The sequence below is a fragment of the Nocardia sp. NPDC052566 genome (assembly GCF_044547285.1).
Lineage (GTDB): Bacteria > Actinomycetota > Actinomycetes > Mycobacteriales > Mycobacteriaceae > Nocardia.
This window is the reverse complement of record NZ_JBIUAF010000010.1, coordinates 1-56834: the sequence shown is the minus strand read 5'-3', so window position 1 is coordinate 56834 and position 56834 is coordinate 1. Positions and strand designations below refer to the sequence as shown.

General features: G+C 68.3%; 54 protein-coding genes. 30 read left to right on the top strand and 24 right to left on the bottom strand.

Features of this window, described 5'->3' with window-relative positions:
- Positions 1-128 precede the first annotated feature (128 nt).
- Together ACIG5A_RS42510 and ACIG5A_RS42505 are read left to right on the top strand one after the other, a co-directional pair.
- The gene (locus ACIG5A_RS42510) at positions 129-1346 is read left to right on the top strand and encodes an MFS transporter (RefSeq protein WP_397251109.1); all 1218 of its coding nucleotides are present in this window, start codon (positions 129-131) and stop codon (positions 1344-1346) included.
- On the top strand, positions 1343-1891 hold the full coding sequence (locus ACIG5A_RS42505; RefSeq protein ID WP_397251107.1) for a GNAT family N-acetyltransferase: 549 nt from the start codon (positions 1343-1345) through the stop codon (positions 1889-1891). Before ACIG5A_RS42510 ends, ACIG5A_RS42505 begins: the two co-directional genes overlap by 4 nt.
- Here the strand turns inward: ACIG5A_RS42505 and ACIG5A_RS42500 are convergent.
- Positions 1888-2646: an alpha/beta fold hydrolase gene (locus tag ACIG5A_RS42500; protein WP_397251105.1), complete on the bottom strand. Its 759-nt coding sequence runs from the start codon at positions 2644-2646 to the stop codon at positions 1888-1890. The two genes, ACIG5A_RS42505 and ACIG5A_RS42500, sit on opposite strands and share 4 nt — an antisense overlap.
- A 105-nt stretch (positions 2647-2751) precedes the next feature.
- Between ACIG5A_RS42500 and ACIG5A_RS42495 the strand changes: the two genes are divergently transcribed.
- From ACIG5A_RS42495 to ACIG5A_RS42485, 3 genes are all read left to right on the top strand, one after another.
- Positions 2752-3636 carry an ABC transporter ATP-binding protein gene (locus ACIG5A_RS42495; RefSeq protein WP_397251103.1) on the top strand — a complete coding sequence of 295 codons (885 nt, stop codon included), beginning with the start codon at positions 2752-2754 and terminating at the stop codon, positions 3634-3636.
- A gap of 40 nt (positions 3637-3676) precedes the next feature.
- On the top strand, positions 3677-4459 hold the full coding sequence (locus ACIG5A_RS42490; protein ID WP_397251101.1) for an ABC transporter permease subunit: 783 nt from the start codon (positions 3677-3679) through the stop codon (positions 4457-4459).
- A 75-nt stretch (positions 4460-4534) separates the two neighbouring features.
- Positions 4535-5029: a GbsR/MarR family transcriptional regulator gene (locus ACIG5A_RS42485; RefSeq protein WP_397251099.1), complete on the top strand. Its 495-nt coding sequence runs from the start codon at positions 4535-4537 to the stop codon at positions 5027-5029.
- Positions 5030-5031: 2 nt separating this feature from the next.
- Here the strand turns inward: ACIG5A_RS42485 and ACIG5A_RS42480 are convergent, their stop codons facing one another.
- Positions 5032-5829, bottom strand: a complete 798-nt coding sequence (locus ACIG5A_RS42480; RefSeq protein ID WP_397251097.1) for a tyrosine-protein phosphatase — start codon at positions 5827-5829, stop codon at positions 5032-5034.
- Positions 5830-5951: 122 nt separating this feature from the next.
- Positions 5952-6971: a cell division protein ZapE gene (gene zapE / locus ACIG5A_RS42475; protein ID WP_397251095.1), complete on the bottom strand. Its 1020-nt coding sequence runs from the start codon at positions 6969-6971 to the stop codon at positions 5952-5954.
- Between the two features lie 35 nt (positions 6972-7006).
- Here zapE and ACIG5A_RS42470 point away from each other — a divergent pair, with 35 nt between their 5' ends.
- From ACIG5A_RS42470 to msrB, 4 genes are all read left to right on the top strand, one after another.
- Positions 7007-7768: a pyrimidine reductase family protein gene (locus tag ACIG5A_RS42470; RefSeq protein ID WP_397251093.1), complete on the top strand. Its 762-nt coding sequence runs from the start codon at positions 7007-7009 to the stop codon at positions 7766-7768.
- A gap of 32 nt (positions 7769-7800) precedes the next feature.
- Positions 7801-9357, top strand: a complete 1557-nt coding sequence (locus tag ACIG5A_RS42465) for an alpha/beta hydrolase (RefSeq protein WP_397251091.1) — start codon at positions 7801-7803, stop codon at positions 9355-9357.
- Between the two features lie 80 nt (positions 9358-9437).
- On the top strand, positions 9438-10727 hold the full coding sequence (locus ACIG5A_RS42460) for a glycosyltransferase family 87 protein (protein WP_397251089.1): 1290 nt from the start codon (positions 9438-9440) through the stop codon (positions 10725-10727).
- A 73-nt stretch (positions 10728-10800) separates the two neighbouring features.
- Positions 10801-11223, top strand: a complete 423-nt coding sequence (gene msrB / locus ACIG5A_RS42455; RefSeq protein WP_397251087.1) for a peptide-methionine (R)-S-oxide reductase MsrB — start codon at positions 10801-10803, stop codon at positions 11221-11223.
- Between the two features lie 60 nt (positions 11224-11283).
- Here the strand turns inward: msrB and hemQ are convergent, their stop codons facing one another.
- The 3 genes from hemQ to hemE all read right to left on the bottom strand — a co-directional run bounded on the left by hemQ (position 11284) and on the right by hemE (position 14800).
- A complete protein-coding gene (gene hemQ / locus ACIG5A_RS42450) occupies positions 11284-11979 on the bottom strand; it encodes a hydrogen peroxide-dependent heme synthase (RefSeq protein WP_397251085.1) in 696 nt (231 codons plus the stop codon).
- Between the two features lie 113 nt (positions 11980-12092).
- A complete protein-coding gene (locus tag ACIG5A_RS42445; protein ID WP_397251083.1) occupies positions 12093-13439 on the bottom strand; it encodes a protoporphyrinogen oxidase in 1347 nt (448 codons plus the stop codon).
- Positions 13440-13744: 305 nt separating this feature from the next.
- Positions 13745-14800: a uroporphyrinogen decarboxylase gene (gene hemE, locus ACIG5A_RS42440; RefSeq protein WP_397251081.1), complete on the bottom strand. Its 1056-nt coding sequence runs from the start codon at positions 14798-14800 to the stop codon at positions 13745-13747.
- 172 nt (positions 14801-14972) lie between these two features.
- On the opposite strand from hemE, the gene ACIG5A_RS42435 reads away from it, so the two are divergent.
- The 3 genes from ACIG5A_RS42435 to ACIG5A_RS42425 all read left to right on the top strand — a co-directional run bounded on the left by ACIG5A_RS42435 (position 14973) and on the right by ACIG5A_RS42425 (position 17293).
- A complete protein-coding gene (locus ACIG5A_RS42435; protein ID WP_397251544.1) occupies positions 14973-15524 on the top strand; it encodes a DUF3000 domain-containing protein in 552 nt (183 codons plus the stop codon).
- A 22-nt stretch (positions 15525-15546) separates the two neighbouring features.
- Positions 15547-16809, top strand: a complete 1263-nt coding sequence (locus ACIG5A_RS42430; RefSeq protein WP_397251079.1) for an HRDC domain-containing protein — start codon at positions 15547-15549, stop codon at positions 16807-16809.
- 82 nt (positions 16810-16891) lie between these two features.
- Entirely contained in the window at positions 16892-17293 is a 402-nt protein-coding gene (locus ACIG5A_RS42425) for a hypothetical protein (protein WP_397251077.1), read from the top strand.
- Positions 17294-17587: 294 nt separating this feature from the next.
- Here ACIG5A_RS42425 and ACIG5A_RS42420 read toward each other — a convergent pair whose 3' ends face one another.
- Positions 17588-18007 (bottom strand): SRPBCC family protein, encoded by a 420-nt coding sequence (locus ACIG5A_RS42420; RefSeq protein WP_397251075.1) that lies wholly within the window; start codon positions 18005-18007, stop codon positions 17588-17590.
- Positions 18008-18118: 111 nt separating this feature from the next.
- Here ACIG5A_RS42420 and ACIG5A_RS42415 point away from each other — a divergent pair, with 111 nt between their 5' ends.
- Positions 18119-18709 carry a CGNR zinc finger domain-containing protein gene (locus ACIG5A_RS42415; protein ID WP_397251073.1) on the top strand — a complete coding sequence of 197 codons (591 nt, stop codon included), beginning with the start codon at positions 18119-18121 and terminating at the stop codon, positions 18707-18709.
- A 68-nt stretch (positions 18710-18777) separates the two neighbouring features.
- On the opposite strand, the gene dxs is transcribed toward ACIG5A_RS42415, so the two are convergent.
- Positions 18778-20706 carry a 1-deoxy-D-xylulose-5-phosphate synthase gene (dxs, locus tag ACIG5A_RS42410; protein ID WP_397251071.1) on the bottom strand — a complete coding sequence of 643 codons (1929 nt, stop codon included), beginning with the start codon at positions 20704-20706 and terminating at the stop codon, positions 18778-18780.
- Between the two features lie 215 nt (positions 20707-20921).
- On the opposite strand from dxs, the gene glsA reads away from it, so the two are divergent.
- Both glsA and ACIG5A_RS42400 read left to right on the top strand, forming a co-directional pair.
- The gene (gene glsA / locus ACIG5A_RS42405; RefSeq protein WP_397251069.1) at positions 20922-22787 is read left to right on the top strand and encodes a glutaminase A; all 1866 of its coding nucleotides are present in this window, start codon (positions 20922-20924) and stop codon (positions 22785-22787) included.
- A 71-nt stretch (positions 22788-22858) separates the two neighbouring features.
- Positions 22859-23524 carry an SIMPL domain-containing protein gene (locus tag ACIG5A_RS42400; protein WP_397251067.1) on the top strand — a complete coding sequence of 222 codons (666 nt, stop codon included), beginning with the start codon at positions 22859-22861 and terminating at the stop codon, positions 23522-23524.
- Here the strand turns inward: ACIG5A_RS42400 and ACIG5A_RS42395 are convergent.
- The 3 genes from ACIG5A_RS42395 to ACIG5A_RS42385 form a co-directional block, all read right to left on the bottom strand.
- Entirely contained in the window at positions 23521-23820 is a 300-nt protein-coding gene (locus ACIG5A_RS42395; protein WP_397251065.1) for a DUF1330 domain-containing protein, read from the bottom strand. The genes ACIG5A_RS42400 and ACIG5A_RS42395 overlap by 4 nt on opposite strands.
- Positions 23821-23913: 93 nt before the next feature.
- Positions 23914-25338: a class I SAM-dependent RNA methyltransferase gene (locus ACIG5A_RS42390; protein ID WP_397251063.1), complete on the bottom strand. Its 1425-nt coding sequence runs from the start codon at positions 25336-25338 to the stop codon at positions 23914-23916.
- Positions 25335-27329, bottom strand: a complete 1995-nt coding sequence (locus ACIG5A_RS42385; protein ID WP_397251061.1) for an APC family permease — start codon at positions 27327-27329, stop codon at positions 25335-25337. The genes ACIG5A_RS42390 and ACIG5A_RS42385 overlap by 4 nt, the downstream gene beginning before the upstream one ends.
- 245 nt (positions 27330-27574) lie before the next feature.
- On the opposite strand from ACIG5A_RS42385, the gene ACIG5A_RS42380 reads away from it, so the two are divergent.
- Entirely contained in the window at positions 27575-28240 is a 666-nt protein-coding gene (locus tag ACIG5A_RS42380; RefSeq protein WP_397251059.1) for a potassium channel family protein, read from the top strand.
- 2 nt (positions 28241-28242) lie between these two features.
- Positions 28243-28914: a potassium channel family protein gene (locus ACIG5A_RS42375; protein ID WP_397251057.1), complete on the top strand. Its 672-nt coding sequence runs from the start codon at positions 28243-28245 to the stop codon at positions 28912-28914.
- Between the two features lie 19 nt (positions 28915-28933).
- Here ACIG5A_RS42375 and ACIG5A_RS42370 read toward each other — a convergent pair whose 3' ends face one another.
- From ACIG5A_RS42370 to ACIG5A_RS42360, 3 genes are all read right to left on the bottom strand, one after another.
- Positions 28934-29560, bottom strand: a complete 627-nt coding sequence (locus ACIG5A_RS42370; RefSeq protein ID WP_397251055.1) for a sigma-70 family RNA polymerase sigma factor — start codon at positions 29558-29560, stop codon at positions 28934-28936.
- A 149-nt stretch (positions 29561-29709) separates the two neighbouring features.
- Positions 29710-30444 (bottom strand): DUF3159 domain-containing protein, encoded by a 735-nt coding sequence (locus tag ACIG5A_RS42365; protein WP_397251053.1) that lies wholly within the window; start codon positions 30442-30444, stop codon positions 29710-29712.
- Between the two features lie 3 nt (positions 30445-30447).
- Entirely contained in the window at positions 30448-30828 is a 381-nt protein-coding gene (locus ACIG5A_RS42360; protein ID WP_397251051.1) for an OB-fold nucleic acid binding domain-containing protein, read from the bottom strand.
- A 130-nt stretch (positions 30829-30958) separates the two neighbouring features.
- Here ACIG5A_RS42360 and ACIG5A_RS42355 point away from each other — a divergent pair, with 130 nt between their 5' ends.
- On the top strand, positions 30959-31690 hold the full coding sequence (locus ACIG5A_RS42355; protein WP_397251049.1) for an alpha/beta fold hydrolase: 732 nt from the start codon (positions 30959-30961) through the stop codon (positions 31688-31690).
- Between the two features lie 51 nt (positions 31691-31741).
- On the opposite strand, the gene ACIG5A_RS42350 is transcribed toward ACIG5A_RS42355, so the two are convergent.
- Together ACIG5A_RS42350 and dut are read right to left on the bottom strand one after the other, a co-directional pair.
- Complete coding sequence (locus ACIG5A_RS42350) at positions 31742-32596, bottom strand: DUF3710 domain-containing protein (RefSeq protein ID WP_397251542.1); 855 nt, start codon at positions 32594-32596, stop codon at positions 31742-31744.
- Positions 32597-32601: 5 nt separating this feature from the next.
- On the bottom strand, positions 32602-33102 hold the full coding sequence (gene dut, locus ACIG5A_RS42345) for a dUTP diphosphatase (RefSeq protein WP_397251047.1): 501 nt from the start codon (positions 33100-33102) through the stop codon (positions 32602-32604).
- 79 nt (positions 33103-33181) lie between these two features.
- Here dut and ACIG5A_RS42340 point away from each other — a divergent pair, with 79 nt between their 5' ends.
- Positions 33182-33667 (top strand): DUF3093 domain-containing protein, encoded by a 486-nt coding sequence (locus ACIG5A_RS42340; protein WP_397251045.1) that lies wholly within the window; start codon positions 33182-33184, stop codon positions 33665-33667.
- Positions 33668-33694: 27 nt separating this feature from the next.
- On the opposite strand, the gene ACIG5A_RS42335 is transcribed toward ACIG5A_RS42340, so the two are convergent.
- A complete protein-coding gene (locus ACIG5A_RS42335) occupies positions 33695-33997 on the bottom strand; it encodes a DUF4193 domain-containing protein (protein ID WP_355036273.1) in 303 nt (100 codons plus the stop codon).
- A 376-nt stretch (positions 33998-34373) separates the two neighbouring features.
- On the opposite strand from ACIG5A_RS42335, the gene cei reads away from it, so the two are divergent.
- Entirely contained in the window at positions 34374-35054 is a 681-nt protein-coding gene (cei, locus tag ACIG5A_RS42330; RefSeq protein WP_397251043.1) for an envelope integrity protein Cei, read from the top strand.
- A gap of 162 nt (positions 35055-35216) precedes the next feature.
- Here cei and ACIG5A_RS42325 read toward each other — a convergent pair whose 3' ends face one another.
- Complete coding sequence (locus ACIG5A_RS42325) at positions 35217-36131, bottom strand: inositol monophosphatase family protein (RefSeq protein WP_397251041.1); 915 nt, start codon at positions 36129-36131, stop codon at positions 35217-35219.
- A 180-nt stretch (positions 36132-36311) separates the two neighbouring features.
- Here ACIG5A_RS42325 and ppgK point away from each other — a divergent pair, with 180 nt between their 5' ends.
- From ppgK to ACIG5A_RS42300, 5 genes are all read left to right on the top strand, one after another.
- Entirely contained in the window at positions 36312-37070 is a 759-nt protein-coding gene (gene ppgK, locus ACIG5A_RS42320) for a polyphosphate--glucose phosphotransferase (RefSeq protein WP_397251039.1), read from the top strand.
- Between the two features lie 67 nt (positions 37071-37137).
- The gene (locus ACIG5A_RS42315) at positions 37138-38646 is read left to right on the top strand and encodes an RNA polymerase sigma factor (RefSeq protein ID WP_397251037.1); all 1509 of its coding nucleotides are present in this window, start codon (positions 37138-37140) and stop codon (positions 38644-38646) included.
- A 228-nt stretch (positions 38647-38874) separates the two neighbouring features.
- Positions 38875-42684 carry an AAA domain-containing protein gene (locus ACIG5A_RS42310; protein ID WP_397251035.1) on the top strand — a complete coding sequence of 1270 codons (3810 nt, stop codon included), beginning with the start codon at positions 38875-38877 and terminating at the stop codon, positions 42682-42684.
- Entirely contained in the window at positions 42681-44237 is a 1557-nt protein-coding gene (locus ACIG5A_RS42305) for a hypothetical protein (protein ID WP_397251033.1), read from the top strand. The genes ACIG5A_RS42310 and ACIG5A_RS42305 overlap by 4 nt, the downstream gene beginning before the upstream one ends.
- 131 nt (positions 44238-44368) lie before the next feature.
- Positions 44369-45379, top strand: a complete 1011-nt coding sequence (locus ACIG5A_RS42300) for an MHYT domain-containing protein (protein ID WP_397251031.1) — start codon at positions 44369-44371, stop codon at positions 45377-45379.
- 249 nt (positions 45380-45628) lie between these two features.
- On the opposite strand, the gene ACIG5A_RS42295 is transcribed toward ACIG5A_RS42300, so the two are convergent.
- From ACIG5A_RS42295 to eat, 3 genes are all read right to left on the bottom strand, one after another.
- Positions 45629-46564, bottom strand: coding sequence for an ethanolamine ammonia-lyase subunit EutC (locus ACIG5A_RS42295; RefSeq protein ID WP_397251540.1), 936 nt, complete (start codon positions 46562-46564; stop codon positions 45629-45631).
- 733 nt (positions 46565-47297) lie between these two features.
- Positions 47298-48710: an ethanolamine ammonia-lyase subunit EutB gene (locus tag ACIG5A_RS42290; protein WP_397251029.1), complete on the bottom strand. Its 1413-nt coding sequence runs from the start codon at positions 48708-48710 to the stop codon at positions 47298-47300.
- Positions 48711-48795: 85 nt separating this feature from the next.
- Positions 48796-50220, bottom strand: a complete 1425-nt coding sequence (eat, locus tag ACIG5A_RS42285) for an ethanolamine permease (RefSeq protein WP_397251027.1) — start codon at positions 50218-50220, stop codon at positions 48796-48798.
- A gap of 167 nt (positions 50221-50387) precedes the next feature.
- On the opposite strand from eat, the gene ACIG5A_RS42280 reads away from it, so the two are divergent.
- The gene (locus tag ACIG5A_RS42280; RefSeq protein WP_397251025.1) at positions 50388-51245 is read left to right on the top strand and encodes a rhomboid-like protein; all 858 of its coding nucleotides are present in this window, start codon (positions 50388-50390) and stop codon (positions 51243-51245) included.
- Here ACIG5A_RS42280 and ACIG5A_RS42275 read toward each other — a convergent pair whose 3' ends face one another.
- Both ACIG5A_RS42275 and ACIG5A_RS42270 read right to left on the bottom strand, forming a co-directional pair.
- Positions 51246-52424, bottom strand: a complete 1179-nt coding sequence (locus ACIG5A_RS42275; RefSeq protein WP_397251023.1) for a cation:proton antiporter — start codon at positions 52422-52424, stop codon at positions 51246-51248.
- Positions 52424-52906 carry a cation:proton antiporter regulatory subunit gene (locus ACIG5A_RS42270; protein ID WP_397251021.1) on the bottom strand — a complete coding sequence of 161 codons (483 nt, stop codon included), beginning with the start codon at positions 52904-52906 and terminating at the stop codon, positions 52424-52426. Before ACIG5A_RS42270 ends, ACIG5A_RS42275 begins: the two co-directional genes overlap by 1 nt.
- 110 nt (positions 52907-53016) lie before the next feature.
- On the opposite strand from ACIG5A_RS42270, the gene ACIG5A_RS42265 reads away from it, so the two are divergent.
- Complete coding sequence (locus ACIG5A_RS42265) at positions 53017-54216, top strand: sensor histidine kinase (protein ID WP_397251018.1); 1200 nt, start codon at positions 53017-53019, stop codon at positions 54214-54216.
- Positions 54213-54851 carry a response regulator gene (locus ACIG5A_RS42260; protein ID WP_397251016.1) on the top strand — a complete coding sequence of 213 codons (639 nt, stop codon included), beginning with the start codon at positions 54213-54215 and terminating at the stop codon, positions 54849-54851. Before ACIG5A_RS42265 ends, ACIG5A_RS42260 begins: the two co-directional genes overlap by 4 nt.
- Positions 54852-54895: 44 nt before the next feature.
- On the opposite strand, the gene ACIG5A_RS42255 is transcribed toward ACIG5A_RS42260, so the two are convergent.
- On the bottom strand, positions 54896-55255 hold the full coding sequence (locus tag ACIG5A_RS42255) for a DUF952 domain-containing protein (RefSeq protein WP_397251014.1): 360 nt from the start codon (positions 55253-55255) through the stop codon (positions 54896-54898).
- Between the two features lie 96 nt (positions 55256-55351).
- Between ACIG5A_RS42255 and ACIG5A_RS42250 the strand changes: the two genes are divergently transcribed.
- Together ACIG5A_RS42250 and ACIG5A_RS42245 are read left to right on the top strand one after the other, a co-directional pair.
- Positions 55352-56146: a phosphatase PAP2 family protein gene (locus ACIG5A_RS42250; RefSeq protein WP_397251012.1), complete on the top strand. Its 795-nt coding sequence runs from the start codon at positions 55352-55354 to the stop codon at positions 56144-56146.
- A 312-nt stretch (positions 56147-56458) separates the two neighbouring features.
- Positions 56459-56653 (top strand): hypothetical protein, encoded by a 195-nt coding sequence (locus tag ACIG5A_RS42245; protein WP_029903635.1) that lies wholly within the window; start codon positions 56459-56461, stop codon positions 56651-56653.
- The last annotated feature ends 181 nt before the right edge of the window (positions 56654-56834 follow it).

Here is a 56834-nt window from a genome sequence, read left to right as displayed (position 1 = left end):
TGCCTTCGATAGTGGCACCACACAGAGCAGACTGGCCAGTTTCCGTCCGAAAGCCGCACACCCCGGCCTCCGGATGACATCGGCCGTTTCGCCCCGCACCGCGCCGGCACGGTCGCTACCCTGCGTGAATGAGTTCGATCGCCCCTGTCCTGCGGGGCGCCAGAATCGCGAACTCGTTCGCGTTCGGGCTGCAGGGTTTCTTTCTCGCCGTCGTGCTGACCGAGTTACCGCAGCAGCAGGACAAATTCGAGCTGTCCGACGGGCTCATCGCGGGCTCCGTCGTGGTGGTGTCACTACTGGCCGGCGCGGGCAGCGTGGCCGCCGAACAACTGGCCACGCGGTGGTCGAGCCGGGTCACCCTGCGGATCGGCCTGCTGCTCGTCGCGCTCACCGGCGCCACCATCGCGATGGCGCCGAACACCGCGGTACTGCTGGTGACGCTCGGCCTGTACGGGATATCGGTCGGTATCGTCGACGCGAGCACCAATATGCAGGCGGTGTTCATCCAGCACGGCTACGGCACCTTCATCCTGGCCTCGTTCTACGCGGCGTGGAGCGCGGGCGCGATCACCGGCGCGCTGTTCGTCTCCGGCTGCGAGGCGCTGGAGGTGACGCTGCGGCAGTCGCTGCTCACCGCGGCGGGCCTGGTGCTGCTGGGCGCGCTCGCGCTCGGGCGCTCTCTGCTCGGCAGCGACGAAGCGGAATCCGCTCCGGCCGAGACACATTCGACGACGCCCGGCACGGTGGCGCTGCGCGGGTACCTGATGTTCGGCATCGCGATGGCGCTGGTGTTCGCGATCGACTTCTCGGTCAGCAACTGGTCGCCGCTGTATCTGAAAGAGGATCTGCTGTCCACGTCGTCGACGGCGGCGCTGGCACTTGCGGCCTACCAAGGCATGTCGCTGCTCGGCAGGCTCACCGGCGACATGTGGGTGCGCCGCTTCGGACCGCGCCTCGTGGTCCGCGCCGGGGCGATCATCGGCGTGCTCGGGCTGACGATCGTGGTCGCCGCGCCCGGCCCCGCGGTCGCGATCGCGGGCTTCGCCGTCGCCGGGCTCGGCGTCCCGGTGATCGCGCCGCTGTGCTTCAGCGAGGCCGGACGGCTGGCGAGCGGGCGGGCGCTCGACGCGCTCATCGCGCGCCTCAACCTGTTCAATTACGCGGGTACGCTGGCGGCGGGTGGTGTGGTCGGCGCGGTCGCGGCGGGTATCGGATATCGCGAAAGCTTCACGATTCCCCTGGTGTTCGCCGCGGCGCTGATCGTCATCGCCCGGGTATTCCATACCCGCCCCGAAGCGGGCAACCGTCCCGCCTCGGATCAGGACCATGCTGTACTGGACGGATGAGTCAGTTGAGCAACACGCCGGTCACCGTCGACCGGGCCGGGCTGTGGGACGCGGAGGCGCTCAGTGACGTTGCGGCCGCGACCTTCCCGCTGTCGTGCCCACCCGACGCCACCCCCGACGACATCGAGATCTTCATCACCGAGGCGCTCTCCGGGGAGCGATTCGGTGAGTACCTGAGCGATCCGGCGCGCACCGTGCTCAAGGCCGTCGCCGGTGACGAGATCGTCGGCTACGCGATGCTGATCGCCGGTGACCCCGCCGATCCGGACGTCGCGGCCGCGGTCGATCTGCATCCGGCACTCGAGATCAGCAAGATGTACGTGCTGCCGGGCCACCACGGCGCGGGCGTCTCGACCGCACTGATGACCACCGCGCTCGACCGCGCCCGCGAGGGCGGCTATCCCGGCGTCTGGCTCGGCGTCAACCAGGAGAACACCCGCGCCCGGCGCTTCTACGCCAAGCACGGCTTCGTCGAGGTCGGCACGAAGACCTTCCTCGTCGGCAGCCAGCACCACCACGACTTCGTCATGCGAAAAGTGTTTTAGCCCTTCGCGAAATCCACCAGGGCCGCCGAGAACCCCGGATCCATCACGGCCATGAGATGGTCGCCGGGGACCACGGCCAGCGTGCCGTTCGGCAGGGCGGCGGCGAGGCGTTCGGGTTCGGCGGCAAAGGGATCGGCATCGCCGGCCAGGACCAGGGTCGGCGCGGTGATGTCGTCGAGCGACGTGATCGGGCGGTCGTCCAGGCCCGTCGCGACCGCGTCGATGGCGGCCCGGTCGGCCCGCACCGCGTCGGCCAGGATGCTGAACATCATGGCGATCGGCGGCGCGTCGGCGCCGTTCATGGCGGCCCGCAGTTCGGGCAGATCGATGACGCGCCGGTCGACGCCGCCGCAGTCGATGACGCCCGAGCCGATACCGCCGACGGCCAGTTTCGCCACCCGCTCGTCGGCGGCGGCAACCAGCAGCGAGATCACCCCGCCCATCGAATAGCCCACCTGCACAACGCGTTCGAAGCCGAGTTCGTCGTAGAGCGCGCGCACGTCACGCGCCATGAACTCCCACGAGTAGCGCGCCGCGTCGTGCGGCTTCGCGGAGCGGCCGTGCCCGCGCGCGTCGAGCGACACCACGGTGTGCCCGGCCGCGTGCAGCGCGGTCACCACGCCGGTGCTCATCCAGTTGGCGTTGGTGTCGGCCACCACGCCATGCTGCAGCACCACCGGGAGTTTCGCGGCGTCGGCGCCTTCCCACACGCGGTAGTTGAGCTCCAGGCCGTCCCAGGTTTCGAACTTCGTCATGCCCGGATCGTAATTGCGTCCATCCGAGGGGTTGACAAGTTCTGGATGTTCAATGTTTACTGAACACATCGTTCCTTACAGAACATCCAGCACCTGGGAGTAGAAATGACCGCCGCGATCCGCACCGAGGGTCTGACCAAGCACTACGGCAAGCACGTCGCGCTCACCGACCTGAATCTCGAAGTCACCCAGGGCGAGATCTTCGGCTTCCTCGGCCCCAACGGCGCGGGCAAGTCCACCACCATCCGCATCCTGCTCGATCTGATCCGCCCCACCGCGGGCCGCGTCGAGGTGTTCGGCATCGATCCGAAGACAGGCGGCGCCACACTGCGCAAGCGGATCGGCTACCTGCCGGGCGAACTCGAGATCGAGGGCCGCAACACCGCGCGCGACCTGCTCGGCTTCCTGGCCGATCAGCACGGCGACGTGCCTGCACGGCGGATCACCGACCTCGCCGACCTGCTCGATCTGGACCTGACCAAGAAGGTCGGCGCGATGTCCAAGGGCAACAAGCAGAAGGTCGGCATCATCGCCGCCTTCATGCACCGCCCCGATCTGCTCATCCTCGACGAACCCACCTCCGGGCTGGATCCGCTACTGCAGCAACGCTTTCTGGATCTGGTCACCGAGGCCAAGCACAACGGGCAGACGGTGTTCATGTCCTCGCACATCCTCAGCGAGGTGCAGCAGACCGCCGATCGCGCCGTCATCATGCGCGCCGGGCAGCTGCTCGGCACCGAGAATGTCGAGGATCTGCGCCGCCGCTCGCCGCGTTCGGTCGAGCTGATCTTCGGTGAGCCGATCTTCGCCGACGACTTCGCCGACCTGCCCGGCGTACGCGATCTGACCATCGAGGGCGACACCCTGCGCTGCACCACCGAGGGCGAGGTCGACGCGCTGTTCAAGACGGCAGCCAAATATCCGCTCGTGAGCGTGCTGTCCACCGAACCGGATCTGGAGCAGATCTTCTTCGGGCTCTACGGCCGCTGATCCGCATCGAAACCACTTATCACACAGGAGAGTTCGCACAATGAAGCGCTCGGTATTCACCCAGACACTGAAGGAACAGCGGCGCGGGGTGATCGGCTGGTCGATCGGGCTCGCCCTCGTCCCGATGATCTACCTGCCCAACTTCCCATCGCTCAAAGAGCAAGGCTCGCTGGACAATATCAAGCAGAACAAGCTCTACGACGCCATGGGCATGAGCGATTTCGCCAGTGCCACCGGCTTTCTGCAGTCGATGGTGTACTCGCTGATGGGCTCGCTGCTGCTGCTCATCTTCGCGGTCACCTTCGCGGCCCGCTCCGCCGCACAGGAGGACAACGGCACGCTGGATCTGCTACTGGCCCAGCCGATCAGCCGCATCGGGCTGCTCGCCCAGCGCTTCGCCGCGCTCGCGGTGCAGACCGGCATCGTCACCGGTGTCTTCACGCTCAGCGTCCTGGCCGGCGCGAACGCGGGACAGATGAACATCCCCGCCGGGCACATCGTCGCGGGCGCCGCCGGGCTCGGCCTGCTCGCACTCGGGGTCGGCGCCATCACCCTGATGATGGGCGCGATCACCGGAAAGCGTTCGCTGACACTGGGACTCGCCTCGCTGGTCGCACTGGCCGGCTACCTGGCCAACAACCTCGGCGGTATGTTCGACGGCACCGAATGGCTGCGCAAGCTGTCACCGTTCTACTACGCGGTCGGCGCCTCGCCGCTGACCAACGGCTGGAACGCCGCCCACCTCGCGGTGCTCGCCGCGGTCGTCGCCCTCGCCCTCGGGATCGCGCTGGCCGCCTTCGACCGCCGCGACCTGGCGGTCTGACCGTCCCCCACGGGGCGGGCCGACACGGCCCGCCCCGTTTTCCCATATCCACGACGACGAAGGGATACTCGACCAATGACCGACACGACGCAGGACGAGGCCGCCGCACCGACTCCTGAACAGCTGGCCTTCGTGGAGGATTTCGCCCTCGTGCTCGAGCGGATGGGGCTGGTCAGGATGACCGGACGAGCGGCGGGCTGGCTGCTGGTCTGCAATCCGCCGGAGCAGACCTTCGGCCAGATCGCCGACGCGCTGCAGGCATCCAAGGGATCCATCTCCAACGCGCTCAAGGTGCTGCTCACCATGCGCTGGGTGGACAAGTCCTCCAAGCCGGGCGACCGCAAGGACTACTACTCCATCCGGCCATCGATCATGCCGGAATTGACCCGCGCGCAGAGCGGCCAATACGTCGAGCTCGCCGAAATGACGGCACGCGGGCTAGCTCTGTTCGACGACCCGAACGGACCAGAGGCCGCGCGCGTGCGCGAGATGCACGAATTCTTCATCTGGCTCGGCAAGGAGATGCCCGCGCTCATCGACCGCTGGTTCGCCGAGCGCGCCGAATCCTGAACTCAGGCCAGCAGTTTGGTCTTCAGTGCGGCGATGTCCGCGTCGGTCAGCTTCAGGCCGTCGCGGACATAGTTGTCGAAGCTGCCGTAGGTCGCGTCGGCCTGCTCGAACGACGCGTCGAGCCACTGGGATTGGACGCCGTTGAGCGGATCGTTGGGGTTGGCGTTGCGATACTGGTTGGACAGCAGGTAGTCCTGGGTGACGGTGCCGCGGTCGACGCCGAGCAGGGTCAGCAGCACCGCGGCGGTCCAGCCGGTGCGGTCCTTGCCCGCGGTGCAGTGGAACAGCACCGCACCGTCTTTCAGATCGATGATGTCGCGCAGCACGGCGCCGAACGCCTGGCTCGCACCCGGTGCGGTGATGAACGCGCGGTAGAGGCCGTCGCCGCCGGTGAGCGTCGTCGCCATCACCTCGGGCGGCGCGTGGCCGATGACGTCGTCCCAATTCGCGGTCGCGCCCGCCGGGACACGGTCCGGTGCGATGGTCCGCTCGAAGATCGTGCGTAGGTCGTCGACATAGCGCACCTCGCGCCGCGACAGCTCGGCCAGATCGGCCACGGTCGCGTTGTTGAGCTGGCCGGTGCGGTACACCAGTCCGCTGCGCACCGTCCTGCCATCGTTGGTCCGGTAGCCACCCAGGTCGCGCGCGTTCTGCACACCCTGCAGATTCAGCGAGCGGTCGGCGGGCACGGTCTCGGCGGCGGTGGCCGGATCGGCGAGCGCGAAGCCGCCGACGGGTCCGAACGCGATGGCCAAACCGGTGGCGGCGGCCACGGAGGCGCGCAGGGCACGATGGGTCACGACGGGGGGCTCCCTTCGTCTGGTCCGCCGAGCTTCGACAGACATCCGGGCAGGCTCAGCACATCAGGCAGGCTCAGCAAATCAGTTGGCGCGCGCCACGATCAACACGAATGTTAGCCGCGTCACACGGACGGCACTTCGAATCGGGACAGCGCCAGGAGTCGAGATATGGCCCGCAGGTACTTCTTTCGGTACCCGCCGCCCAGCATTTCGGCGGAGAAGATCTCGTCGAGTTTCGCACCGGAGACGGTCACCGGGATGCTCGCGTCGTAGAGCCGGTCGGCAAGCACCACGATGCGCAGCGCCACCGCCTGATCCTGGACCGGGTGCACACCGGAGATGAACACCGAGGACACCCCGGCGATCAGCGCGCCGTACTTCGACGGATGCAGCGTGCTCAGATGCTTCAGCAGCGCGTCGTAATCGTCGAGGGTGGCGCCCGGGGTCGCGGCCGCCCGCTCGGCGAGCAGTTCCGGCGAGGTCGGCTCCGGCGCGGGCGGCAGATCGCGGTGCCGGTAGTCCGGACCGTCGACGCGCACCGGCTCGAAGATCGCGCCGAGCTTCTTGATCTCACGCAGGAAGTCCTGCGCGGCGAAGCGGCCCTCGCCCAGCTGACCGGGCAGCGTATTCGAGGTGGCGACGATGGAGACGCCGTGCGCGGACAGCTCGGTCAGCATCCGCGAGACCAGCATGGTGTCGCCGGGATCGTCGAGCTCGAATTCGTCGATGCACAGCACGCTGTTCGCCGAAAGCCGCTCGACGGCATTGTTGAAGCCAAGAGCGCCAACGAGATTGGTCAGCTCACCGAAGGTGCCGAACGACTTCGGGGCGGGCGCGCTGTGGAAGATGGAGGCGAGCAGGTGGGTCTTGCCGACGCCGAAGCCGCCGTCCAGATACAGGCCGGCGCCGGTGACCTGCTTCTTCTTCCCGAACAGGCTCTTCTTCCCCGCGGCCTTGTGAATCTTGGCGACCTGCCCGGCGAACTCCTCGGCCTTGGCGACCGCGGCGGCCTGGCTCGGCTCGTTCGGGTCGGGAATGTAGGAGGCGAAGCTGACCTCGTCGAACATGGGCGGCGGCACCATCTGCGCGACGAGCTGGTCCGCCGGAACCTCCGGGTGACGGTCGACGAGGCGTTCTTGCATGGACGAAGCCTAATGACGTGGTGTGATCTACCTTCATGCAGCGTAGCCACAATGCGATCCAGCTCACAGGACTCGGCGCCGACGACCTCGCGCAGCTCTACGCCTACCCCACCGGACGCGACGCCCCTTGGGTGCGCGCCAATTTCGTCGCCAGCGTGGACGGCGCGGCCACCAGCGGCGATGTCTCGGCCGGACTCGGCACGCCCGCCGACAAGCAGGTGTTCACGCTGCTGCGCGAGCTGGCGGAGGTGATCCTGGTCGGCGCGGGCACCGTGCGCGCGGAGAACTACGGCGGCGCGCGCACCGACGCGACACGACGTCGCGCGCTGCACGAACTCGGGATCGGCGGCCACCCCGACGGCACGCCGCCCCCGATCGCCGTGCTCACCGCGAGCGCAAACCTCGAACCAGGCTGCCGGCTGTTCACCGATACGGACGTGCCGCCGCTGATAGTCACCACCGCCGCCGCGCCCGCCGACCGCAAGCGGCAGCTGGCCGACGCGGGCGGGCGGGTGATCGAGGCGGGCGATCTCGCGGTGACCCCCGAATCGCTGCTCGCCGCGCTCGGCGAGCTCGGCCTGCACCGGGTGCTGTGTGAGGGCGGCCCGCACCTGTTCGGTGAACTGCTCGCCGCGGATGCCGTCGACGAACTGTGCCTGACCACCGCGCCGCTGCTGGTCGGCGGCACCGCACGGCGAATTTCGCTGTCCGCCCATGAGTTCCGCCGCCCCATGACCCGGGCGCATGTCCTGCTCGACGACGACGGCACGCTGCTCACCCGATGGGCCCGTGCATGAAGAACCCCGCCGAACCTGGCAGGCTGTAGCGCATGCGCTGGACTCGGGCCGTCGTGTCGGCCGCGACACTCTCGATCATGCTCGCCGGATGCGGTACCGGTCCGTCCGACCGCCCCGGTGTCGCCGTCGAGCGTCCGCATCAGGGGGGAGCCGTCCCGACCACCGTCGTCGCGCCGCCGCCCGCGCAGGCCGAGGTCCCCAAGACCGACCTCGCGTGGAAGAACTGCACCACCCCGACGCTGAACCTGCTCGGCCTCGGCCCGGCACCGGAGGGGCTGGTACTCGAGTGCGCCGAATACTCGAGCCCGATCGACGCGGCGGGCAGCGTGCTCGGCAACCTGCGCACCGGGGCGATGCGGGCGCGACTGCCGCAGACCCCGACCGATGTCGCACCGCTGGTACTCACCTCGGGCACCGACCGGTCCTCCAGCGCCACCTTGGCCGGGCTCGCGGTCGGGCCCGCGAGCGCACTGCTCACCGCGCGCCCGATCGTCGCGGTCGACCGGCGCGGCCTCGGCACCTCGCAGCCGATCGACTGCATCCCCGCCGAGGTCCGCCGCGGCCTGGCCGACAATGCCCAATTCGCCCCCGGCGGCGCCGATCTCACGCAGACGATGACCACGCTCAGCCAGGACGCCACCATCGCCTGCCGCGACTATCTGCAGCCCTACGAAGGCACCTTCGACGCACCGCACGCCGCCGACGACCTGGAACAGCTGCGCAGGCAGTGGCAGGTCGAGCGGATCGACCTGCTCGGCACCGGCAACGGCGCGAAGGTCGCGCTCAGCTATGCCCGCAAGTACGGCGATCACCTGGCCCGGCTGGTACTCGACTCCCCCGAGGCGGTCGGCGCCGACGCGGTCACCCGCGCCGAACAGCGGGTCCAGGGCGCCGAGGCGGCGCTGACCGCATTCGCCCAGCGCTGCATCGGAATTCGCTGCTCGCTCGGCCCCGACCCGCGCGGCGCCATCGCCGACCTGATGAACCGGGCGAGCACCGGCGGGCTCGGCGAGGTCTCGGCGAACGCGCTGCTCACCACGCTCACCGGCTTCCTCGGCGGTGCACGGGCCGATCAGGCGACGCGCATCACCGAACTCGCCGACGCGCTGTCGGCGGCGGGCCGCGGCGACCGCGGCGTGCTCGCCAACCTGATCCTGCGCGAGAACGCCGCCACCGCGAGCGACGGCCAATTCGTCAACCGCTGCAGCGACACCCAGCAGCCGCCCACCCCGACCAAGGCCAAGGAACTCGCCGACCAGTGGGCGAAGAAGTACCCGGTGTTCGGCAGGTCCACCGCCATCGGCCTGCTCGACTGCGTCGCATGGCCGGTCGCCACCGCGGCGCCGCTGCCGGACAAGCTCGCGCTGCCGGTGCTCATCCTCGGCGGCATCGCCGACCCGGTGGTCGGCAACGGCGGCCAGGCCTCGGTGACCGGTGCGCTCTCCGCGGCGGGCGCCAGGCACGCGGCGATGACCTGGCAGGGCTGGGGCCACCCGGTATTCACCCATTCCGGCTGTGCGCAAAGCGCACTGCTGACCTACCTGAAGGACGCCAAACTCCCCGCCGACGGATCCGCCTGCCCGGCCTGATCCGAACCGTCACCCGTGACGGCACGCCAACAGACAGGTCCCGGCAACAACGGCTCCCCGTTTCGGTGTACCGTGCCCCAGTGTTCCTTCGACAGCTCGAGCCCCGCACCGCTCGTACCACCGCCGAGGTTCTGAACTTCATTCTCTGGCCCGCCGCGGTCATGACCGTGCTGAACCGGGTGTTCATCAAGGCTGTCAACGGGTTCATCACCGACGACTACCGGCCGGTGTATCAGGCCTCACTGGACTTCCTCAACAAGCGGCCGGTGTACACCGCCAACTTCGACTCCGTCGACCCGCACTACCTCTACTACCCCAGTGGCACACTGCTGTTCGCGCCGGTGGCCTACCTCGACTACGAGAAATCGCGCTGGCTGTTCATCCTGGTGAACGCCCTGTGCATCATCATCGCCTGGTACCTGCTGCTGAAGCTGTTCAACTACGGCCTGCGCTCGGTGGTCGCGCCCGCCCTGCTGCTGGCCATGTTCATGTCCGAAACCGTCGTCAACACTTTGGTTTTCACCAATGTGAACGGCTGCGTGCTGCTGGGTGAGGTCATCTTCATCCTGCTGTTGCTGCGCAGGCGCGACCTGTGGGCCGGCGCCGCCATCGGCCTGACGCTCGCGGTGAAACCGACGCTCGCGCCGCTGCTGCTGATACCGCTGGTCCGCGGGCAGTGGAAGGTGTTCTTTACCGCGCTCGGAATCCCGTTGGCGCTCAACGCGATCGCCTGGCCGCTGATGCAGGATCCGATGGATTTCATCCGCCGGACCATGCCCTACCTAGCCGAATCGCGCGACTACTTCAACAGCGCGCTCGTCGGCAACGGGCTGTACTACGGACTACCGGAGTGGCTGATCTGGGGCATGCGCCTGGCCTTCTGCGTACTGGTGCTGATCTCGCTGTGGCTGCTCTACCGGTACTACCGCGAGGACGAACTGTTCTTTGTCACCACCTCCTCGGGCGTGCTGCTCACCGCGGCGTTCCTGCTGCCCTCGCTCGGCCAGCAGTACTACTCGATGCTGCTGTTCCCGTTCCTGCTCAGCGTGGTGCTGCGCAATTCGGTGCTGCGCAACTGGCCCGCCTGGCTGGCCATCTTCGGCTTCATGTCCTACGACAAGTGGCTGTCGGACCGCTGGCAGAGCGGTGGGCGTGCGCTGGAATACCTGCGCGTCACCTTCGGCTGGGGGCTGCTGCTGATCGTGGTGTTCTGCGTGCTCGGCGACCGGTACCTGGCCGCGCGGCGGGACGGGCGGCTGCAGTTCGGCATCGACCCGGTGTGGTTGAAGTCCGCGCCCGCGGCGTCGAACGGCGCGCTGCGCAACGGCGCCGCGACCAAGGCGGAGAATCGTATTAGCGTGGAGCAATGAGTGAGCGCAGCGAACGAATCGACAACACAGCGTCCGAAGGAATGACGGAGCCGAGCGCCAGCGAGGCGCAGTCATGAGTTCCGAAACTTCCACGCCGCGGATCCAGCTGACACCGCAGCAGTGGCGGTCCAAGCTGAGCCCCGAGGAATACGCGGTGCTGCGCGAGGCCGCGACCGAACGTCCCTTCACCGGTGAGTACACCGACACCAAGACCGAGGGTGTCTACGTGTGCCGTGCCTGCGGCGCCGAATTGTTCCGCAGCACCGAGAAATTCGATTCGCACTGCGGATGGCCCTCGTTCTTCGATCCGGCGAAGTCCGAGGCGGTGCTCCTGAAGACCGACGATTCGCTCGGCATGCAACGCGTCGAGGTGCTGTGCGCGAACTGCCACAGCCATCTCGGTCACGTCTTCGAGGGTGAGGGGTACGCCACGCCGACCGACAAGCGCTACTGCATCAACTCGATCGCGCTGGTGCTCGAACCCGAGCAGGATTGAGCACGGGAAACGCAGTGAGCCCGCGACATCGTCGCGGGCTCACTGCGTTTCAGACGTCTGTCAGGGCAGTGCGGCGATGAGCTTGTCGATCTCCACTCGCGGACCGGTGAAGAACGGCACCTCTTCGCGCACGTGCAGGCGTGCCTCGGTCGCCCGCAGATCACGCATCAGGTCGACGATGCGATGCAGCTCCGGCGCCTCGAAGGCCAGGATCCACTCGTAGTCGCCGAGGGCGAACGAACTGACCGTATTGGCACGCACATCCGGGTAGCCGCGGGCGGCCTTGCCGTGATCGGCCAGCATCTTGCGGCGCTCGTCATCCGGCAGCAGGTACCACTCGTAGGACCGGACGAACGGGTACACGCAGATGTAGTTACCCGGATCCTCACCGGCGAGGAACGCCGGAATATGGCTCTTGTTGAACTCCGCGGGCCGATGCAGCGCCACATTGCTCCACACCGGAGCGCTCGCCCGCCCCAGCTCGGTGGTCCGCCGGAAATCCGAATACGCGGCCTGCAGGTCCTCGACCCGCTCCGCATGCGACCAGATCATGAAGTCCGCGTCGGCCCGCATCCCCGCCACGTCATAGATGCCGCGCACCACGACATCCCTGTCCGCGAGCCCATCGAAGAACGCCCGCGCCTCCTTGATCGCCCCCTCGCGCTCCTCCCCCAGCACCCCCGGCTGCACCTGGAACACCGAGAACATCAAATACCGGATCGTCGAATTGAGTGCCTGGTAATCGAGTCGCGCCATAACCCCATCCTGCCACTCGGCCGCCGCGAGACCTGGAGCGGGCCGACGGTGTCAGCGGTGCTCGAGCAGCAGCCGCGAGACACCCCGGGAAGCCCGAATCAGGCTCCGGGGGTTCAGATCATCAGGGCGGCGATGCGGTGGGCGGCGGCGGTGCCGGAGGCTACGCAGGCGGGGACGCCTACGCCGTGGAGGTAGGCGCCGGCCAGGGCGAGGCCGTCGAGGTCGGCTACGGCGGATTCGATGGTGGCGATGCGGGCGGTGTGGCCGGGGGCGTATTGGGCTAGGCCGCCGGGCCAGCGTTGGACTACCGCGTCGAGTGGGGTGATGGGGGCGCCGGTGACGGTGGTGAGGTCCTCGGTGGCGGCGGTGACGAGGTCGGCGTCGGACCAGGACAGCGGGGTGTCGTCGCCGAATTTGCCGAAGGAGACGCGGACCAGGGCGGTGTCGCGGGCGGCCAGGTGTGGCCATTTGCGGCTGGACAGGGTGAAGGCCTTGGCACGCAAGGGTTCTCCGGTGGCGACGAGGATGCCGGAATTGTCCGGCAGTGCGGTGTCGCGGGGCAGGGCCAGGGCAACGAGCGCCGAGGAGGACAGTTCGATGCTCGCGGCGGCGGCCGCCGCGGCGGGAGCGACGGTGCGCAGCAGGTGGGCGGTGACCGGTGCGGGGGTGGCCAAAACAACGGCATCCACCGCGCCGATCGGGTCGACGACCCAGCCGCGCGCGCCGCGCGTCAGCCGGGTGGCCGCGCTGGCGGTGACGACCTTCGCCCCGGATTTCGCCGAAAGCGATTCCAGCAGAACCTGATAGCCGTCGCGGATGCCGCCGAAGACGGGCGCGCCGGTTGGCGGCGGCAGTGCCGCGGCGACGGCGTGGGTGAGGCTCGGCGCGCCGCCGTCGAGCGCGACGGCCAGCCCGGGTAGTGCGGCGCGCACGCCGATCGACCGCGAGCTGCCCGCGTACACCCCGCCGAGCAGCGGGTCGACGCTGCGCTCGGCGACCTGCGCGCCGAACCGATCGGCGATCAGGCTGTACACGTCGACATCGGCGCCAGGCTGCCAGCTCAGCGGCCTGCGTGATTCCCCGGCGATGCGCTCGACGGTCGCGTCGTCGACCAGCCCGCGCATCGACTCGGCGGTGGACGGGATACCCATCAGCGTGCGTTCCGGCAGCGGATGCGCGACGCCCTGCGACCACACCAGCGGCCGCAGCCCGCCCGGCACCACCAGCTGCGGTTCCAGCCCGAGTTCACGCAGCAGACCGGGCACCTCGGGCCTGCGCCCGACGAAGGCCTCCGCACCCAGATCCAAAGGCCCACCGCCCAATTCACCGGTGCGCAGGATCCCGCCGACCCGCGGCGCCCGATCGAGCACGATCAGGTCGGCGCTGTGCCCGAGCAGCATCCGCAATCGGTACGCGGCCACCAGCCCGCTGATCCCCCCGCCGACGATCGCGATTCTCATGCCCCGACGGTAGCCCTGCTCGGCGCTTTCCCTGACACGCCCCTCCGCCCGATGTGCCGCGAGCCACCGCGACGAGGCCTGCTGTCGCCCGATGCGCCCTCGGCGATCCGGATGTCGGTGCGCGGCGGCACCGCGCGGCCGCGAAGAGCCCTCGCGATGAGGTATGCGGCCCGGTGCCGCGGATCACGTTGTGCTCGACCCGATTCGACACCGCGGCCCCGTCACCGCACCCCGGCTGTCCAAGGCGACCGTCGCGCGCCGATTGGCGCAACCGCACCCGCAGCGCCGCCCCGGTCAGGTCGCGCTCAGAGCTCGTGAATGAGTTCCACCAGCGCGGTCAGCACACCCGGGTCGGTATCCGGCAGTACACCGTGGCCGAGGTTGAAGATGTGCCCCGCGGCGCCGAGGGTGATCGCCTCGTCGGCCTCACCCGCGATGCGCCGCGCCTCGGCCTCCACGGCCGCCGCACCCGCGAACAGCACCGCGGGATCCAGATTGCCCTGCAACGCTTTTCCGGGCCCGACCCGGCGCACCGCCTCGGTCAGCGGTACCCGCCAGTCGACGCCGACGACATCGGCGCCCGCCTCGCCCATCGCACCGAGCAACTCGCCGGTGCCGACACCGAAGTGGATGCGCGGCACACCGGCGCCGGCGATCTCGGCGAACACCCGCTCGGAGTGCGGCAGCACGAACGCGCGGTAGTCGGCCAGCGACAGCGCGCCCGCCCAGGAATCGAACAGCTGCACCGCGTCGACCCCGGCGGCCAGCTGCGCCTGCAGGAACGCGATGGTGATGTCGGTGAGCACGCCGAGCAGCGCGTGCCAGGTCTGCGGATCGGCGTACATCATCGCCTTGGTGCGCTCGTGGTTCTTGCTCGGCCCGCCCTCGACCAGATAGGAGGCGAGGGTGAAGGGCGCGCCCGCGAAACCGATCAGAGGCGTGTCGCCCAGCGCGTCGGTGAGCAAGCGCACACCGTCGGTGACCGCGCCCACCTCCTCGGGCCGCAGCCGCGGCAGGGCGCGCACATCGTCCGCGGTGCGCACCGGCGACGCGATCACCGGGCCGACGCCGGGCACGATGTCGAGGTCGATACCGGCGGCCTTCAGCGGAACGACGATGTCGGAGAACAGGATCGCCGCGTCGACGCCGTGGCGGCGGATCGGCTGCATGGTGATCTCGCACACCAGCTCCGGATCGAAGCAGGATTCGAGCATGCCGATACCGGCGCGCAGCTCGCGGTATTCGGGCAGCGAACGTCCGGCCTGACGCATGAACCACACCGGACGCCGTGACGGCGTGGCGCCGGTGGCGGCGGCCAGGAACGGGGCATCGGTCAACCGGCGGCGGGTATGAGTGCTCATCACCGCCCATCGTAAGCAGGCTCGTGCGGCGCCTCGGCGGCGCGCCTCCGACTGTGCCGGTGCCCCAAGGTCTACCGTCGCCCTTGTGACACCGCTCGACTTCCGCGACGGCGCCGCACCGACCGAGGGACCCAACGGCGAGCCAGCACGATTTCGCGCCGCGGTCGATGCGATGGGCACCGCAACCGTGCACCCTCGGATCGAGCTGGCACCGATCCGGCCACCGCAACGCCTGGCACCGTATTCCTACGCGATCGGCGCCGAAGTCAAACACCCGGAAAACGGTGTGGTGCCGATCGATTCCGAGGGTGACGCATTCGGCAGGCTGATCCTGCTGCACGATCCGGACGGTGACGAGGCATGGCACGGCGTATTCCGTCTCGTCGCCTACATCCAGGCCGATATCGATGCCGCGCTCGCCACCGACCCGCTGCTGCCCGAGGTGGCGTGGAGCTGGCTGGTCGACGCGCTGGAGACGCGCGGTGAGCCGTTCACCGCGCTCGGCGGCACCGTCACCTCGACGAGCTCGGTGCGCTACGGCGATATCGCGGGCCCGCCGCGCGCGCACCAGCTGGAGCTGCGCGCGTCGTGGACCGCGGGCACCGTCGAGATGCGCACCCATGTGGAGGCGTTCTGCGAGGTACTCGCCTACGCGGCCGGTTTGCCACCAGCGGGTATCACGCATCTGCGGCCGGAGTCGTATACCAGCGGCGATCACAACTGACCGCAACGTAAAGTTCAGGCTTATGCCGGTAGCAGACGAGCCAGAAGACACAGCAGAGCCACTGCTCACGCCTGCCGAGGGTGTGCCTCCGGTGCTCGCTACCGCCGCCGAGATCGCCGACGCCGCCGCCAGGCTCGCCGCGGGCACCGGTCCGCTGGCCGTCGACGCCGAACGCGCTTCCGGTTTCCGGTATTCGGCGCGCGCCTATCTGATCCAGTTGCGCCGCGCGGGCTCCGGCAGCTTCCTGATCGATCCGATTCCGGTCGCCGACGATCTCGCGCCGCTGGCCGCGGTGATCAACGAGCTGGAGTGGGTGCTGCATTCGGCGGATCAGGATCTGCCCGGCCTGGCCGAGCTCGGCTTGCGGCCGGCGCGGCTGTTCGACACCGAATTGGGTGGCAGGCTGGCCGGTTTCGAACGGGTCGGCCTGGCCGCCATGGTGGAGCGGCTGCTCGGCCGCGCGCTGCGCAAGGGGCACGGCGCGGCGGACTGGTCGACCAGGCCGCTGCCCGACGACTGGCTGAACTACGCCGCGCTCGATGTGGAGCTGCTGCTGGAGCTGCGCGACGCGGTGGCCGTCGAGCTGGCCCTGCAGGACAAGACCGATTGGGCGGCACAGGAATTCGAGCACATCCGGCTGACCGAGCCGCCCGCGCCCAAGGCCGAGCGGTGGCGGCGCACCTCGGGCATCCATACCCTGCGCAAGGCACGCCAGCTGGCCGTGGTGCGCGAATTGTGGACCGCGCGTGACGCATTGGCCCGTGCCCGCGATGTGGCGCCCGCCAGGATCCTGCCGGACGCGGCGATCATCGCGGCGGCGACCGCCGAGCCGCGCTCGATCGCGCAGCTGCGCACGCTGCCGGTGTTCGGCGGGCCGCGCCAGCGCAGGTATTCGCGCGAGTGGCTGGCCGCGGTCGATCGGGCGCGGACGCTGCCGGATGACGAATTGCCGCCGCTGACACAGCCCTTCGACGGTCCGCCGCCGGTGAACCGCTGGGAGCGCCGGGATCCGGCGGCCGCCAAGCGGCTGAACCGGGCGCGCGGCGCGATGGGTGAGCTGTCGACCGAGCTGGCGATTCCGGTGGAGAATCTGCTCTCGCCCGATCTGGTGCGGCGACTGTGCTGGGACGGTCTGCCGGATTACGACCGGGTGCCCGACGATCCCGCCGATCTGTCCGCCGCGATCGATGGCTTCCTCAAGTCGGGCGGCGCGCGCCCATGGCAGCGCGAGCTCGCGGTCCCCCGGCTCACCACCGCGCTGATTCCCGCGGGTACCACCGAGTAGGTACCCCGGCGCGGCGCGTGTCGGTGTCCACTGATACAACCTTCTCGGTTCGGGGATTTGTTTGTGCAGGGAAGGAAAGTCAATGCGGAGAACACGATTCGCATCGTTCGCGCTCGCGGCTCTCATCGGCGGCGCGCTCGTCGGCGGTGCGGGCCCGGCCAATGCCGTCAGCGATGCGACGACATGCGGTGCCGTCGGTGAACTGCTCACCGAGATGAACACCAAGATGGACGAGATCGCGAAGAACCCGAATCCGAGCGCGGCCACGCTGACTCAGATCAAGGACCACTTCCGCAGCAGTGCCGCCCGGCTCGGCAAGCTCGCGGCCGACGCCGATCCCGGCACCGTGAAGAACACCCTCAACAACGGTGTGGAGCAGATGAATCGGGTGGCCTCGTCCTCGGACGCGGACCTCAACACCGTGCTCAGCGGATCGGCCTTCCAGGATGCGATGGCTGGCATCGATACGGTGTGCGGCACGTAGTCTTTCGCGAGGCCCTTTGCCCGGTCGTGGGGGGGGGGGGGGGGGCGGCCCCCCCCCCCCCCCCCCCCAAAACCCCCCCCCCCCCCCCCCCCACCACCCCCCCCCCCCCGCGGCGGGCCCCCACCCCGAGAAAAAAACCACACCCACCGCTCCCCGCCCCGCTTGTTTGGTGGGGCTCCCTTCTTGGGGGGGGGCCCCTGGTTGTCGGGCGCGCCCCCGTCGGGGGGGGGGGGCCCGCCCCCCCCCCCCCCCCCACGGCCGACCGGCGGGCTGATCCCCGCCGCATCGGCAAGGTCAATCGCGGCTCGCGGCGGCGGCTTCCACCGTCCGCTTGAATACCGCGAGACCCTGCTCCATCTTCGGGGCGAACGCGTCGGCCAGCGCGGCGGGCAGCACGTCGTGGCGCCAGACGAACCGGCTCTGCCCGTCGCCCTCATCGAACACCTGCATGGACGCGTTGTTGTGTTCGGGCGTGACACTGCCACCGACGATCGAGTAGACGAAGCGGCGCTCCGCGTCGTCGAGCGTGATGAGCCGCTCCTCCAGCACGGTGCCATCGGCGAAGGTGGCGACCCGCAGGCCGGGCGCCCGCACCGTGGTCTCGGTGACGAATCCGGGCGCCATCCTGCTCGGTCCGTCGGCGAAATCGCCGATGATCGCCCATACCTCCGCGGGGTTGGCCGCGACGATGATTTCCCTCGTGACGGTTGCCATGCCGATTCTCCTTTGTCCGGTGCACTTCCGGGGCGAGCCGGTGGATAACCAGCCTTAGTCGAATGGTAGTTACGTAACTGGCAACTGACAATGGCTGGTTATCATCGATACATGGCTGATCGAGTCGGAGAAACGGCCGCGGACGGCGGCGTGCCCGCCGGGGCGGCGCGGCTGGTGGCGTTCGTCAACACACGGCACGCGGACGGCGATCACCTGGGCACGCCCGCGCAGCTGACGGCCTGGCTGCACACCAACGGGCTGCTGCCGCACGAGGTCACGGCGACCGAGGCCGAGCGCGATCGAGCGCGACGAGTGCGCGAGGGCATCCGCGCACTGTTCGCGCGGAACAACGCCGAACCGGTCGCGAGCCCGCGCCCCGACGGTCTCGATCCGGCCGCCCACGCCGAATTGGCCGCGCTGACACAGGATCTGACGCTGACCGTCGATGTCACCGAGCTGCCGCCACGGCTGGTGCCGACCAGCGAAGCACCGGTGGATCGCGCACTTGCCACACTGCTCGCCGATATCGCCGCCGCAGCGGGCGACGGCAGCTGGACACGCCTCAAGACCTGCCGCGAACCGAGCTGCCGCTGGGCGTTCTACGACCAGTCGCGTAACCGCGGCCGCACCTGGTGCTCGATGAACCTGTGTGGCAACCGGGTGAAAGTACGCGCCTCCCGCCGCAAGGCAGTAGGCGGCTGATCGGGTCGCAATCGGCGGAGGTGGAACGCAGTGGGCGGCGTTCGCGGCCCACTGCGTCCCACTGCTCGCTAGCGAGCCGCTTGTGCGCTGTCCGCCCGCAGGCCCGCGTTCAACCAGCCGGCGATCCTGCGTGCGATGGCGTCGGCGGTCAGGCCGAGCTCCTCGTGGATCTGCGCGCGCGAGGCGTGGTCGAGGAACTGTTGCGGCACACCGAGATCGCGGGCGGGCACGTCGAGTCCGGCGGCACGCAGCCGGGCCGAGACGGTGGAGCCGATGCCGCCGTGCAGGCCGCTGTCCTCGAGGGTGACCACCAGGCGGTAGTTCTCGGCGAGCTTGACGATGGTGTCCGAGACCGGAAGCACCCAGCGCGGATCGATGACGGTGACCGAAACCCCTTCCGGCTCCAGCAGTTCCGCGGCGCGCACGGCGGTCTCCGCGAACGGGCCGACCGCGACGACGAGCACGTCACCGCGCACCGACCCGGCCGGTCCGGCATCCGACTCGGCCAGGCGGAGCACATCGACCCCGTCGAGCCGCTCCACCGCCGAAATATCCTCGGCGACGCTGCCCTTGGGGAATCGCAGGACGGTGGGGCCGTCGTTGACCGCCAATGCCTCGCCGAGTTCCTCGCGCAGCGTCGCCGCATCGCGCGGCGCCGCGACCCGGATGCCCGGGATGATGCCGAGCAGCGAAAGGTCCCACATGCCGTTGTGGCTCGCGCCGTCCGGGCCGGTGATGCCGGACCGGTCCAGCACCACGGTCACCGGCTGCTTCAGCAGCGCGACATCCATCAGCAGCTGATCGAAGGCACGGTTGAGGAAGGTGGAGTAGATCGCGACCACCGGATGCATACCGCCGAGCGCGAGCCCGGCCGCCGAGGCCATCGCGTGCTGTTCGGCGATGCCGACGTCGAACATCCGCTCCGGGAAACGCTCACCGAATCCGGACAGCCCGGTCGGGCCGGGCATGGCGGCGGTGATCGCGACGATATCGTCGCGCCGCTCGGCATGGCTGATCAGTTCCTGGGAGAACACCTTGGTCCAGCCGAGCGCCTTCGGCCCGCCGAGCGGATCGCCGGTGAGCGGATCGATCGGATCGCAGGCGTGCATCTGATCGGCGATGTGGTTCTCGGCGGGCGCGTAGCCGCGGCCCTTCTGCGTCACCGCGTGCACCACCACCGGGCCGCCGAAATCCTTGGCGCGGCGCAGCGCCGCCTCCATGGCGACGATGTCGTGCCCGTCCACCGGCCCGACGTACTTCAGCCCGATATCGCCGAACAGCTCCTGCGGGCTGACCGCGTCCTTGATGCCCGCCTTCACCGCGTGCACCATCGAGTAGGCCGAATCCCCCACCCGCGGAATACTCTTCAGCAGCTTCTTGCCCGCGTCGAGCGCGTGCTCGTAGGCGGGCTGGGTGCGCAGCGCGGTGAGGCGATCGGCCAGACCGCCGATCGTCGGCGCGTAGGAGCGGCCGTTGTCGTTGACCACCACGACCACCGAGCGGTCCGGCGCCGCGGCGATATTGTTCAGCGCCTCCCAGCACATACCGCCGGTCAGCGCGCCGTCACCGACCACGGCGACCACGTGCCGCTGCTGCCCGGTCAAAGCGAACGCCTTGGCCAGGCCGTCGGCGTAGGACAGCGACGCCGAGGCGTGCGAGGACTCGACCCAGTCGTGCGGGCTCTCCGCCCTGCTCGGGTAGCCGGACAGGCCGTCGCGGGTGCGCAGCGTGTCGAACTGCTCCTTGCGCCCGGTGAGGATCTTGTGCACGTAGGCCTGGTGCCCGGTGTCGAAGATCAGCGGGTCGGCCGGCGAATCGAAGATCCGGTGTAGCGCGATGGTCAGTTCGACCACCCCGAGATTGGGGCCGAGATGCCCGCCGGTCGCGGCGACCTTCTGCACCAGGAACTCACGGATCTCCGCCGCGAGCTCGCGCAGCTGAGGCACGGTAAGCCTGCGCAGATCTTCGGGCGTATCGACCCGGGAAAGCACTCCCACCTGAACTAGCTCCCTCCGGATAGCGCTTTTGTTCCGATCAGTCTACGGAGCCGAAATAAGGCCCCCGCACGACAATGACTGCTCACCTGCCGACATCGTGACACGGTGTGAGGCTTACCACGGCGCGGGTCGGCGAAATCCGTTTCCCGCGACACGCGCTGCCACAGACGAATGTCGGCTCATCGCCAACAAGTTACGCGGCCTAGAGTGATCGTGTGGGCCAGCCCGAGCACGAGGTTTCGCACGCACCAGCCCTCGGCGTCGTCGCCAAGATCGTCGGCGACGTCTATCAGCTCTGCCGTACCGACCAGTCCGGCGAGCTGGCCGACTACATCCCCGAACTCGCTGCGGTACAACCCGATTCGTTCGCACTGTGCCTGACCACGGCGGACGGCCGGGTCTACGGCACCGGGGACGTGGCGACCGCGTTCACCATCCAGTCCATCTCCAAACCGTTCACCTACGCGCTCGCGCTGGCCGATCGCGGACCGGCGGCGGTCGCCGAGCGCATCGATGTCGAGCCGTCCGGCGAGCCGTTCAACGAGATCAGCTTGGACCCGGTGACCGAGCGCCCGCGCAATCCGATGATCAACGCGGGGGCCATCACCGCGGCGTCATTGATCCAGGGCCGCGACGCGCGCGAGCGCTTCGAACGCATCCGGCGCTGCTACTCCCGCTTCGCCGGCCGCGAGCTGACCATGAACGAGGCGGTCTACGCCTCCGAGGCGCGCACCGGCTACCGCAACCGGGCCATCGGCTACATGCTGCGCTCCTTCGGCATCATCGACTCCGATCCGGACGAGGCCGTCGACTGCTACTTCCGCCAGTGCTCGATCGACATCACCTGCCGCGACCTCGCGGTGATGGCGGCGACGCTGGCCAACAACGGCGTCAACCCGATCACCAGGGAGCGCGCGCTCACCACCGCGCTCACCGAACAGGTGCTCAGCGTGATGACCACCTGCGGCATGTACAACGCGGCGGGCGACTGGGTGACCACGGTCGGGCTGCCCGCGAAAAGCGGTGTCGGCGGCGGCATCCTCGCGGTGCTGCCCGGGCAGATCGGCATCGCGGTGTTCTCGCCGCGCCTGGACCCGCACGGCAACAGCGTGCGCGGCGTCGCCGCGTGCCGCGAACTGTCCAAACGCCTGGAGCTGCACTTCCTGCACGTCACCAGGGCGGCGCGGACCGCGATCCGTGCGGAGTACACGGTGGCCGAGGTGCCGTCGCGGCTGCGCCGCAGCACCGAGGAGATGGCGCTGCTCGCCGAGCACGGGCACCGGGCCATGGTCTACGAACTGCACGGCGACCTGTTGTTCGCGGGCGCCGAGCGTGCGGTGCGGGTCATCGAGGAGCAGGCCGGTGAGCTGGCGGCGCTCGTGGTCGATCTGCGCCGGGTCGGCGAGGTGAGCGCGATCGCGGTGCGCATGCTCGACGCACTGCAGCGCGAGCTCGCCGAAACCGGTTGCCAGGTCGCGATCGTCGATCCGGACGCCAAACTCGGGCATCTGGTGTCCAGCCTCGATCCGGCCGATCCGCGCGGCCGGGTGTTCATCGATCGCGACAGCGCCACCGAATGGTGCGAGAACATCGTGCTCGAGCACTACCGTCCCGCCGACGAACCCGTCTGCACCTCGCTCTCGCTCGAGGACCATCCCGCGCTCGCCGCGCTCGATCCCGCCGATCGCCGGACGCTGGCCAAGGAATTCGAGGTGCGCACCATCGCCCGCGGCGAGGTCATCGCCGAACGCGGCAGCGCGCGTTCCGGGCTGTACCTGATCCTGGAGGGCCGGGTGCGGATCACCTTCGACGGCGCGGACGGACGCAGCCACCGGCTGGTCACGCTGTCGGCGGGGATGTCCTTCGGTGAGATTCCGATGCTGGTCGGCAATCCGTTCGTCAACGAGGCGCGCGCCGAATCCGGTGTCCGGGTGGCCGTGCTCGCGCCCGCGCGGTTCGACCAGCTCACCCAGCAGGCGCCGCGGCTCAAACTCGCACTGCTGGAACGATTGGCCGCGGGCGCGTACGCGCAGATGGACGCGGCGGTGCGGGCGATCGCGGTGCGCGGCGGGGATTATTGAGCCATCTCGTTCGTTGAGCACCTGACCACTCAGCCGAGGGCCAGCGCAGCCGATCGAATCAGGAGAAGCCATTGACCGAGCACACCCCGGGCACCGTCACCACCTTCGGGAGCGGCTCCGCCAGCGCCACACCCGATCTCATGCGGGTCACCATCTCCATCGAATGTCAGGCGAGCAAGGTCGCGCTGGCCTACAGCCGGGCGGGTGAGCGGGTCGCCGCGGTCATCAGCTCGCTGCGCTCGGACGGCGTCGCCCCGGCCGATATCGCCACCAGCGGGCTGTCGGTGCGCACCGAGACGGTGTGGACCGAGGGGCAGGGCAGCCGCATCACCGGCTACGTCGCCACCACGGATCTGACCGTCGGGCTGCGCGATATCGGCGAGAAGGCCGATCCGGGCCCCGCGGTCATCATCGCCAATTGCGTGGAGGCGGGCGGTGACGACGTGCGGCTCGGCGGGCTCACCCTCACCTTCGCCGATCAGGCAGGCCTGCTGACGAAGGCGCGCGACGCCGCGTGGGACAACGCGCTGGCCAAGGCGAAGCAGTTCGCGAGCCGGGCGGGACGGGCACTCGGACAGGTCATCGAGATCACCGAGAACACCGCCTCGGCCCCGCCGCCGATGCCGCGGATGGCGCGGATGGGCGCCGATATCGCGTTCGCCGCCGCGCCGGTTCCGGTGGAACTCGGCGAGAGCGAGGTCACCGCGACGATCCGCGCCACCTGGCAGCTGGACTAGCCCCGCTGGTCGATTCCCTTGATCAGCAACGAGACCGTCTCGGCTCCCGCGTGCCTGTCCTCGGAAATCGCCACGTACTCAGGCGATTCCGCCCAGGCACGGAACGCGGCCTCGTCCGGGAACGACATCAGCACGATCTTCTCCCGATCGGTCTGCCCCTCGATCACGGTCGGCGATTCGTCCGCGGCGAGCAGGGTCCCCGAATAGCGGGTGAACACCTCCATGAAGCGCGCCTGATACCGGTTGTAGGCATCGCGATCGGTGAACTTCAGTTGCGCCAACGCATAGACGGTCATATCCAGACTGTAGGTGTCGCACACCCTTTGATTCCCGCACACAACATCGCATGCGATTCGGTACGCGGGAAATCCGAAAGGGTGTGCGTTTGGTCAGCGCTGTAGCAGGGCTATGCACTCCACGTGGTGGGTGGCGGGGAAGGCGTCGAAGGCGCGCAGGTCGGCCAGTGCGTAACCGGCCGACTGGTAGAGGTTCAGGTCGCGGGCGAAAGAGGCCGGGTCGCAACCGATGTGGATGATGCGGTCGGTGCCGGTCGCGGCGACCGCGGCGACGACCTCTTTGCCCGCGCCCGCGCGCGGCGGATCGAGGACGACGACCTCGGGGGCGGCGCCGTCGGCATGTTCGCCGAGCCAGCGTTCCACCCGCTGCGCGCGCTGCTCGACCCACGGCAGATCGCGCAGGGCCGCGGTGCCGTCGGCGACCGCGGGCCGCGCGGATTCGACCGCGCGCACCGTACCGGTCTGGCCGACCTGTTCGGCCAGCCTGGCCGCGAAAACGCCCGCGCCGCTGTACAGATCCCAGGCCAGCGCACCGGGCTTCAGGCCGGACCACTCGGCCACCAGATCCGAATAGCATTGCGCCGCACCGCGATGCGCCTGCCAGAAGCCGGTCGCGGCGAGCTCCCAGCGGCGGCCCGCGACGTACTCGACCGTGCGCCCGCTGCCCGCCATGACCCATTCGTCGCGCGGTGCGTGCGTGGCGGCCCGCCGTGCGGCGGTATGCCTGCGGTCACCGCTCGCGCGCTCGTCATCGCGGGATCCGCTGGCACGCAATCGTTCTCCGCGCCGATCCGGCTGCCGGTCCCGGCCGCGCGCCTGCCTGCCTCTACCGTCCGCGCGCCCCCTGCGTTCCCCCGCCGCGTGTTCGCGACCGCCGGGCCGCTCACTGCCCGGCCGGTCGCTGCCCACCTCGGCGGGCGCCAATTCGACGACATGCCGGACGCCGTCACCGTCGACCGCGATCACCAGATCCGCGCCCGGCGTCCACAATCGATCGGCCACGCCGTCGATCGCGCCCGGAACCGGTTGCGGGCAGCGCAGATCCGCGAGCACGTCGGTGCTGCGGTAGCGGTGCACCCCCGCGCGCCCTTCGGCGTCGACGACCAACCGCACACGGGTCCGCCACCCGGTCACCGCGTCGCCGTAGCCGGTGATCGGCTCGACGAGCACCTCCCGTTCGATCTTGGCGACCCTGCGCAGCTGCTCGGCCACCACCGCCGCCTTCAGCGCGCGCTGCGCGCGCGGTGTCGCATAGGAGAAGTCGCAGCAGCCCGCGCCGCCGGGCCCGGAGACCGGGCAGGTGGCAGGCACCCGATCCGGTGACGCCTCCAGGATCTCGACCGCGTCGGCGCGGCAGAACGATCCGCCGCGATCCTCGGTCACCCGCGCGAGCACGAGTTCGCCCGGCAGCCCGTGCCGGACGAACACCACCCGGCCCTCATGCCTGCCGACGCAGAACCCACCGTGACCGGGCGGCCCGAGCCGCACCTCGAAAGTCGTTCCGTACCAGTCACTCATCCGGCGCGATCCTCATAGCCACGCCGCACCGCACCCGGCGCGTTCACCACGCCCGGCTTGCCCGCCCGGTTCGACGACGAGCTCAGCTGCCACGGCACGCTGGTCACCATCACACCCGGTTCGAACAGCAACCTGCCCTTGAGCCGCAACGCGCTCTGGTTGTGCAACACCTGCTCCCACCAGTGACCGACGACATATTCGGGGATGAACACGGTGACCACGTCGCGCGGGGAATCCTTGCGCACCCGCTTCACGTAATCCAGTACCGGCTTGGTGATTTCACGATACGGCGATTCGATCACCTTGAGCGGCACGGTGATATCGCTGCGTTCCCATTCGCGCACCAGCTTCCTGGTGTCGGCCTCGTCGACGTTCACCGTCACCGCCTCGAGCGTGTCGGGGCGGGTGGCACGGGCGTAGGCCAGCGCGCGCCTGGTCGGCAGGTGCAGCGTCGATACCAGCACGATGGAATGCGAGCGGCTCGGCAGCACGCCGTCCCATTCGTGCTCGTCGAGTTCGCGGGCCACCGAATCGTAGTGCTTGCGAATGAGTTTCATCACGATGAAGATCGCCACCATGGTGAAGATGGCGATGTAGGCGCCGGCGAAGAACTTGGTGATGAGCACGATGATCAGCACCGCGCCGGTGGCGGTGAGGCCGATCGCGTTGATCACCCGCGACCGCTTCATCCGCGACCGCTGCGCCGGATCGGTCTCCGAGCGCAGCAGCCTGGTCCAGTGCCGCAGCATGCCGGTCTGGCTGAGCACGAACGAGACGAACACACCGACGATGTAGAGCTGGATCAGCTTGGTCACCTCGGCGCCGAAGAGCACGACGAACGCGATGGCCGCGCCGGACAGGAACAGGATGCCGTTGCTGAACGCCAGCCGGTCGCCGCGGGTGTGCAGCTGCCGGGGCAGGTAGCGGTCCTGCGCCAGAATCGAACCCAGCACCGGGAATCCGTTGAACGCGGTGTTCGCGGCGAGCACGAGGATCAACGCGGTGACCGTGGTGATGAAGAAGAAGCCGATCGGGAAGCCGTGGAATACCGTCTGGGCGAGCTGGGCGATGAGCGTCTTCTGGTGGTAGTCCGCGGGCGCGCCGATCAGGTCCGCACTGTCGTGCGCGTAGACCAGGCCGATCTTCTGGGCCAGGATGATGATGCCCATCAGCAGCACGATCGCGATGGTGCCGAGCATCAGCAGCGTGGTCGCGGCGTTGCGCGACTTGGGTTTGCGGAACGCGGGCACACCGTTGCTGATCGCCTCGACACCGGTCAGCGCGGCACAGCCGGACGAGAATGCCCTGGCGATGAGGAAGGCGAAGGCCAGCCCGTACAGGTGCTCGTCCTCCGCCTTCAATCCGAATCCGGCCGATTCCGCGCGTAGTTCGTCACCGAGGATGAAAATCCGGATCAGTCCCCAGCCGAGCATCACGAACATGCCGATGATGAACGCGTAGGTGGGAATCGCGAACGCCGTACCCGATTCGCGCACACCGCGCAGATTGATCGCGGTGAGCACAATGATGGCCACCACCGCGAACAACACTTTGTGCGTGGCGACGAAGGGAATGGCCGAGCCGATATTGGAGGCCGCCGAGGAGATCGACACCGCGACGGTCAGCACGTAGTCGACGAGCAGCGCACTGCCGACGGTGAGACCGGCGGTCGGGCCCAGGTTGGTGGTCGCCACCTCGTAGTCGCCGCCGCCGGACGGATAGGCGTGCACGTTCTGCCGGTAGCTGGCCACCACCACGGCCATCACGAAGGCGACGGCGAGGCCGACCCACGGCGCGTACAGGTACGCCGAGATCCCCGCCGCGGAAAGCACGAGGAAAATTTCCTCCGGCGCGTAGGCCACCGATGACATCGCGTCGGAGGCGAACACCGGAAGCGCGATTCGCTTCGGCAGCAGGGTGTGCCCCAGCGAGTCACTTCGGAATGGCCTGCCCAATAGGACGCGTTTGGCGGCCGTCGTCAACTTCGACACTGGAGGGAGCTTAGCGGCATTCACGATGGACCCGGCGGCGGCAGCGCAGCAGGTACACAACTCAGGGGCCGTCGAGGCAGTGCCCGCAAGGTGTACGCGCACACAGAGGGGCCCGTGAACGGGTCCGCGCCGCAGGTTTGGTCGCACGCACAGGGGGAACCTGGGCGATGGAAACGTTCGAACGGTACCGTTCTGCCAGAAGAGAAGCAGACCGAACGCCAGGTTCCAGGAACGAGGGTTGCACGGTGTACGTAGTGATCATGGGGTGCGGCCGCGTCGGTTCGTCGCTGGCCCGCGCGCTGGTCCGGGTCGGTCACGAGGTCACCGTGATCGATCGGGATCCGAGCGCGTTCCTGCGCCTCGGCCAGGACTTTCCCGGCGAGCAGATCACCGGCGTCGGCTTCGATCGGGATGTGCTGACCCGGGCGGGAATCGAGCGCGCGGACGCGTTCGCCGCGGTGTCCTCCGGTGACAACTCCAACATCATCTCCGCGCGCGTCGCCCGCGAGATGTTCGGCGTCGAGCGCGTGGTCGCCCGCATCTACGACGCCAAGCGCGCCGCCGTCTACGAGCGCCTCGGCATTCCGACCATCGCCACGGTGCCGTGGACCACCGACCGGTTCCTGCGCACGCTGATCGGCGACACCAGCACCACCACCTGGCGCGATCCCACCGGCACCGTCGCGGTCACCCAGCTGACGCTGCACGAGGACTGGTACGGCCGCACCGTGCGCGATCTGGAGCGCGCGATCGCCGCACGGGTGTCGTTCATCATCCGGTTCGGCCAGGGCCTGCTGCCGAACAACAAGACCATCGTGCAGGCCGACGACATCGTCTATGTGGCCGCGACCTCCGGCAGCGTCGGCGAGGCCGTCGCACTGGCCGGTAAGCCCCCTGCGAGCGAGGACTGAACATGAAGGTGGCCATCGCCGGAGCCGGCGCCGTCGGCCGATCGATCGCACGGGAACTGCTGCGCGGCGGACATCAGGTGATGCTGCTCGAGCGTCAGCTCGACCACATCGATCCCGCCGCCATCCCCGACGCGGTCTGGGTGCATGCGGACGCCTGTGAGCTCGCGCTGCTCGAGGAAGCGGGACTGGAGACCTACGAGGTCGTCATCGCCGCCACCGGCGACGACAAGGCGAATGTGGTGCACAGCCTGCTCGCCAAGACCGAATTCGGCGTGCGCCGGGTGGTCGCGCGGGTGAACGACCCGCGCAACGAATGGCTCTTCGACTCCTCGTGGGGTGTGGATGTCGCCGTCTCCACGCCGCGCCTGCTCGCCTCGCTCGTGGAGGAGGCGGTGTCGGTGGGTGACCTGGTGCGCCTGATGACCCTGCGCCAGGGTCAGGCGAACCTCGTCGAGATCACCCTGCCCGGCGATACCGGGCTGGCCGGTAAGCCGGTGCGCGCGCTGACGCTGCCGAGGGACACCGCGCTGGTGACGATCCTGCGCGGTGGCCGGGTGATCGTGCCGCAGCCCGACGACCCGTTCGAGGGCGAGGACGAGCTGCTGTTCGTGACCTCCGCCGAGGCCGAGGAGGACCTGCGCGTCGCGCTGGCCCACCACGGCATCAAACCGTAACTCCCCGATACGGTTCGATTCACGACGCGATTTTGAGCTCCGCGCGCAGCTTGTTCAGCGCGCGGTGCTGCATCACCCTGACCACGCCGGGGCTGGTGCCGATCGCCTCGGCGGTCTGGGCCGCGGTCCAGCCGAGCACGATGCGCATGACGAGCACCTCGCGATGCGCCGGCGCCAGCACCTTCATGAGTTCCCTTGTGGCGGCGCGCCGTTCGGAGGCCAGCGCCCACTCCTCCGGGCCCGCCGCGGTGGACGCCGCGTCGGGGACCTCGGCCATCGGGTAGGACGGGTGCTGCTGGGAGCGGCGGAACGCGTCGGCGACCTTGTTCGCCGCGATCCCGTACACGAAGGCCAGGAACGACTTGCCCTGATCCCGGTAGCGCGGAATGGCGTTGACGGTGGCGAGCAGGATCTCCTGCACCACGTCGTCGGCGGTCACTTGTAGGTGCGAGGTGTTGCCGAGACGCGCTCCGCAGTAGCGGCGCACGAGCGGATGCACGATCCGCACGATCTCGGAGACCGCCTGGCGGTCCCCCGCCGCCGCGGGGCCGATCAGTGTGTCGAGTTCCGCCGAAACGCGGCGACTCTCCGACAGGGCCGGGCTGGTTTTCTTGGACAATGCCGCGGTGGTGTGCTCGGTAGCCAACGTCCGAGTCCTTTCTTGCCGATCGTTGCGTTTTCCGTGTCGCAAACGATCGTCATATGAACTCGGCACACCGGCCAGGCACCCCAGGGTGGGTCCTGCCCCACCTCGGCGGTACCTCTTACCCCACCCTTACCGAAAGCCCTGTCTATCTACGTGGCGGGAACCGCGCGAGCGGGCAGATGCCCCGCGCGACGCACCGCCCACACCGTGACAGCGAGCGCGACCGCCGTCAGCGGCCAGCCCATCGCGATGCGCGCGAACGCGAGCCAGCCCGTGTGATCGGTGTCGTAGAGCTGCGACTGCACCAGGTAGCGCGCGCCGAAGACGATCACCCAGACCGCCGTCGCCAGGTCGTAGAGGCGCACCGCGCGCCGGTCGGCACGCCAGCCGGAACCGTGGCCGTTCAGCACACCCCAGATCACCCCGGCCAGTGGCCAGCGCACCAGGATCGAGGCGAGGAAGACACCGCCGTACACCAGGCTGGTGTAGATGCCGAACAGGAAGAAGCCCTTCGCCTCCCCCATCCGGTAGGCGATGAACGCGCAGATGCCGACGCCGAGGAAGCCGGAGATGGCGGGCTGGATCGGGCTGCGCCGGATCAGGCGCCACACCAGGATCGCCGCCGCGACGCCGAGCGCGGACCAGATCGCCGCCGTGAGACCCCACAGCGTGTTCACCGGGACGAAAACGACAACCGGCAGCGTGGAATAGATCAGGCCGCTGAAGCCGCCCAGTTGCTCGAGCAGCGTCTGTTCTGCCGCCTCTTCACGCTCTTCCTCCTCCGCGCGCTCCGCTGCTGCGTGCGCGGCGTTCAGGTCGGTCGATGCGTCGAAAATATCGGTCGGCTTGCCGAACTCGGCGCCGTTGTCGTTGCTCGATGGCATACGTCAGCTGTTCCCGCGCAATTCGTAGTAGGGGTTGTAGATGACCTTGCGGCCGTCTCGGTCGCCGACGCGGCCTCGGACCAGAATGCGCCGCCCGGGTTCGATACCGGGAATGCGCCTGCGGCCGATCCACACCAGTGTGATGGCGTCGGTGCCGTCGAAGAATTCCGCCTGCACGCTCGCGCCCGCGGCCTTCGGACATGCCTCGACGCTGCGTAGCCTACCGAGCATGGTGGCCTCGTCGCCGCGGCGACACTCCGACGCGCGGCAGGCGCCCGACGCTTCCGCGGTCTCGGCAAGCTCCTCGGCATCCAACCGATCGAGATCCTCGGTCAGTCTGCGGCCTAATCGGCGAAAATAACCTGAGGCAGCCGATGACGACATTTCACGCTCTCCTGCATTAGAGCAAAGACGGCGCGGGTCGCACGCCGTCGTGGTCTTCGGGTGCACAGCCGTTTATGGCCGTACACCGCCACTGTAGATGGGTGCGGCGGCCCCCGCTACGCTCGGAGCGGTGTTCGCCTCCCCACACACAGTGCCGAATACCCCGCGGCGCGCGCCGTTAATCATCGCGTTGCCCGGTACCGGTTCCGACGCCGACTTCGCCCGGCGTGCGTTCGAACCCGCCTGTGTCGCACGGGGATTCGATTTCCTCGCGGTCGAACCGGACCCGCGCTGCGTGGTTGCCAGCTGCCGGGCCGCACTCGACGCCGCGGCCGAGGGCGACCGACCGGTCCTGGTGACCGGAATCTCGCTCGGCGCGGCCATCGCGCTGGAGTGGGCCGCCGAGCATCCCGGGGTGGTTTCGGGTGTGGTCGCCGCGCTACCCGCCTGGACGGGACCCGATACGGCCGCATGCCCCGCCGCGCTCAGCGCCGCCTACACCGCCGCCCAGCTGCGCGCCGACGGACTGGAACCGGTCATCGAGCGGATGCGGGCGGGCAGCCCCGACTGGCTGGCCGCCGCGCTGACCCAGTCGTGGCGGGCGCAGTGGCCGCACCTGCCGCAGGCGCTGGCGGAGGCCGCCGAGTACAAATGGCCGGATGCCGAGCGGCTGCGCGGCATCGCGACGCCGGTGGCCGTGGTCACCGCCGTCGACGATCCGGTGCATCCGCTCGCGGTCGCCGAGGAGTGGGCCGCGCTGCTCCCCCGTGCCGAACTGCATCGGATCACGCTGGATGAACTCGGCGCCGATCCGGCGATCCTCGGCCACCGCGGGCTCGGCACGTTCGACGAGAGTCGTTGATACGCCACCGGCCCCGTCGTCCACGCGGGACGACGGGGCCGGTGCGTCGAATCAGTTCAGGCCGAGCTGCTGCATGGCCGAGCCGTCGGCGCCGCGCCGCGGGCCGTCGGGTACACGCGGCGGCGGGGCCGCCTGCTGCGCTTGCTGGGCGGCGAGCACCTGCGCCTGCTGCGCCTCCACCTGCTGCTGATGCGCGGCGGCCAGCTGTTCGGCGAGCTCCTGCGGCAGCACCACCGGCAGCGGATCGCGCACCGGCAGCGGATCGGTGCCGCGCCGGATCACGGTCTCGCGCAGGATCGCCCGCGCCGCGCTGACCAGCGCCGTACCGTCGTCGGCCGCGCCGGACGGGCCGGCGGCGACGAGGCGGACCATCCAGCGGTAGCCGTCGACGCCAATGAAGCGCAGATCGGCGCCCTCGGTGACGGCGAGCAGTTCCCGGCCCCACGGACCGGTCTCGACCGCGACCCGCGCACCGTCGGCGCGCAGCGATTCGGCCAGATCGGCCGCGACCGTGCGCCACTGGCCCGGCGATTTCGGCGCCGCGTAGGCCGCGACGGTGATGCGGCCGTGCTCGGTCGCCAGGTGCACCGCCTGCGGCGCGCCGTCCGGGGACATCTCCACTTGCAGCTGACCGCCCGGCGGCACCGGCAGGATCACCGAGCCGAGATCGAGCCGCTGATCGAGCACCGCGTCCAGCAGTTCCGCGACGTCCTCGTAGTCGTAGGGGCCCGACCGCTGCGCGTCATCGCCCGCGGCATAATCCGCCGTGACGATCGGGTTCTCGTCGGTCGGCGGATCGTCGTCGTAGCCCGGCTCGTATTCCTCGGCGTAGGCGTCGTCGTAGTCGCCCGCCTCGTCGTACCGGTCGTCCTCGACGCGGTCCGACTTCTTCTTCTTACCGAACATTCCCATTACAGCTCCTTGCCGGTAGACCGGCCCACCCCTTCATTCTGCGCGGTCAGACTCGCGTGACCACCACTTGATCCGTAACCGCCCGCACCCCTTGTGGTTTCGTCGAGCGAATCGACCTCGACGAAGTCCACCAACTCCACCCGCTGCACCAGCAGCTGGGCGATCCGGTCGCCTCTGCGCAGCTCGATCGGCGTACGCGGATCGTGGTTGATCAGGCACACCTTGATCTCGCCGCGGTAGCCCGCATCGACCGTGCCCGGCGTGTTGACCACGGACAGCCCGGTTTTCGCGGCCAGCCCCGACCGCGGGTGGATCAGCCCGACGGTGCCCACCGGCAGCGCGACCGCGACGCCGGTGCCGACGAGCACGCGCTCTCCCGGCTCCAGGATGACGTCCTCGGTGGTGCACAGGTCGACACCCGCGTCTCCGTGATGGGCGCGTGTGGGGACAGGTATGCCGGGATCCAGCCGCAGCAGAGGTATCGGTGAAAGTCCACTCACGACCGACCAGCCTACGCGTAGGCGGTTTACCTTCGTGACTTAGTGTTGAGTCGTGTCGGACCAGCCCAACGCAGTGACTATGGACCAGAAAACACCGAGCCAGCATGCCTACCGCGAGCGCCTGTGGGTGCCGCTGTGGTGGTGGCCGGTCGCGTTCGCCATCACCGGGTTGCTTGCCGCCGAAATCCATATGGGCGCACCAGGATTGCGTGCCTGGCTGCCCTACGTGCTGCTGTTCCCCGTCCCGGTCTGGGTGCTGCTGTGGCTGAGCCGCCATCGCGTCGAGATCGGCGCCGATTCCTCGGGCACCGCGGAACTGCGCGTCGACCGTGCGCACCTGCCGGTGAACTTCGTGGCCCGCGCGGCCGTCGTGCCGTCGACCGCGAAGAGCGCGGCGCTGGGTCGCCAGCTCGACCCCGCCGCTTACGTGCAGCATCGCCCCTGGATCGGGTCGATGATCTTGCTCGTGCTCGACGACCCGGACGACCCGACCCCGTACTGGCTGGTCAGTACGAGAAGGCCGGAACGGGTCCTTGCCGCGCTCGGACTCCCGAGCGCGGGCTGACACAATTTCTCTCGGATCTGCGACCGCTCAGGCGGCGCAGTCCATGCAGATGAGCTGTCCGCCAGCTTCGCTGGCCAGCCTGCTCCGGTGGTGCACCAGGAAGCAGCTGGAACAAGTGAACTCGTCGGCCTGCTTCGGGATCACCCGAACAGACAGCACTTCTTCGGACAGATCCGCGCCGGGAAGCTCGAACGACTCCGCGGTATCGGATTCGTCGATATCCACGACGGCGGACTGTGCCTCGTTGCGACGAGCCTTCAGCTCCTCCAGCGAATCTTCCGACACATCGTCGGTTTCGGTGCGCCTCGGTGCGTCATAGTCGGTTGCCATGTCGTCTTCCCCTCGTCCTTACTCCGTATATCCCGGACCGGCTCGCGCCACACCGATTCCTGGTGGAATCGGCACGGAACCAGCCGTCCCGCCGGTGGTGCACGTCACACGTGTACCGGTCACCTATCAGGGCGGATCAGAGTGACCCACTCCTGATTGCGCTCGGTAAACGCAGGACATGCCCTGCTTGTTCCCGCGACCGATCACCGATTTCGCCGCCGATGATTCGATCTGGGCCGCCAGACAATAGCGGACCACGCGGCAAAAGTCGCAACCAAAACACAGACGAGTCGAAACTGAGGGGTAATCGACACCAACGGTGGAACTCGCCGAGACCTTGCGCAGCGCGCCCGAGACATTTTCGTAGAGTATGTCCGTGGTTTCACTGATCACCGAAGGTAGCCCAACCGACCGGACCGGTCGGCTCTTCCGACGTCGGCGCACCGAGCCCTGGCTGATATTGATCACCGTGCTGGCGCTGATCTGCGCCATCGTGTGGTTCAAGGCCTTCCTGACGCACGACACCAGCCACTCGGCGATGGCGTGCAACTCGCCGACGCCCGCGACCGATCCCAAGTCGCCGCAGCCCGCGCCGCTGGGACAGCGGGTCGGGCAGTCCAGGCTCAAGGATGTGGACCCGACACCGCTGGCCCAGTCCAAGGTCAGGGTGCTCAACGCCAACAACAAGGCGGGCCAGGCCACGCACATCGCCTCGGCGCTGGGCGATCTCGGCTTCGCGAGCGCGCCAGGGGTGCAATATGGTAACGATCCGGTATACGTCAACGGCGATCTGAACTGCACCGGCCAGATCCGCTTCGGGGTGAACGGCCGCCCGGCCGCCGCCTCGGTGCAGCTGGTCGCGCCGTGCGCCGAGCTGATCGAGGATCAGCGCGGCGACGACACCGTCGACCTGGTGCTCGGTGCGGTCTTCGGCGAATCGCTTCGCCCGAGCGCCGACGCCGAGGAGGTGCTGCGTTCGCTCAAGAACCCGGCGCCGGGCGGATCACCCTCCATCGACCCGAAACTGCTCGCCGCGGCCCGCCAGGGGCGCTGCTAGCAGTTCCGCCTCCCCGAGTATTCAGGCCAGACCTGAGTGCCTCGAGATCGCCGTTGGCGGCCGACGGTAGCGCCGTGGGCAGGTTTGCCCGTCCCCGGTGAGTTACCCATGGACCAACGAAATCAGGTGTCTCGTATCGCGGTCGGCGATCGTCGCCCGCGATCAGGCATCCGGAATGGCCTCGGTGGCGCCGACCCGCTCGAGCAGTGCGCTCAGCTCGTCGGCGATACCGGGCGCCGCGGCGACGACCAGATCGCCCGCGGTGCCGCTCGCGGTCGCGGGCGGCACGGTGAGCACCGCGCCCGCCTCCGCGGCGATCAGCGCGCCCGCCGCCCAATCCCAGGCGTTGAGCCCGTGCTCGAAGTAGGCGTCCACCCGGCCCGACGCGACATGGCACAGATCCAGCGCGGCCGCGCCGAACCGGCGGATATCGCGCACCCGCGGCAAGATCTCGGCGATCAGCGCGGCCTGCCTGGTGCGCCTGCGCGTGCCGTAGGCGAATCCGGTGGCCACCAACGACATCGACACCGTCTCGACCGGATTGCAGCGCAGCCGCTCCACCGCGCCGTCCCCGCCGACCCGCAGCGCGCCGAGACCGACGGCGGCGCTGTAGGTGTCGGCGCGTGCCACGTCGACCACCGCGCCCGCCACCGGAACGCCACCGCGCACCGCGGCCACCGAGACCGCGTAGCCGGGGATCCCGTACAGGAAATTGACCGTGCCATCGATCGGATCGACGACCCAGTACACCGTGTCGGGGTCGTCGACATCGATACTGCCGCCGCCCTCTTCGCCGAGGATGCGATCGTGCGGGCGCTGCTCGGCGAGCAGGCGCCGGATCAGCTGTTCGGATTCGGTGTCGACGATCGTCACCGGGTCGGTCGGATGGGCTTTGGCCTGTACAGCGCCGTCGACGCTGCCGTGCGGGCCGAACACCTCGGGGCGGCGCGCGCGCACGTGCGCGGCGGCCGTCTCGGCGAGATCGACGGCGATCCCGCGCAGTTCGGCCTCGTCGCCGCGCGGCGCGGGTGACTCGGAAATCAGGAAGTCGGACACAGGTGAAGTGGGTTCCGGCATGATCACCATCGCATCACAGATCCTCCGGAACGCGCAGTATCGATCTCGCATTACTCTTGTCGTGCACGACACAACGCCGTCGTCGGGCAGCCATCGCAGCGCCATGTGTGGGGCACGCGACGGCCCGGTGTAGCGGCGCAGTTCCTCACACCGGCCAGTACAGAGAACGAGGGGTTAGCCATGTCCGCTCGGGGGCACGCATTCGGCATCGATATCGGTGGCAGCGGCGTCAAAGGCGCCGCGGTCGATCTGGCCACCGGCGAGTTGCTGCACGAGCGCATCAAGATCGCGACACCACAGCCGTCGACACCGCAGGCCGTCGCCGAGACGGTGGCCAAGGTGGTCGCGCAGGCGAATTGGGACGGCCCCGTCGGCCTCACGCTGCCCTCGGTGGTGCTCGGCGGCATCGTGCGCACCGCGGCCAATATCGACAAGGCCTGGGTCGGCACCGACGCGCGCGCACTGTTCAGCACGGCGCTGGACGGTCGCGAGGTGACGGTGCTCAACGACGCCGACGCCGCGGGCCTGGCCGAGGACCGCTACGGCGCGGCAAAGGATTTCGGCGGACTGGTGCTGCTGCTCACCTTCGGCACCGGTATCGGCTCCGCGCTGCTGTACCAGGGCACGCTGGTGCCCAACTCCGAACTCGGCCACCTCGAGATCGGCGGCATGGAGACCGAGCACCGCGCTGCCGCGTCGGTCAAGGACCGCGACGGGCTCAGCTACGCGCAGTGGGCCGCCGAAGTGAGCACCGTGCTCATCGGCCTGGAGAATCTGTTCTGGCCGACGGTATTCGTCGCGGGCGGCGGCATCAGCCGGGACGCGGATCAGTGGATCCCGTTGCTCAGCAACCGAACTCAGGTGATTCCGGCGCATTTGAAGAACACCGCGGGCATCGTCGGCGCCGCCATGGCCATCGACGCGGGTATTACACCATGACCGAACCGCTTCGCGCGCCGAGTCATCCTGGGCATCGTGGGCTAGGTACCCTGGTTGGATCGTTACAATGGAACGTGCCCGGCGGCAAGCCGGAGAAACCAAGTCGGCGCTCCGCCGGCGAAACCCGACAGACCGCTCCGCCGGAAGACCACTCTGGCGTGACGCCGCACGAGACCGTCACGAAAGGGCGTACGTGGTAGCCACGAATACCCGTCAGACCGCCGAATCGGCCGATGCCGACTCCGCAGAAGTAACCGAAGCACGGCCGGTCCGGAAGGCTGCCGCGAAGAAGGCTCCGGCCAAGAAGGCCGCCGCTGCCAAGAAGGCGGCTCCGGCCAAGAAGGCCGCTGCCAAGAAGGCGCCTGCCAAGAAGGCCGCCGCCAAGAAGGCCGGACCCGACGGCGAGCCCGGCGTCGACGAGGGCCTCGAGGACGACAACCTCGAACTGGAAGATCTCGACGATCTCGAGGTCGACGCCGACGACCTCACCGAGGACGCCGAGGATCTGGTCGAGGATGCCGCCGAGGAAGAGACTCCGGAGGCCGAGGGTGAGGCCGACGAGCCGTCGGCCGCCGACAAGGCCTCCGGCGACTTCGTCTGGGACGAGGAGGAATCCGAGGCGCTGCGTCAGGCGCGCAAGGATGCCGAGCTCACCGCGTCCGCCGACTCGGTGCGCGCCTACCTCAAGCAGATCGGCAAGGTCGCGCTGCTCAACGCCGAGGAGGAGGTCGAACTCGCCAAGCGGATCGAGGCCGGCCTCTACGCGGCGGAGAAGGTGCGCGAGTTCACCGAGCAGGGCGAGAAGCTGCCGGTGGCGATGCGCCGCGACTACAACTGGATCGTCCGCGACGGCAACCGCGCCAAGAACCATCTGCTCGAGGCCAACCTGCGACTGGTCGTCTCGCTGGCCAAGCGCTACACCGGCCGCGGCATGGCGTTCCTCGACCTGATCCAGGAGGGCAACCTGGGTCTGATCCGCGCGGTGGAGAAGTTCGACTACACCAAGGGCTACAAGTTCTCCACGTACGCCACCTGGTGGATCCGGCAGGCCATCACCCGCGCCATGGCCGACCAGGCCCGCACCATCCGCATCCCGGTGCACATGGTCGAGGTCATCAACAAGCTCGGCCGCATCCAGCGCGAGCTGCTCCAGGACCTGGGCCGCGAGCCCACGCCGGAGGAGCTGGCCAAGGAAATGGACATCACGCCGGAGAAGGTGCTGGAGATCCAGCAGTACGCGCGTGAACCCATCTCGCTGGACCAGACCATCGGCGACGAGGGCGACAGCCAGCTCGGCGATTTCATCGAGGACAGCGAAGCCGTTGTCGCGGTGGACGCGGTGAGCTTCACACTGCTGCAGGATCAGCTGCAGTCGGTGCTGGAGACGCTGTCCGAGCGCGAGGCGGGCGTGGTCCGGCTGCGCTTCGGCCTCACCGACGGCCAGCCGCGCACCCTCGACGAGATCGGCCAGGTGTACGGGGTCACCCGTGAGCGCATCCGGCAGATCGAGTCGAAGACCATGAGCAAGCTGCGCCACCCCAGCCGCTCCCAGGTGCTCCGGGACTACCTGGACTGAGTGAGTTCGACCGTTCGATGATCGGGCCGCTGAGCATCAGCTCGGCGGCCCGATTTTCGTCCCGAGTTTGCCGGACACCGGCATTTGCTGTTGATCGAATTCGAAATCTCAACCGCCCAGTATTCTCTACCCGCAAGTAGACAAACTCATTCGCCCACATCGCGAGGCCGAGTTCCGCTACCCTCGTACATCCGCACATCGATGTACCCCAGTGGCGTGAGGGTTGGCGTGAATCTCAGCAAGGGCACCCGGGTTCTGCAAAGCCGATACGAACTCGTCGAAAGAATATTCCGCGGCAGACACAGCGAGCGAAACAGCTTCGGCGACTCGGAAAATTGGCTGGCACTCGGCGAATACCATCAGGAATACCTGCTGAAGATCTGGCCGCACAGCAAAGACAATCCCGATGTCTCCGATATGAATCGAGCATTGTGGGACGCCGAGCTGCGCACCCTGTATCGGGCATGCAGCTCGCCGGGCGCCGAGCGATCCCTGCTGGTTCTCCGGGAGGCCGGGGTCGACCAGGAAAAAGGAACCCTGGTGATGGCGCTCGAGGCGCCTGGATATTCCTGCCTCGCCACCGAGCTCGCCGACAATCGCAGTGCGCACCCCTGGCTGACCAACGAGAACGTCGAGTCGCGGCGCGACCTGTGGATCGGACTGAGCGGACTCGCCGACGGCCTCAACCTGCTGCACGAACAGCAGGTACTGCATACCGGCGTCTCGGCGGAGAGCGTGTTCCTCGATCCCGCGCAGGGCGCCGACTCGCTGCGACTCGGCGGGTTCGAGTGGAGTATGCGCGTCGGCTCCGGCTCCGCGCGCCCGATGTCGGCGCACTGGGGCACGCCGCCCGAGTCCATGGGCGGACCACATCCGGTCTTCGGCCCGGACGGCGACTGGTTCGGATTCGGCATCATCGCGGCGCGTTGCCTGTTGTCGATCGAGCATCTCGACAACAACTCACCGACACTGCGAGCGCGCTATAAACAGATACTGGGCAAAATCGATAAATCAAGAGATCTGCTCACGGATCTGGAGCGGGACTTTTTGCTGCGCCTGGTGGCGAAATCCCCATTGGATCGAATAACGCGATATGAAGACATCGCGGTACGAATCGAAGATATCGTCAGCCGGCTCGGCCGATCGTCGACACCCAAGGAATGGGACGACAGCTACCTGCTGATGATCGACCCGAAAAACGCGCAGGTGACCGACTCCGCGATGGCGGCGGGGTTGCGCAGGAAACTCGATCTTGGCCCTACCGAAATGTTCAACCCGCGCGACGCCAGGCATGCCGCCGCCCTGTGCCAGTTCATACAGCAAGATCTGAACGGTCAGGGCGCGCGCCTGTACCCGGTCCGCAACCAGCCGTTCTTCATGCTCCTCGGCGACAGCCTGCAGCTTCGTATCGGCCAGTATCGAGATCGAGACCTGGGCGCGAACGAGACGGTGGCCACCTGGAAACATGCCCGCGTGCTCGGCGTCGGCGAACTGCGTGGGACGACCGACGACGCCGTATCGGTGTTCCCACCGGGCAGCGTCACGGTGCTGAACATCCTGCAGAACCTGAAACGCACCGAACCCACCTTGCTGCAGAACGCATCCAGTTGGGAGCGCCGCCTGCCCAAGGTGGACAAGACGGCCAAGCAGCGGGCCGCGCTCGAGCGGTTCTGCGCGTTCGTCCGGGTCACCAACCAGATCGAGCTCCTGCTCCGCGACGCCGAACTCTTCGCCTACCGCATCACCAGCCGCAACATCACCGAAAGCGGCGAGGAAGAGATCAGCATCGTGGAGCTGGAGCGGGAACGAGAGGTGCTCCCCTTCTTCCGAGTGGACGGAGGGCTGGTCGAATTCCTCCAGCGCGAGCGCGAGAACTCCTCGAAGACCGACGCCGGATCGGTCATCCTGACCAGCCTCGGCCAGGATTCGTTGAGCTCGCCCCCGAAGGAGGTCGCCACCACCTGGGACATCACCCAGGTCGACGTGGCCCAGAAGTGGGCCAAGCTGACGCGGCAGCACGTGGCGGCATCGACGACGCGGGTGGACGACCACGGAATCCTGCGCAGCAACGGTATGGAGGGGCAGATCAAGCTGATCAAACGACGCAAGGAGGCCATCGATCGCCTGCCCAGCCACACGTACCTGTTGCGCAGCCTCGCCAACCCGGGCGAGGTCTTCATGGACACCGGCGATGTGGAGCCGCCCGTCGCCCTGGATCCGAAGAAGCTCGACGAATCCAAACGGTCCGTCATCCGGGATATCCTCCGCGCACGCCCCATCTACGCGCTCCAGGGGCCGCCGGGGACAGGCAAAACCACCATGGTGGCCTGGCTGCTACGGCAGATCCTCGGCGAGGATCCGGTCGCGCAGATCCTCATCACCGCTCAGGCGCACGGCGCCGTCGATGTGCTGTGGGCGAAGGTGAAGAAGGAGGCGTTCGGCGATGTGCCCGAGGAGCGCAAACCGCTGGCGGTGCGGTTGGGACGCAGGTCGGCGGAAGGACCCGCCGAACAGGAGGGCTCGGTGGACGAGGTCGTCGGCGAGACACTGCGCCGGGCGGCCGGTCGCCTGCAGGACATGGCGGAACGCAGTGTCGTCCAGAACGATTGGCTGACCGCCTGCACCGAGATGCTGAGCGAATTGGCCGCACCCGAGCCCGGGGCGTTACTCCCCGACTTCCGTCAACTCGTCAAGCGCGGCGCCAACCTCACCTTCTGCACAACCAGCGCCGGTGAGCTGGAAGGACTCTCGTCGGAGTTGAGCTTCGACTGGTCCATCGTCGAGGAATCCGGGAAGGTCCATGGATTCGACCTGGCGCTCCCCCTGCAGGCGGGTCACCGATGGCTCCTGATCGGCGACCAGAAGCAGCTGCCGCCGTACCGGCGCAAGGAGTACGTCGTCGCCGTCGACAACCTGGATCGGGTCGTCGATGCGCTGGATTGCCTCCCCGACAGCGCAGCACGCCTGCTGGACCGCGAGTTCGTGCGGATGTGGCGGGAATGGGACAAGACCGAGCGCGACGAGTTCATCGAGTACTCCCGGGAATGGCTCAAGGTCTTCGAGACGATCTTCAACAACTGCGCCTACGCGCACGGCGGCCGCGGCGAGAACGAGGCGGTGCTGACCGGCACCACCAAGCAGGACGCCGCCATGGCGGGCATGCTCGCCGTACAGCATCGGATGCACTCGGACATCGGCACATTGATCTCGGAGGCGTATTACGACGGCAAGCTGGGAAACTCCGAGAAGACGCAGCCGAGGCCAGGGCGTCGCGGTGAGCTGGAGCACCCGTTCGTGGCACCCGCGGGAATCGCGGGAAAGGCCATCGTGTGGATCGATACCCCGTGGTGTGCCGCGGGCGAGCTCGCGGGTGAGTGGGGCGCACCCACCGGAGGCAAGCAGGTACCTCGATATATCAACCCGGCCGAAGCACACGCGCTGTTCCGCTTCATCGAGAGGTTGGAAGTCGAGACGTCCGCCGCCGAGCGCGCCGACCTCAAGCTGACCGTACTCTCGCCCTACAGTCAGCAGGTCGGCTACTTGATGCGCAATCTGCCGTCCTGCCGGCTGCCGTCCGGTGTGCGGTTCGCCGAGCGCACCAGGCAGGGCGGCGGGCAACCCCGTTTCGGGGCTTTCACTGTCGACTCGTTCCAAGGCGACCAGTCGGACATCATCGCCGTCAGCCTTGTCCGGAACAACCAGGCGCCAGGACATCAGCGCAGCGAGGGGATGGGGTTCCTCCAAGAAGCGCCCCGCCTGAATGTCCTGCTGTCCCGAGCCGAACGACTGCTCGTCCTTGTCGGCTCATGGGAGTTCTTCCAGAAGCAAACAGAGCTGATCGAGCTGAACACGAAGGAAACCGGGTTGATCGAGGTGGATCAGCAGCAGAAAGAACTCTGGCATTGGAAGAAGGTGCTGACCACCCTCGACACGTGGGAGGGTGAGGGGCGCATGCTGCGACTGCCTGCCGACCTGTCCGAATATCGGGAACCGACGGTCAGGGAAGTCCTCGGCAACCGGCATAGGGGCGCGCGGTGATTCTGCTCGTTCCGGTCAGCCGTTTCCATGTCACGTACGAGGTCGGGATCGGGCGACCGTATTCGCGGCTCGAGGAACTCGTCTGCCGCTTGATCGCCGAAGCCGACCAGCCGGTCACGCTGGCCCAGCTGCGTGACACGTTCCAGGTGCACGATCGCCTCCTTATCGAGAGCGCCGTCACCTTGGTCCGCGCCGGTTGGGCGGCAATGGATCTCGGCGTCGGGCTGGTTGTCACCGAGCAGGGGAAGCAGACCCTCCGCGAGGGCGGCAGACCGCACAGCACCGTCGTCCGTGAGGCGCATACGAGCCTGTACATGGAGCGCGTGTGCGGACTGCTGGAACGCGAGTCGCAAGCCAGACTCAACGTGCGCACGCTCCGGGACCTCAGGTCCGCGATGAGTCCGATCGAGCTGAAACGTTCACAGGTCACCGTGCGTAACCCGCGCAACAGCCTGTCCATCGGACAGGCTCAAGGGCTGTTGCCGCATCGGCAGGGCGAATGGATCCGCTGGGTGGCCGAGCCGCGGATGCGGACCAAGGCCAACGAATTCGTGCCGGTCGCGGTCGACCTTCCCTCACGCAATGTGACAGGCCTGCCCAGATCCTGGGAGCCGCTGCTGTCCGGCCCACTGCTGCGGGAGGCCGAGCTGCGGCTCGAGGAGGTGCGTGAATTCTCGAACGAGGAGCTCGCACAGCTGGTTCCTGGTCGGCCCAGCGCCAAACCGAGCGCGCGGAACACCCATATCGCACTGCCACCGGACAGCACATCCCCGCTCCACAGCGTGGACGACTTCCTGGCGGCCGCACACCGAGCCATCGAGCACGCCGCGACCTCCGTGCTCATCATGACCCCGGAGATCGATTCGCCGGGCGTGCAGGCCTGGGAGCCGGTGCTGCGAGCCGCACTGGAGCGAGACGTCCACATCGATATCCTCTGGGGCGCCGGCGGCGAAGACGGACTCGCTCAGCTGACGCGCATCGCGGCACAGACCGCGCACGGTTCCGTGCGATCGCTGCGGTACAACGACCGGCCCGCCGAAACGATCAGCCGTATCGTCATCGCGGACCACGGAATCGGCAGCTGCACGGCGGTTCTGGGCGGCCGCGCCATGCTGAGCCGCCGGGATCCGGCGGACTGCCTGCTCCCCGGTCTGCTCGTCTCGGCACCGGGAGTCATCGCGCAACTCGCCCGCGCGGCCGCCGGATGGTGGGCGGAAACCCCGAAGCAGGAATTCTCCGCCGCCATCGATCGATGGCGCAGCCTGGCATCGCGCTGGGAGGAAGACATGAGATCACCTCGCGAGCAGCGTCCCAGGGCTCGGCAAGCCGACGACCTGGGTGACCTCAACGGCTACACGTCGGCGCGCGTGGTTCTCGATGTCGACTGCGCGATGCTCGACTTCGAATCCGCTGCGCAGGCAGGGGAACCGGATGTGATCTTCCGCGCCTATCGGTCGGGCGGTACCGACAGTGACGAAGGACTCGGCGACATCAGCACAGTGGCCCTGCGGGGGGCCGTAGCATTGTGCCTGCGCGATCGTCCGCCTGTGTAGCACCTCGCCTCCGGTGTGCTGGGTGCGCCCGATCGGGCACACCCGCCGCGCGGAACCCCCGCGCTGCCTTACGATCTGAACTGCAAACGTTTCAACGCCGAACGTTCCGTTTTCGGCAGTGGGGGCTTCACGTGCTCGACATCTATCACTTCAGTTATGGCTGGCTGACGCCTGTGCTGGCGTACACCATGTCCGTGACCGGCTCATTGCTCGGCCTGCAGTGCGCGGCCCGTGGGCGCACCGCGGAGGGCCGCGTCGGCTGGCTCATCGGTGCGGCGGTCGCCATCGGCGGAACCGGTATCTGGGTCATGCATTTCATCGCGATGCTCGGGTTCTCGATCCGCGGCTCGGACATCCGCTACGACGTGCCGCTGACCCTGCTCAGCGCGGTTACCGCGATCGTGGTGGTCGGCATCGGGCTGTTCCTGGTGAACAAGCCGGAGCCGACCGTGCTCCGGCTGCTCGCGGGCGGTGTGATCACCGGCTCCGGTGTCGGCGCGATGCACTACCTCGGCATGTACGCGATGAAGACGAGCGCGATGATCACCTACGACGCGAAGATCGTCGCGCTGTCCATGGCGATCGCGATCGTCGCGGCCACCGTCGCGCTGTGGTTCACGTTGCGGGTCAAGGGTTTCCTGTCCATCCTGGCGGCCGCGCTGATCATGGGCGTCGCGGTGTGCGGTATGCACTACACCGGCATGGCCTCGATGCACGCGCACCAGATGGAGCATGCGACCCAGCCGGGGGGTGCGGGCGCCATGGAACTGCTCGCGCCGCTGATCGTGGCGATCAGCGTCATCACCATGCTGCTGCTCATCAGCGTCGGCCTGACCGAGATCGAAAACACCATGGACCTACCACCGCTGAAGCTCAGCGCCAAGCGCTCGGACGCGCACTCGACCTCGACACCCGAACCGGCCCCCGCAGCCCAGATCCCGCTGGAACAGCCTGTGCGGACCGACATTCCGGTCAACGCGATCGAAGCGTCACCCCGCCGCCGAACCAGGCCCGCACCCCCACCGCGCCCAGCCATGCCCGCCCGCCGACTCCCCACACCCCGCCCAACAGACGAAGAACAGGCCCCCACCACAACCACCGCAGGCTGGCCGATCAGCTACGCACAGCGCCCATCCCGCTGAACGCACGCCCCACCGGCCGATCAGCTACGCACAGCCCATCCCGCTGACAACCCCAGCCGACCGTCACCTCCGCAGCATCCAACGCGATGGCCGCACTCGACTGGCCGATTACCCAGGCACAGCACCCATCTCGATCAAGTCAGTCCGGCCAAACGACAAGTACCACACACCCTTTGTGTCAGCTGAACACCCTCTGTAACGGGTGTGCAGCTGTCATAAGGGATGTGCACACCCTTTACAGACGGGCGATCAGCTACGCGGAGCGCCGATCGAGACGACCTCGCCTCCGGCCACCGCGTCGGTGCGCGATGTGTCCTTCAGGTCGACCCCGGAGCGGCCGAGCACCCGCGCGCCGGACACCAGGCCCGCCACCACTTTTGCCGCCTGCGCGTACCCGAGCCCCTCGGGCGGGTGGATGTTGGAGATGCAGTTGCGGTCGGCATCGGTACGCCCCGGCCGCGGCAGATGCGTCAGATAGATCCCGAGGCTGTCGGCCACCGAAAGCCCCGGTCGCTCCCCGATCAACACCAACACCGTCGCCACGCCCATCGCCTCGGCAATGTGATCACCGAGCGCGACCCTGGCTTGCGTCGCGATCACCGGCGCCGCAATGGAATACAGCGGCCCCAGTTCCTCGATCAGCGCAGCGACCATCGCAGGCCCGTGCGCGCTCAGCGCGAGCGGCGAAAGCCCGTCCGCCAGCACGATTCCGATCTCGGCCCCACCGTGCGGCACCGCCACCAAACCGGATCCATCTCCGATCCCCGCCCCACTACGCGTCACAGCCCCCAAACCGGATCCATCTCCGATCCCCGCCCCACTACGCGTCACAGCCCCCAAACCGGATCCATCTCCGATCTCGGCCCCACTGTGCGGCACCGCCGCCAATCCGGATGAAGCCGGTAACCGCCCAAGGTCAGGTCGGCGTAGATACTCCGCCCGATCCCGGGCCCGGCTCATGACATGCACCGGCTCCCCCAAACCCAATGCCACCACCCGCTCACGCAAGGATTCGACATCCAACGGCAGATGCACCGCATCCCGCGCCGCCGCGTGCGCCGCCCGGAACTCCAGCACCTGCGTCGTCGGCAACGCATCCCCGGTCCGCCCCAACCCGATCCTGGCCTGCGTGCTACCCCGCAACTCCTCCCAAAACCCCCGCACCGCACCATCTCCCGCCGCCACCGCCGGATGCACCACAACATCTCCCACCGTCACACCACTCCTCTCACCACACCAACAAACCCCACCCCGTACGTGCCCAACCCGAGTCCGATTTCGCCGAGCGCAGTCAAATGGCGGTGCGACACACCGAACCCCGCCACCATCTGACTGCGCTCGACAGACTTCACCCGACACCAGCCGCAGCGCGCGGCGGCGACGCGAGCCCGCGCGACCGGCCGTACCTGACCCGCCGCACCGAACCTCCCGGCACCCTCTGGTTCGCCGAGCGCAGTCGAATGGCCCTGCGACACACCGATACCCGGGGCCATTCGACTGCGCTCGACCGGGCTCGTACGGCGCCAGCCAACGCGCGCGACGGCGACGCCAACGGCTCGACCGGGACCATCCGGCCCGCCCCGCCGAGCGCACGGTGGCTGATCTGATCCATCGAGCACGCCCAGACCCTCTCCCACCTCGATTTCGCCGAGCGCAGTCGAATGACCCTGCGACACACCGGAACCCGGGGCCATTCGACTGCGCTCGACCGGGCTCGTACGGCGCCAGCCAACGCGCGCGACGGCGACGCCTACAGCTCGACCGGGACCATCCGGCCCGCCCCGCCGAGCGCACGGTGGCTGATCTGATCCATCGAGTACGCGCAGACCATGTCGCACCGCCCCGGTTTCGGCGAGCGCAGTCGAATGGCCCTGCGACACAACGATTTCGGGGGCCATATGACTGCGCTCGACACCGGTCATACCGCACCTGCCAGGGCACGCAGCGGGGAGGTGAGGGGCTCGACCGGCAGGATGCGGCCTGTCGGGTCGAGCATTCCGAGGTCGGTGAGCCAGGCCTCGAATTCCGGGGCCGGGCGCAAACCCAGGACCTGGCGGGCATACAGGGCGTCGTGGAAGCTGAGGCTTTGGTAGCCCAGCATCACATCGTCAGCACCCGGTACCGCGATGACGAACGCGCAACCCGCTGCGCCGAGCAGGGTGAGCAGGGTGTCCATGTCGTCTTGGTCGGCTTCGGCGTGGTTGGTGTAGCAGACATCCACACCCATCGGTAAGCCGAGGAGTTTGCCGCAGAAATGATCCTCGAGACCGGCGCGGATGATCTGTTTACCGTCGTAGAGGTACTCCGGGCCGATGAACCCGACCACCGTATTCACCAACAACGGATCCAGATCGCGGGCTACCGCATAGGCGCGGGTCTCCAGGGTTTGCTGGTCGACTGGTTTCCCGCCAACACCCAGATGCGCTCCGGCCGACAAGGCTGAGCCTTGGCCGGTTTCCAGGTACATGACATTGTCACCGACCGTGCCGCGCCCCAAAGCCCGCCCAGCAATGTTGGCTTCACGCAACAGTGAAATGTTCACTCCGAAACCGGCATTCGCGCCTTCGGTGCCCGCGATCGACTGGAACACCAAATCCACCGGCGCGCCCGCCTCGATCAACCCCAACGTGGTGGTGACATGGGAAAGCACACACGACTGGGCCGGGATATCGAAACGAGTACGGACCTCGTCGAGCAGATACAGCAGGTCAGCAGTTGCCCGGGGTGAATCGGTCGCGGGGTTGATACCGATCACCGCGTCACCGCACCCCAGCAGCAACCCATCCAACACCGCCGCCGCGATACCCCGCGGATCATCGGTGGGATGGTTGGGCTGCAACCGAGTCGCCAACGTACCGCGCACACCCACCGTGGTCCGGAACCCCGCCCTCACCTCCACCGCGCGAGCTACCGCGATCAGATCCTGATTACGCATGATCTTCGACACCGCCGCGACCATCTCCGGGGTCAACCCCGCAGAAACCGCACGCAATGTGATCGCGGCGCCCGGTGCGGCCGAAACGGCCAACAGCCAGTCCCGCAGCCCGCCGACCGTCAGATGCGAAATCGGTTGGAACGCAACCCGATCATGGCTGTCGATGATGAGCCGGGTGACCTCGTCGGTTTCATAGGGCACCACCAGCTCGTTCAGGAACGTCACCAACGGCACCTCGGCCAGCGCCCACTGCGCGGCAGCGCGTTCGGCATCGGAGTCGGCGGCGCATCCGGCCAGTTGATCACCGCTGCGCAGCGGTGTCGCCTTCGCCATCAACTCGACCAGCCCGTCGAAAACGTATGTGGCACCGCCCAATCGCTGAACGTAGCGTGTCATTCGCGTTCCTCCTCCGCCCGAACCGGAAGTTCCACGAGTCCGTCGAACGGACGGCTCGTCTCGCCGATCCGCTGGTGGTGCACCGTCATTCGAGCTCCTCCTCGGCGCGGGCCAGCATCGCGAACTCCTCGTCCGGTGAGCTCGCGACGAGCCGGTGGCGGCTGTAGAGGCCGAAGTAGGCCATGAAGGCGCAGAACACGGCGAGCGTCAGCCCTGCCGCCAGCGGATCGACCAGGAAGGTGGCGATTACTGCGGCACAGGCGATCACGAGCGCGAACGCGGTGGTGACGATGCCGCCGGGCGTACGGTACGGGCGCGGCATCTCGGGTTCGCGCACCCGGAGCACGATGTGGCTGATCATCATCAGCACATAACTCAGCGCCGCGCCGAACACGGCCATGTTCAGCAGCATCGCGCCCTGCCCGGTCAGCGACAGCGCGAATCCGATGACACCGGGCACGATCAACGCCAGCACCGGCGCCTTACGCGAATTGGTCACAGACAGACTCGTCGGCAGATACCCGGCACGCGACAAAGCGAAAGTCTGCCGCGAATACGCGTAAACGATGGAGAAGAAGCTCGCCACCAACCCGGCCAAACCGATGTAGTTCACCAGCTTCGCGGCTCCACCGGAGCCCAGCGCCTCGACCAGCGGATTACCCGAAGTCGAAATCGCCTGCGCACCAAGCGCTCCCGTAGCGAGCACCAGCACGGCGGCACCGGTGACGAGCAGCACAAGCATGCTGGAGATGATGCCCTTCGGCACGTTTTTCTCCGGCTCCCGCGCCTCCTCCGCCGCCAGCGGCACACCCTCCACCGCAAGAAAGAACCAGATCGCGAACGGCACCGCCGCCCAGATACCGAAGTACCCGAACGGCAGGAACGACGAACTACCAACGGCCGCGGGATCAGCCGGAATATCGGTCAGATTCCCGACATCGAACAACCCCCACGCCGACACCGCGAAAATCACCAACCCGACCAACGCGATCGCCGTGATCACGAACATCGCCTTCAACGCCTCACCCGCACCGGTCAAATGCACACCGATGAACAACGCGTACACCGCCAGATACACCCACCACCCATCGGTGATCCCGAACAGATTCAACGACTCCACATACGCACCGATGAACGTCGCGATCGCCGCGGGCGCGATCGCGTACTCCAGCAGCACCGCGGTACCGGTGGCGAACCCGCCCCACGGCCCGAGCGCCCGCCGCGCGAAGGTGTACCCACCGCCCGCCGCGGGCAGCGCCGCCGACAGCTCGGCCATCCCGAGCACCATCGCCAGATACATTCCGGCAATCAGTACGAAGGCGATGAGCAGCCCACCGAATCCGCCCTCGGCCACGCCGAAGTTCCAGCCCGAATAATCACCGGAGATCACGTAGCTGATCCCGAGCCCGGCCAGCAGCACCCACCCCGCAGAGCCCGAACGCAGTGTCCGTTTGGCCAGATAGTCGTCCGCAGGCACCGCCCCGACCTGGGACATCTCACCAATTGCCATACTTGTCGCGCACTCCCTCGATCCGGACTGACTGGTCGGATCAATTCTTGGCAGCGATTGTTGCCCCGGCGTGAATCGACGTTACGGGCGGCGTGCCACCTCGGGTGACCCGGCCCACAAACAGGGCGACGCGGCGCGCCCCGCACCGAGCTGGCAGACTTGCCTTCGTGGTTGCCTCCGCTTCGACCCGGCTCGGGACCCCGTGGACCCGGACCGTCGACCTCGGCACCGAACTACACGCGGCCTGGCTGTGGGCGCGCGAGCCCGCGCTGTGGCGCCGCATCGTCCCCGCGATCCGCACGCACCTCTCGGCCGCGCCCGCCAGCACCGCCTACGCGTTCACGCTGTTCGTCACCTGGTGGACGCTGCGCGGTGTCGGCGACTCGGTGGAGCGCAGGCTGATCTTCTCCGCCTCGACCAACCTCTACAACATGCGGCACAACCCGATTCAGGTGCTGGTGGCCTCGGCGTTCTGGACCGACGGCGGCTTCCCGTGGACCACCATCGCCAGCTTCCTCATCGTGATGGCCGCCGCCGAGCGCTGGCTCGGCACCAGCCGCTGGATCCTGTTGTTCGCCACCGGGCATATCGGGGCGACGCTGCTCACCGTCACCGGCATCTCGCACGCCATCGACCATCACATGATCCCGTTCAAGGTGGCCGTCGCCGCGGATGTCGGTACCAGCTACGGCTTTTCGGCGGTGCTCGCCGCGATGGCGTTCCGGTTCCGCGGCGTGGTGCGGCTGTCCTGGGCGGTGACGCTGACGGTCGTGCTGGTGATCGCGGCCGTGCGCGGGCCGACATTCACCGATTACGGCCACCTTTGTGCGGTCGCGATCGGCTTCCTGGTCGGCACGATCGCGGTGACGTTCTGGCGCTGGGTCGACCGCGCCGACGCGCAGCGACACCGCAAAAGCGGACACCTCAACAGCGGACATCCTGACAACGGACATCCAGAAAACGGCCGTCCCGAAGCGAGCGGCGACCAACCGCGAGAAGTCCGAATCCAGCCGCAGCAGAGCTGATTACACCGTCGCGGCCGGACGCGTCCTGCGCTGCACCAGCGCGACCGTCGGCTCGACCACCCGCGCCGCGATCGGCCCGAGCACCGCCATCAGCAGCACATACGCCGACGCCAGCGCGGCGAGCTGCCCATCGACCTTGCCGAGGCCGACCGCCAAACCCGCGATGACGATAGAGAATTCGCCACGGGCGACCAGCGCCGCGCCCGCGCGCGCCCGGCCCATCCTGCGGATGCCCTGCCGCTGCGCCGCCCACCAGCCGGTGCCCACCTTGGTCAGCACGGTGACCACCGCGAGCAGGATCGCCCAGCCGAGTACCGGCGGAATCGCCCTGGGATCGGTACTGAATCCGAAGGCGACGAAGAACAGCGCCGCGAACAGATCACGCAGCGGCTCCAGCAGTTTCGCGGCCTCGTGCGCGGTGGATCCGGAGATGGCGATGCCGAGCAGGAACGCGCCGACCGCGGTGGACACGTTCAGCGCCGAGGCCACCCCCGCCACCAGCAGGGCGGCGCCGAGCAGCGTCAGCAGGAACACCTCACGGTCGACGCTGTCGACGATCGCGGACACATACCGCCCGTAGCGCAGCGCGACGAGCAGCACGGCGGTCACCGCGACCAGCGCGATCGCCACCGCCTTCAGCCCGCTGTAGAAGCTCGCCCCGGCAAGGATGGCGGTGAGAATCGGCAGGTACACCGCCATCGTCAGATCCTCGAACACCAGGATCGACAGGATCACCGGCGTTTCCCGGTTACCGAGCCGCCCGAGATCGTTGAGCACCTTGGCGACGATGCCGGAGGAGGAGATGTAGGTGACCCCCGCCATGGTGATCGCCCCGTTGAGCCCCCAGCCGAGCATCAAGGCCACCACCGCGCCCGGGGTCGCGTTCGCCACGATATCGACCACACCGGCGGCCCACGATCTGCGCAGTCCGGTGACCAGTTCAGCGGCGGTGTACTCCAGTCCGAGCAGCAGCAACAGCAGGACGACGCCGATTTCGCTGGCCAGATGGGCGAATTCGTTGGCGGCGCCGAGTTCGATGACCCCGCCGCGCCCGAAGGCGAGCCCGCCGATCAGGTACAGCGGAATCGGTGACATGCCGAAGCGGCCCGCTATGCGCCCCATCATTCCCAGGGCGAAAAGCACCGCTCCCAACTCGATGAGGGCGAGCGCGTCCTGCATCAGCCGTGCGTCAGGATCTTCGAGGCCGCGTCTAGGCCGTCGGGCGTGCCGACGACGACGAGCATGTCATCGGCGGTGAAGGTGAAGTCGGGCCCCGGCGAGGGGTGCAGCTGCCCGGCGCGCATCACCGCGACGATGGATGCCTTTGTCCTGGTGCGCATTCCGGTTTCGCCCAGAGTGCGCCCCTCGTACGGTGATTCGTTGCCGATGTGCAGCTGCCTGGTGGTGATGCCCGGCATGTCCCGGTGATCCTCGCGCAGCTGCGCGACCAGCTGGGGCGCGCCGAGCAGGTTGGCGAGCACCGCGGCCTCGTCGGCGGTCAGCGGGATCTGCGCCAGGCAGGCGTCCGGATCGTCCAGTTTGGAGACGATCAGATCGATGGCGCCGTCGCGGTGGTCGACCACCCCGATCCGGCGACCGGACCGTGCCTCGAAGTCCTTGCGTACCCCGATCCCGGGCAGGGCGGTCACATCGACGTTCACATTCCCAGCCTAGCGGTTGGTCGATCGACCCTTGCGACGACACAATCGCCCGCTCTCGACTCATCACTTCGGCGGACCCGCGGCCCGTGTCCGTGTGCTGAGATGGTTCGGTGAAGTACTGGTCAGGGCTGTCCGCGACCGCGCAGGACGCGCTGGTCGTCGGTTCGACGTTCCTCTTGGGTGTCGGGCTCTATCTGGCCGGTTTCTATCAGATGGCAGGTTCGAGCACCGCGACGCCGTTGCTCACGCGGTTCGGCGTGCTCGCTCTGATGTGCGGTGCGGGGATGCTCCGCCGCCGGGCGCCGATCACGGCATTGTGCGCCGGGATCGTGCCCGTGTTCGTCGATCTGTGGATCGGTGCGAGCGTGCCGATCTGGATCCTGTACTCGGACCTGATCTACGCGGCCGTGCTCTACGCGCGCCGGGATCGATCCCGATACGTGGTGTGGCTGTGCGGGGTATTGAGCGCCGCGGTGACGATCACGCTGCTGGTGGTGACCGGCGACTGGCGGGTGATGGCGCTGGCGGTGGTCGCGGCCTTCGCCTTCGTCGGCACCCCCATCTGGTGGGCGCTGTCGGTGCGCCAGCACAAGGAGATCGCCGACGCCGAACGCGCACGCGCACAAGCGATGAGCCTGGTCGCCGAGCTCGATCGCCGCGCGGCGATCGCCGACGAGCGCAAGACCATGGCCCGCGACCTGCACGACGTGATCGCCGGACATCTCTCGGCCATCGCCATCCAGTCCGAGGCCGCGCTCGGCGTGCTCGCCCGCACCGAGGCCGATCCCGCGATCGCCGGGATACTGGGTTCCATCCGCTCGAACAGCGTGAGCGCGCTGCAGGAGATGCGCACCATGATCGGCCTGCTGCGCCGCGACGATGGCGCCGAGGACGACGCGGCGGCGCCGCGCGGACTGGCCCAGCTGCCCATCCTGGTCGACGCGGCGCGGGCGGCCGGGATCACCGTGCGGGTGCGCGCCGAGCTCGACGGCGCCGAATTGCCCAGTGCGGTAGACCAAGCCGCGTACCGGATCGCGCAGGAGGCGCTGACCAACGCCATGAAACACGCACCAGGCCAGGAGGTCGACATCCACGTCAGCACACAGGCAGCCACGGTGGCGCTCTCGGTGCGCAATCCCACCGCGGGAACGCGGGCGCATCCCGCCGACTCGGAATCCCGCCATCGCGGGCTGATGAATATGCGCGAGCGCGCCGCCGCGCTCGGCGGAACCTTCACCGCCGGAGCACAATCCGGCACGTGGGCGGTGGAGGCCAGGCTCCCGCTGACCGCGGCGGAGGTCGGCTCGTGATCCGGGTGGTGATCGCCGACGATCACGGCGCCATCCGTGCGGGCCTGCGGATGATCCTGGACGCCGAGGACGATCTCGAGGTGGTCGGCGAGGCCGCCGACGGCGATATCGCGATCGCCCAGGCCAAGGCGCTGCGGCCCGACGTGGTGCTGATGGACGTGCGGATGCCCGGCGTCGACGGCATCACCGCCACCGGGCGGATCACCGCGGACGGACTGGCCCGCGTGCTCATCCTGACCACCTTCGATCTGGACGAATACGTCTTCCGCACGCTGCGCGCCGGTGCATCGGGTTTCGTGCTGAAGTCGGCGTCCGGTCAGTCGCTGGTCGAGGCGGTGCGCGCGGTGGCGGCGGGCGACGGCGTGCTCGCGCCCGAGGTGACCCGTGCCGTGATCGACGCGTTCGCCACCGCGCCCGCCGAGACCGCGGAGCCGGCGCCGGACGGGCTGGCCGATCTCACCGAGCGCGAACGCGAGGTGCTCGACTGCCTCGGCGAGGGTTTGTCCAACGCGCAGATCGCCGCGCGGCTGTTCATCGGCGAGACGACGGTGAAGACGCACGTCTCGCGGGTGCTCACCAAACTCGGTGTGCGGTCACGGGTTCAAGCGGCCATCGTGGCGCGGGAGAGCCGCTGATCCCGAAGACCTGCGCATGGCCGGAGCGAATGCGGAGGTACGTCTCAGCGGTCCAGCGGCGCGAAGGTACCGTCCGGTTCCGGCAGGTATTCGACGACGGCGGTGACCGCGCCCGCGGGCAGCGGCCCGTAGAGGTGCGGGAACAGCATCGATTCGGGATCGGTCGGCACACCGGGCTCCCACTTCACCGGCGAGCCGAGCCGGGCGGGGTCCAGGCGGAGCAGCACCAGATCGCGGCGGCCGGCGAAGAGCCGGTTGGCGGGCAGGTGCGCCTGCTTCGGCGCGGACAGGTGGATGAACCCGACCTCGTCCAGCGACGGCGGACGGTACTCCCCCGCCTGCTTCGCGGACAGCCACTCCGCCAGCGTGCAGATGTGCACCAGGGTGTTGTGTTCGTTTCCCATTGCCTGCCAACGTAGCCGACTCCGCCGAGCGGCGCCCGGAGCAACCGGCGCCGCGCACTCAGCGAATTCTCAGCGACGGTGTGTGATCTTGGAACGATGACCGTGGACGCTCCCGAGACCGAGGACCGACGGCTCGCACCACGGTGGCCGCTCGGGGTGGTCGCCGCCGTACTCGCGCTCGTCGCGCTGGTACCGACCGTCGGCGTGCTGACCGGTGGCGGGCTCACCGCGATCGACGGGCCGGTGCACCGGTGGGCGATCGAGCACCGCAGCGACGCGCTGACACCGATCGCGAAGGTGATCACCACGCTCGGCAACACACCGGTGATGACCGCGGTGGTGGTGCTGGCCTGTCTCGCGGCGGCACGGCGGCGGCAGTGGCGGACGCTCGTGCTGGTGGCGGCGACCGGTATCGGCGCCCAGGTGCTCATCGTCGTCGGCAAACTCCTGGTCGGCCGGGCCAGGCCGCCGCGGGGCGATCGTCTCGTCGCGGTGTCGGACCTGTCGTTCCCGTCCGGGCACAGTCTCGGCGCCGCGGCGGTCGTCGGCGTGGTGGCCTGTTTGCTGGCGGCACGGACGCGCGCACGCGTGGCGCGCGGGGCAGTATTGGCCTGCGCGACGATATTCGTTGTGGCGGTGGGACTCTCGCGGATCTACCTGGGCGTGCACTGGCCGACCGACGTGCTCGGCGGTTGGGCGATCGGCGCACTGTGGCTCACTCTTTGTCTTATTGCGTATCGCTATAACAGCTCCGCGCGTAACAGTGTGGCGACGATCACACCACGTAATCGACTCACGCCGTGGCGGTTCCGTGCATCCGCGGCCGCGTCCGCGCCCGTCACGGACCACCCGGACGGCATCGGGAACGTCACGGAAAAGCCACCGAGCTGAGAAGATGCTGAAGCCGTGTGTGAGTGTCGTGGGTCACGGGTAATCTCCCGATACGACAACTCAATAGGGCCGTTCGGCAAGGTGAGGCACTGGTGTCCGTTACGTGACCTCCGATGTTCGCCTGTAGCGAAATCCCTGGTCGTGTTAGCGAAAACACAAAGAATCACCTGCGGGAACAAAGCCTCGGTCCCGAACGTCTGACAGAGTAGTCATACCACTGCTGGGAAGTAGCGGTAGCGAGCCCATGGTGAGTGACCATGGGCCCCACACCAGGCGAACGGTCTGTGCACCGGGAGCCAGGACGGAGGAGTCATGCCAGGAACCCTGACAAGCACCCCACTGACCGCGGTCGATCGTTGCGACCGTTGCGGAGCGGCCGCCCGAGTGCGCGCCGTACTTCCCGCAGGTGGTGAGTTGCTCTTCTGCCAGCACCACGCGAACGAACACATGGATCGCTTGCGTGAGCTCGAAGCCGTGATCGACACGGAGTCGGCTCCCGCACTCTGACCACTCCTCGCGTCCTGAGATAACCACATCCGACAACAGAACACCGTTCCACCGGAAGCGGGGGGGCCGCCGGGGGGGCGCGGGCGGGGGGGGCGGGGGCCCCCGGCGCCCGCCCCGGGGGGGTGGCGGCGGGCCGGCAGGGCCCCCCCCGCACCGACTGGGCCCGCGGCGGGCCCCCCGC

Bases quoted from the DNA above. Each gene is read 5' to 3' on its own strand.
- ACIG5A_RS42325 (WP_397251041.1), bottom strand. From the start codon at position 36,131: ATGCCGGAACCCACTTCACCTGTGTCCGACTTCCTGATTTCCGAGTCA.
- ACIG5A_RS42335 (WP_355036273.1), bottom strand. From the start codon at position 33,997: ATGGCAACCGACTATGACGCACCGAGGCGCACCGAAACCGACGATGTG.
- ACIG5A_RS42500 (WP_397251105.1), bottom strand. From the start codon at position 2,646: ATGACGAAGTTCGAAACCTGGGACGGCCTGGAGCTCAACTACCGCGTG.
- ACIG5A_RS42245 (WP_029903635.1), top strand. From the start codon at position 56,459: ATGCCAGGAACCCTGACAAGCACCCCACTGACCGCGGTCGATCGTTGC.
- hemQ (WP_397251085.1), bottom strand. From the start codon at position 11,979: ATGGCGCGACTCGATTACCAGGCACTCAATTCGACGATCCGGTATTTG.
- ACIG5A_RS42490 (WP_397251101.1), top strand. From the start codon at position 3,677: ATGAAGCGCTCGGTATTCACCCAGACACTGAAGGAACAGCGGCGCGGG.
- ACIG5A_RS42430 (WP_397251079.1), top strand. From the start codon at position 15,547: ATGCCGGTAGCAGACGAGCCAGAAGACACAGCAGAGCCACTGCTCACG.
- ACIG5A_RS42420 (WP_397251075.1), bottom strand. From the start codon at position 18,007: ATGGCAACCGTCACGAGGGAAATCATCGTCGCGGCCAACCCCGCGGAG.
- eat (WP_397251027.1), bottom strand. From the start codon at position 50,220: ATGGCAATTGGTGAGATGTCCCAGGTCGGGGCGGTGCCTGCGGACGAC.
- msrB (WP_397251087.1), top strand. From the start codon at position 10,801: ATGAGTTCCGAAACTTCCACGCCGCGGATCCAGCTGACACCGCAGCAG.
- ACIG5A_RS42365 (WP_397251053.1), bottom strand. From the start codon at position 30,444: ATGCCATCGAGCAACGACAACGGCGCCGAGTTCGGCAAGCCGACCGAT.
- ACIG5A_RS42395 (WP_397251065.1), bottom strand. From the start codon at position 23,820: ATGACCGTCTATGCGTTGGCGCAACTGAAGTTCACCGATCGCGATGCC.
- ACIG5A_RS42425 (WP_397251077.1), top strand. From the start codon at position 16,892: ATGCGGAGAACACGATTCGCATCGTTCGCGCTCGCGGCTCTCATCGGC.
- ACIG5A_RS42465 (WP_397251091.1), top strand. From the start codon at position 7,801: ATGCGCTGGACTCGGGCCGTCGTGTCGGCCGCGACACTCTCGATCATG.
- ACIG5A_RS42510 (WP_397251109.1), top strand. From the start codon at position 129: ATGAGTTCGATCGCCCCTGTCCTGCGGGGCGCCAGAATCGCGAACTCG.
- ACIG5A_RS42250 (WP_397251012.1), top strand. From the start codon at position 55,352: ATGACCGTGGACGCTCCCGAGACCGAGGACCGACGGCTCGCACCACGG.
- ACIG5A_RS42290 (WP_397251029.1), bottom strand. From the start codon at position 48,710: ATGACACGCTACGTTCAGCGATTGGGCGGTGCCACATACGTTTTCGAC.
- ACIG5A_RS42255 (WP_397251014.1), bottom strand. From the start codon at position 55,255: ATGGGAAACGAACACAACACCCTGGTGCACATCTGCACGCTGGCGGAG.
- ACIG5A_RS42435 (WP_397251544.1), top strand. From the start codon at position 14,973: ATGGGCACCGCAACCGTGCACCCTCGGATCGAGCTGGCACCGATCCGG.
- ACIG5A_RS42505 (WP_397251107.1), top strand. From the start codon at position 1,343: ATGAGTCAGTTGAGCAACACGCCGGTCACCGTCGACCGGGCCGGGCTG.
- ACIG5A_RS42445 (WP_397251083.1), bottom strand. From the start codon at position 13,439: ATGAGAATCGCGATCGTCGGCGGGGGGATCAGCGGGCTGGTGGCCGCG.
- ACIG5A_RS42390 (WP_397251063.1), bottom strand. From the start codon at position 25,338: ATGAGTGACTGGTACGGAACGACTTTCGAGGTGCGGCTCGGGCCGCCC.
- ACIG5A_RS42340 (WP_397251045.1), top strand. From the start codon at position 33,182: ATGGACCAGAAAACACCGAGCCAGCATGCCTACCGCGAGCGCCTGTGG.
- ACIG5A_RS42375 (WP_397251057.1), top strand. From the start codon at position 28,243: ATGAAGGTGGCCATCGCCGGAGCCGGCGCCGTCGGCCGATCGATCGCA.
- ACIG5A_RS42495 (WP_397251103.1), top strand. From the start codon at position 2,752: ATGACCGCCGCGATCCGCACCGAGGGTCTGACCAAGCACTACGGCAAG.
- ACIG5A_RS42350 (WP_397251542.1), bottom strand. From the start codon at position 32,596: ATGTTCGGTAAGAAGAAGAAGTCGGACCGCGTCGAGGACGACCGGTAC.
- ACIG5A_RS42415 (WP_397251073.1), top strand. From the start codon at position 18,119: ATGGCTGATCGAGTCGGAGAAACGGCCGCGGACGGCGGCGTGCCCGCC.
- ACIG5A_RS42315 (WP_397251037.1), top strand. From the start codon at position 37,138: ATGGAACGTGCCCGGCGGCAAGCCGGAGAAACCAAGTCGGCGCTCCGC.
- ppgK (WP_397251039.1), top strand. From the start codon at position 36,312: ATGTCCGCTCGGGGGCACGCATTCGGCATCGATATCGGTGGCAGCGGC.
- ACIG5A_RS42275 (WP_397251023.1), bottom strand. From the start codon at position 52,424: ATGCAGGACGCGCTCGCCCTCATCGAGTTGGGAGCGGTGCTTTTCGCC.
- ACIG5A_RS42470 (WP_397251093.1), top strand. From the start codon at position 7,007: ATGCAGCGTAGCCACAATGCGATCCAGCTCACAGGACTCGGCGCCGAC.
- ACIG5A_RS42360 (WP_397251051.1), bottom strand. From the start codon at position 30,828: ATGTCGTCATCGGCTGCCTCAGGTTATTTTCGCCGATTAGGCCGCAGA.
- hemE (WP_397251081.1), bottom strand. From the start codon at position 14,800: ATGAGCACTCATACCCGCCGCCGGTTGACCGATGCCCCGTTCCTGGCC.
- zapE (WP_397251095.1), bottom strand. From the start codon at position 6,971: ATGCAAGAACGCCTCGTCGACCGTCACCCGGAGGTTCCGGCGGACCAG.
- ACIG5A_RS42485 (WP_397251099.1), top strand. From the start codon at position 4,535: ATGACCGACACGACGCAGGACGAGGCCGCCGCACCGACTCCTGAACAG.